The sequence below is a fragment of the Yokenella regensburgei genome (assembly GCF_051486985.1).
Lineage (GTDB): Bacteria > Pseudomonadota > Gammaproteobacteria > Enterobacterales > Enterobacteriaceae > CBFFRJ01.
Genome location: NZ_JAHVDV010000020.1, coordinates 1 through 56,961, shown reverse-complemented (window position 1 = coordinate 56,961; position 56,961 = coordinate 1). Strand labels below are relative to the sequence as shown.

General features: G+C 54.3%; 56 protein-coding genes (1 of these 56 only partly in view). 40 read left to right on the top strand and 16 right to left on the bottom strand.

The features are described from left to right. Window positions 1–1,685 carry the 3' portion of a class I adenylate cyclase gene (gene cyaA, locus KXR87_RS14770; RefSeq protein ID WP_437432997.1) on the top strand. Its footprint begins 859 nt before the window's first position, so 1,685 of the gene's 2,544 nt are visible here — the last part of the coding sequence; the start codon falls outside the window, past its left edge; it ends in the stop codon at window positions 1,683–1,685. A 70-nt stretch (window positions 1,686–1,755) separates the two neighbouring features. Here the strand turns inward: cyaA and cyaY are convergent, their stop codons facing one another. Further along, window positions 1,756–2,079, bottom strand: coding sequence for an iron donor protein CyaY (gene cyaY / locus KXR87_RS14765; protein WP_437432996.1), 324 nt, complete (start codon window positions 2,077–2,079; stop codon window positions 1,756–1,758). A gap of 137 nt (window positions 2,080–2,216) precedes the next feature. On the opposite strand from cyaY, the gene lptM reads away from it, so the two are divergent. The 8 genes from lptM (at window position 2,217) to corA (ending at window position 9,155) form a co-directional block, all read left to right on the top strand. After that, a complete protein-coding gene (gene lptM, locus KXR87_RS14760) occupies window positions 2,217–2,417 on the top strand; it encodes an LPS translocon maturation chaperone LptM (protein WP_437432995.1) in 201 nt (66 codons plus the stop codon). Window positions 2,418–2,461: 44 nt separating this feature from the next. Then, window positions 2,462–3,286: a diaminopimelate epimerase gene (dapF, locus tag KXR87_RS14755; RefSeq protein ID WP_437432994.1), complete on the top strand. Its 825-nt coding sequence runs from the start codon at window positions 2,462–2,464 to the stop codon at window positions 3,284–3,286. After that, complete coding sequence (locus KXR87_RS14750) at window positions 3,283–3,990, top strand: DUF484 domain-containing protein (RefSeq protein ID WP_437432993.1); 708 nt, start codon at window positions 3,283–3,285, stop codon at window positions 3,988–3,990. The genes dapF and KXR87_RS14750 overlap by 4 nt, the downstream gene beginning before the upstream one ends. Then, window positions 3,987–4,889 carry a tyrosine recombinase XerC gene (gene xerC / locus KXR87_RS14745; protein ID WP_437432992.1) on the top strand — a complete coding sequence of 301 codons (903 nt, stop codon included), beginning with the start codon at window positions 3,987–3,989 and terminating at the stop codon, window positions 4,887–4,889. Before KXR87_RS14750 ends, xerC begins: the two co-directional genes overlap by 4 nt. Further along, on the top strand, window positions 4,889–5,605 hold the full coding sequence (gene yigB / locus KXR87_RS14740; RefSeq protein ID WP_437432991.1) for a 5-amino-6-(5-phospho-D-ribitylamino)uracil phosphatase YigB: 717 nt from the start codon (window positions 4,889–4,891) through the stop codon (window positions 5,603–5,605). The genes xerC and yigB overlap by 1 nt, the downstream gene beginning before the upstream one ends. Before the next feature lie 78 nt (window positions 5,606–5,683). Further along, window positions 5,684–7,846 carry a DNA helicase II gene (gene uvrD, locus KXR87_RS14735; RefSeq protein WP_437432990.1) on the top strand — a complete coding sequence of 721 codons (2,163 nt, stop codon included), beginning with the start codon at window positions 5,684–5,686 and terminating at the stop codon, window positions 7,844–7,846. Window positions 7,847–7,994: 148 nt separating this feature from the next. After that, entirely contained in the window at window positions 7,995–8,051 is a 57-nt protein-coding gene (gene ysgD / locus KXR87_RS14730; RefSeq protein WP_353889132.1) for a YsgD/CorL family protein, read from the top strand. A 153-nt stretch (window positions 8,052–8,204) separates the two neighbouring features. Then, a complete protein-coding gene (gene corA / locus KXR87_RS14725) occupies window positions 8,205–9,155 on the top strand; it encodes a magnesium/cobalt transporter CorA (RefSeq protein WP_437432989.1) in 951 nt (316 codons plus the stop codon). 43 nt (window positions 9,156–9,198) lie between these two features. Here the strand turns inward: corA and KXR87_RS14720 are convergent, their stop codons facing one another. The 6 genes from KXR87_RS14720 to yigI form a co-directional block, all read right to left on the bottom strand. Then, window positions 9,199–9,591, bottom strand: a complete 393-nt coding sequence (locus KXR87_RS14720; RefSeq protein WP_437432988.1) for a DUF2628 domain-containing protein — start codon at window positions 9,589–9,591, stop codon at window positions 9,199–9,201. A 34-nt stretch (window positions 9,592–9,625) separates the two neighbouring features. After that, window positions 9,626–10,003 (bottom strand): hypothetical protein, encoded by a 378-nt coding sequence (locus KXR87_RS14715; RefSeq protein ID WP_437432987.1) that lies wholly within the window; start codon window positions 10,001–10,003, stop codon window positions 9,626–9,628. A 125-nt stretch (window positions 10,004–10,128) separates the two neighbouring features. Next, on the bottom strand, window positions 10,129–11,328 hold the full coding sequence (locus tag KXR87_RS14710; protein WP_437432986.1) for a mandelate racemase/muconate lactonizing enzyme family protein: 1,200 nt from the start codon (window positions 11,326–11,328) through the stop codon (window positions 10,129–10,131). 233 nt (window positions 11,329–11,561) lie between these two features. Beyond that, the gene (locus tag KXR87_RS14705; protein WP_437432985.1) at window positions 11,562–12,587 is read right to left on the bottom strand and encodes a LacI family DNA-binding transcriptional regulator; all 1,026 of its coding nucleotides are present in this window, start codon (window positions 12,585–12,587) and stop codon (window positions 11,562–11,564) included. 42 nt (window positions 12,588–12,629) lie between these two features. Further along, window positions 12,630–13,517, bottom strand: a complete 888-nt coding sequence (gene rarD, locus KXR87_RS14700; protein WP_437432984.1) for an EamA family transporter RarD — start codon at window positions 13,515–13,517, stop codon at window positions 12,630–12,632. Between the two features lie 51 nt (window positions 13,518–13,568). After that, window positions 13,569–14,036: an acyl-CoA thioesterase YigI gene (gene yigI, locus KXR87_RS14695; RefSeq protein ID WP_437432983.1), complete on the bottom strand. Its 468-nt coding sequence runs from the start codon at window positions 14,034–14,036 to the stop codon at window positions 13,569–13,571. 159 nt (window positions 14,037–14,195) lie between these two features. On the opposite strand from yigI, the gene pldA reads away from it, so the two are divergent. The 3 genes from pldA to rhtC all read left to right on the top strand — a co-directional run bounded on the left by pldA (window position 14,196) and on the right by rhtC (window position 17,645). Continuing rightward, window positions 14,196–15,071, top strand: coding sequence for a phospholipase A (gene pldA, locus KXR87_RS14690; RefSeq protein ID WP_437432982.1), 876 nt, complete (start codon window positions 14,196–14,198; stop codon window positions 15,069–15,071). A gap of 65 nt (window positions 15,072–15,136) precedes the next feature. Then, window positions 15,137–16,963, top strand: coding sequence for an ATP-dependent DNA helicase RecQ (recQ, locus tag KXR87_RS14685; RefSeq protein WP_437432981.1), 1,827 nt, complete (start codon window positions 15,137–15,139; stop codon window positions 16,961–16,963). Window positions 16,964–17,024: 61 nt separating this feature from the next. Then, window positions 17,025–17,645 carry a threonine export protein RhtC gene (rhtC, locus tag KXR87_RS14680; RefSeq protein ID WP_437432980.1) on the top strand — a complete coding sequence of 207 codons (621 nt, stop codon included), beginning with the start codon at window positions 17,025–17,027 and terminating at the stop codon, window positions 17,643–17,645. Between the two features lie 38 nt (window positions 17,646–17,683). Here the strand turns inward: rhtC and rhtB are convergent, their stop codons facing one another. Continuing rightward, window positions 17,684–18,304: a homoserine/homoserine lactone efflux protein gene (gene rhtB, locus KXR87_RS14675; RefSeq protein WP_437432979.1), complete on the bottom strand. Its 621-nt coding sequence runs from the start codon at window positions 18,302–18,304 to the stop codon at window positions 17,684–17,686. 106 nt (window positions 18,305–18,410) lie between these two features. Between rhtB and pldB the strand changes: the two genes are divergently transcribed. The 3 genes from pldB (at window position 18,411) to KXR87_RS14660 (ending at window position 21,211) form a co-directional block, all read left to right on the top strand. Continuing rightward, window positions 18,411–19,406: a lysophospholipase L2 gene (gene pldB, locus KXR87_RS14670; RefSeq protein ID WP_437432978.1), complete on the top strand. Its 996-nt coding sequence runs from the start codon at window positions 18,411–18,413 to the stop codon at window positions 19,404–19,406. Window positions 19,407–19,431: 25 nt separating this feature from the next. Further along, a complete protein-coding gene (yigL, locus tag KXR87_RS14665) occupies window positions 19,432–20,232 on the top strand; it encodes a sugar/pyridoxal phosphate phosphatase YigL (protein WP_437432977.1) in 801 nt (266 codons plus the stop codon). A 79-nt stretch (window positions 20,233–20,311) separates the two neighbouring features. After that, the gene (locus KXR87_RS14660; RefSeq protein WP_437432976.1) at window positions 20,312–21,211 is read left to right on the top strand and encodes a carboxylate/amino acid/amine transporter; all 900 of its coding nucleotides are present in this window, start codon (window positions 20,312–20,314) and stop codon (window positions 21,209–21,211) included. Here the strand turns inward: KXR87_RS14660 and metR are convergent. Next, on the bottom strand, window positions 21,099–22,052 hold the full coding sequence (gene metR, locus KXR87_RS14655) for an HTH-type transcriptional regulator MetR (RefSeq protein ID WP_437432975.1): 954 nt from the start codon (window positions 22,050–22,052) through the stop codon (window positions 21,099–21,101). The two genes, KXR87_RS14660 and metR, sit on opposite strands and share 113 nt — an antisense overlap. Before the next feature lie 236 nt (window positions 22,053–22,288). On the opposite strand from metR, the gene metE reads away from it, so the two are divergent. Then, window positions 22,289–24,550: a 5-methyltetrahydropteroyltriglutamate--homocysteine S-methyltransferase gene (gene metE / locus KXR87_RS14650; RefSeq protein ID WP_437432974.1), complete on the top strand. Its 2,262-nt coding sequence runs from the start codon at window positions 22,289–22,291 to the stop codon at window positions 24,548–24,550. A 49-nt stretch (window positions 24,551–24,599) separates the two neighbouring features. Here metE and KXR87_RS14645 read toward each other — a convergent pair whose 3' ends face one another. The 3 genes from KXR87_RS14645 to KXR87_RS14635 form a co-directional block, all read right to left on the bottom strand. Continuing rightward, a complete protein-coding gene (locus tag KXR87_RS14645) occupies window positions 24,600–25,007 on the bottom strand; it encodes a hypothetical protein (RefSeq protein WP_437432973.1) in 408 nt (135 codons plus the stop codon). Window positions 25,008–25,475: 468 nt separating this feature from the next. After that, window positions 25,476–26,666 carry a hypothetical protein gene (locus tag KXR87_RS14640; RefSeq protein ID WP_437432972.1) on the bottom strand — a complete coding sequence of 397 codons (1,191 nt, stop codon included), beginning with the start codon at window positions 26,664–26,666 and terminating at the stop codon, window positions 25,476–25,478. Between the two features lie 178 nt (window positions 26,667–26,844). Continuing rightward, on the bottom strand, window positions 26,845–27,606 hold the full coding sequence (locus KXR87_RS14635) for a DeoR/GlpR family DNA-binding transcription regulator (protein WP_437432971.1): 762 nt from the start codon (window positions 27,604–27,606) through the stop codon (window positions 26,845–26,847). 134 nt (window positions 27,607–27,740) lie between these two features. Here KXR87_RS14635 and KXR87_RS14630 point away from each other — a divergent pair, with 134 nt between their 5' ends. The 10 genes from KXR87_RS14630 to KXR87_RS14585 all read left to right on the top strand — a co-directional run bounded on the left by KXR87_RS14630 (window position 27,741) and on the right by KXR87_RS14585 (window position 38,611). After that, entirely contained in the window at window positions 27,741–28,718 is a 978-nt protein-coding gene (locus KXR87_RS14630; protein ID WP_437432970.1) for an ABC transporter substrate-binding protein, read from the top strand. Window positions 28,719–28,721: 3 nt separating this feature from the next. Next, window positions 28,722–30,434, top strand: coding sequence for an ABC transporter permease (locus KXR87_RS14625; RefSeq protein ID WP_437432969.1), 1,713 nt, complete (start codon window positions 28,722–28,724; stop codon window positions 30,432–30,434). Beyond that, a complete protein-coding gene (locus tag KXR87_RS14620) occupies window positions 30,422–31,450 on the top strand; it encodes an ABC transporter ATP-binding protein (RefSeq protein WP_437432968.1) in 1,029 nt (342 codons plus the stop codon). Before KXR87_RS14625 ends, KXR87_RS14620 begins: the two co-directional genes overlap by 13 nt. Beyond that, the gene (locus KXR87_RS14615) at window positions 31,447–32,505 is read left to right on the top strand and encodes an MBL fold metallo-hydrolase (protein ID WP_437432967.1); all 1,059 of its coding nucleotides are present in this window, start codon (window positions 31,447–31,449) and stop codon (window positions 32,503–32,505) included. The genes KXR87_RS14620 and KXR87_RS14615 overlap by 4 nt, the downstream gene beginning before the upstream one ends. A 150-nt stretch (window positions 32,506–32,655) precedes the next feature. Then, a complete protein-coding gene (locus KXR87_RS14610; RefSeq protein ID WP_437432966.1) occupies window positions 32,656–34,071 on the top strand; it encodes a PTS transporter subunit EIIC in 1,416 nt (471 codons plus the stop codon). Between the two features lie 21 nt (window positions 34,072–34,092). Beyond that, window positions 34,093–35,841 (top strand): sulfatase, encoded by a 1,749-nt coding sequence (locus KXR87_RS14605; protein WP_437432965.1) that lies wholly within the window; start codon window positions 34,093–34,095, stop codon window positions 35,839–35,841. A gap of 44 nt (window positions 35,842–35,885) precedes the next feature. Further along, the gene (locus tag KXR87_RS14600) at window positions 35,886–36,611 is read left to right on the top strand and encodes a GntR family transcriptional regulator (protein WP_437432964.1); all 726 of its coding nucleotides are present in this window, start codon (window positions 35,886–35,888) and stop codon (window positions 36,609–36,611) included. Beyond that, window positions 36,608–36,952 carry a YidH family protein gene (locus KXR87_RS14595; RefSeq protein WP_437432963.1) on the top strand — a complete coding sequence of 115 codons (345 nt, stop codon included), beginning with the start codon at window positions 36,608–36,610 and terminating at the stop codon, window positions 36,950–36,952. The genes KXR87_RS14600 and KXR87_RS14595 overlap by 4 nt, the downstream gene beginning before the upstream one ends. After that, window positions 36,949–37,296 carry a DUF202 domain-containing protein gene (locus KXR87_RS14590; RefSeq protein WP_437432962.1) on the top strand — a complete coding sequence of 116 codons (348 nt, stop codon included), beginning with the start codon at window positions 36,949–36,951 and terminating at the stop codon, window positions 37,294–37,296. Before KXR87_RS14595 ends, KXR87_RS14590 begins: the two co-directional genes overlap by 4 nt. A 1-nt stretch (window position 37,297) precedes the next feature. Next, window positions 37,298–38,611 (top strand): anaerobic sulfatase maturase, encoded by a 1,314-nt coding sequence (locus tag KXR87_RS14585; RefSeq protein ID WP_437432961.1) that lies wholly within the window; start codon window positions 37,298–37,300, stop codon window positions 38,609–38,611. On the opposite strand, the gene KXR87_RS14580 is transcribed toward KXR87_RS14585, so the two are convergent. Further along, the gene (locus tag KXR87_RS14580) at window positions 38,600–39,427 is read right to left on the bottom strand and encodes a dienelactone hydrolase family protein (RefSeq protein ID WP_437432960.1); all 828 of its coding nucleotides are present in this window, start codon (window positions 39,425–39,427) and stop codon (window positions 38,600–38,602) included. The genes KXR87_RS14585 and KXR87_RS14580 overlap by 12 nt on opposite strands. Window positions 39,428–39,689: 262 nt before the next feature. Here KXR87_RS14580 and udp point away from each other — a divergent pair, with 262 nt between their 5' ends. From udp to tatD, 8 genes are all read left to right on the top strand, one after another. After that, the gene (gene udp / locus KXR87_RS14575) at window positions 39,690–40,451 is read left to right on the top strand and encodes a uridine phosphorylase (protein WP_437432959.1); all 762 of its coding nucleotides are present in this window, start codon (window positions 39,690–39,692) and stop codon (window positions 40,449–40,451) included. A 247-nt stretch (window positions 40,452–40,698) separates the two neighbouring features. Then, window positions 40,699–41,454, top strand: a complete 756-nt coding sequence (gene ubiE, locus KXR87_RS14570; RefSeq protein WP_437432958.1) for a bifunctional demethylmenaquinone methyltransferase/2-methoxy-6-polyprenyl-1,4-benzoquinol methylase UbiE — start codon at window positions 40,699–40,701, stop codon at window positions 41,452–41,454. An 11-nt stretch (window positions 41,455–41,465) separates the two neighbouring features. Next, window positions 41,466–42,071, top strand: a complete 606-nt coding sequence (gene ubiJ / locus KXR87_RS14565; protein ID WP_437432957.1) for a ubiquinone biosynthesis protein UbiJ — start codon at window positions 41,466–41,468, stop codon at window positions 42,069–42,071. Then, the gene (ubiB, locus tag KXR87_RS14560) at window positions 42,068–43,708 is read left to right on the top strand and encodes a ubiquinone biosynthesis regulatory protein kinase UbiB (RefSeq protein WP_437432956.1); all 1,641 of its coding nucleotides are present in this window, start codon (window positions 42,068–42,070) and stop codon (window positions 43,706–43,708) included. The genes ubiJ and ubiB overlap by 4 nt, the downstream gene beginning before the upstream one ends. A 67-nt stretch (window positions 43,709–43,775) precedes the next feature. Then, entirely contained in the window at window positions 43,776–44,030 is a 255-nt protein-coding gene (gene tatA, locus KXR87_RS14555) for a Sec-independent protein translocase subunit TatA (protein ID WP_437432955.1), read from the top strand. A gap of 3 nt (window positions 44,031–44,033) precedes the next feature. After that, complete coding sequence (gene tatB / locus KXR87_RS14550) at window positions 44,034–44,549, top strand: Sec-independent protein translocase protein TatB (RefSeq protein WP_437432954.1); 516 nt, start codon at window positions 44,034–44,036, stop codon at window positions 44,547–44,549. A 2-nt stretch (window positions 44,550–44,551) separates the two neighbouring features. Next, entirely contained in the window at window positions 44,552–45,313 is a 762-nt protein-coding gene (gene tatC / locus KXR87_RS14545; protein WP_437432953.1) for a Sec-independent protein translocase subunit TatC, read from the top strand. A 41-nt stretch (window positions 45,314–45,354) separates the two neighbouring features. After that, window positions 45,355–46,140, top strand: coding sequence for a 3'-5' ssDNA/RNA exonuclease TatD (gene tatD / locus KXR87_RS14540; protein WP_437432952.1), 786 nt, complete (start codon window positions 45,355–45,357; stop codon window positions 46,138–46,140). Here the strand turns inward: tatD and rfaH are convergent. Then, entirely contained in the window at window positions 46,127–46,615 is a 489-nt protein-coding gene (gene rfaH, locus KXR87_RS14535; RefSeq protein WP_437432951.1) for a transcription/translation regulatory transformer protein RfaH, read from the bottom strand. The genes tatD and rfaH overlap by 14 nt on opposite strands. Before the next feature lie 170 nt (window positions 46,616–46,785). Here rfaH and ubiD point away from each other — a divergent pair, with 170 nt between their 5' ends. Then, window positions 46,786–48,279, top strand: coding sequence for a 4-hydroxy-3-polyprenylbenzoate decarboxylase (ubiD, locus tag KXR87_RS14530; RefSeq protein ID WP_437433033.1), 1,494 nt, complete (start codon window positions 46,786–46,788; stop codon window positions 48,277–48,279). Between the two features lie 60 nt (window positions 48,280–48,339). Further along, complete coding sequence (gene fre / locus KXR87_RS14525) at window positions 48,340–49,041, top strand: NAD(P)H-flavin reductase (RefSeq protein WP_437432950.1); 702 nt, start codon at window positions 48,340–48,342, stop codon at window positions 49,039–49,041. Between the two features lie 184 nt (window positions 49,042–49,225). On the opposite strand, the gene fadA is transcribed toward fre, so the two are convergent. After that, entirely contained in the window at window positions 49,226–50,389 is a 1,164-nt protein-coding gene (gene fadA / locus KXR87_RS14520) for an acetyl-CoA C-acyltransferase FadA (RefSeq protein WP_437432949.1), read from the bottom strand. A 9-nt stretch (window positions 50,390–50,398) separates the two neighbouring features. After that, the gene (gene fadB / locus KXR87_RS14515) at window positions 50,399–52,588 is read right to left on the bottom strand and encodes a fatty acid oxidation complex subunit alpha FadB (RefSeq protein WP_437432948.1); all 2,190 of its coding nucleotides are present in this window, start codon (window positions 52,586–52,588) and stop codon (window positions 50,399–50,401) included. 190 nt (window positions 52,589–52,778) lie between these two features. Between fadB and pepQ the strand changes: the two genes are divergently transcribed. Genes pepQ through hemG form a run of 4 tightly spaced genes read left to right on the top strand, consistent with a single transcriptional unit; the run spans window position 52,779 to window position 56,777 of the window. Next, window positions 52,779–54,110: a Xaa-Pro dipeptidase gene (gene pepQ / locus KXR87_RS14510; RefSeq protein WP_437433032.1), complete on the top strand. Its 1,332-nt coding sequence runs from the start codon at window positions 52,779–52,781 to the stop codon at window positions 54,108–54,110. Continuing rightward, complete coding sequence (locus KXR87_RS14505) at window positions 54,110–54,724, top strand: IMPACT family protein (protein WP_437432947.1); 615 nt, start codon at window positions 54,110–54,112, stop codon at window positions 54,722–54,724. The genes pepQ and KXR87_RS14505 overlap by 1 nt, the downstream gene beginning before the upstream one ends. 47 nt (window positions 54,725–54,771) lie before the next feature. After that, a complete protein-coding gene (trkH, locus tag KXR87_RS14500; RefSeq protein WP_437432946.1) occupies window positions 54,772–56,223 on the top strand; it encodes a Trk system potassium transporter TrkH in 1,452 nt (483 codons plus the stop codon). Window positions 56,224–56,234: 11 nt separating this feature from the next. Continuing rightward, the gene (hemG, locus tag KXR87_RS14495) at window positions 56,235–56,777 is read left to right on the top strand and encodes a menaquinone-dependent protoporphyrinogen IX dehydrogenase (protein WP_437432945.1); all 543 of its coding nucleotides are present in this window, start codon (window positions 56,235–56,237) and stop codon (window positions 56,775–56,777) included. Window positions 56,778–56,961 lie beyond the last annotated feature (184 nt).

The following is a 56,961-nucleotide window of genomic DNA, read 5'->3' as shown; positions in this document are numbered from 1 at the left end:
AGCGTCTGCACGATGGCGAAATCGTCTCGTTCGGTCTCGATCATTACTGCATGATGCTGGAGCGCGTAACCCACTATCTGACCGCTATCGAAGACCACACTCGCCTGGACCTTGTTCGTCGATGTTTCTACTTAAAAGTGTGTGAGAAACTGAGCCGTGAGCGTGCCTGTGTTGGCTGGCGGCGAGAAGTCGTCAGTCAGTTAGTCAAAGAGTGGGGGTGGGACGAAGCTCGCCTCACGATGCTGGATAACCGGGCAAACTGGAAAATCGATCAGGTGCGTGAAGCGCACAATGAACTGCTTGATGCAATGATGCAGAGCTACCGTAACCTGATCCGCTTTGCGCGCCGCAATAATCTGAGCGTCTCCGCCAGTCCGCAGGACATCGGTGTGCTGACCCGTAAGTTATATGCCGCGTTTGAAGCGCTGCCGGGCAAAGTTACGTTAGTTAACCCGCAGATTTCGCCGGATCTCTCCGAGCCAAATTTAACCTTTATCCATGTTCCGCCAGGCCGTGCGAACCGCACCGGTTGGTATCTCTACAACCGCGCCCCGAACATGGACTCTATCGTCAGCCATCAACCGCTGGAATATAACCGCTACCTGAACAAACTGGTGGCCTGGGCGTGGTTTAATGGTCTGTTGACGTCGCGTACGCATCTGTATGTAAAAGGCAATGGTATTGTCGACCTGGCAAAACTGCAGGAGATGGTGGCGAACGTGTCGCATCACTTCCCGCTGCGCCTGCCTGCGCCCACGCCAAAAGCCCTCTACAGCCCATGTGAAATTCGTCATCTGGCCATTATCGTCAACCTGGAGTACGACCCGACCGTGGCGTTCCGTAACCAGGTTGTGCATTTTGATTTCCGTAAGCTGGATGTGTTCAGCTTTGGCGAGCAGCAAAACTGCCTGGTGGGTAGCGTCGACCTGCTGTATCGAAACTCGTGGAATGAAGTGCGCACGCTACACTTTAACGGCGAGCAGGCGATGATTGAAGCGCTGAAGACCATCCTTGGCAAGATGCATCAGGACGCGGCACCGCCGGACAGCGTTGAGGTGTTCTGTTACAGCCAGCACCTTCGTGGGTTAATACGTACCCGCGTCCAGCAGTTGGTTTCCGAGTGCATTGAGCTTCGCCTCTCCAGCACCCGTCAGGAAACGGGCCGCTTTAAGGCATTGCGTGTGGCCGGGCAGACCTGGGGCCTTTTCTTCGAGCGTCTTAATGTGTCGGTGCAAAAACTGGAAAATGCGATCGAGTTTTACGGCGCCATTTCGCATAACAAGCTGCACGGTCTGTCGGTTCAGGTCGAAACCAACCACGTTAAACTGCCGCAAGTGGTGGATGGCTTTGCCAGTGAAGGGATCATTCAATTCTTCTTTGAAGAGACGGGCGATGACGGTTTCAACATCTATATTCTGGATGAGAGCAACCGCGCGGAAGTCTATCATCACTGCGAAGGCAGCAAAGAGGAGCTGGTGCGTGACGTGAGCCGGTTCTACTCCTCGTCTCATGACCGCTTTACCTACGGCTCGAGTTTTATCAACTTTAACCTGCCGCAGTTCTATCAGATTGTAAATGTGGATAATCGGGTGCAGGTCATCCCGTTCCGCAATCAGTCCATTACGCCGGTCGCGTCTGCCAGTCAGGATAACGACGCACCGATGTTGCAGCAGTATTTCTCCTGACTCCCTGTTGGGGTGCGGCCTGATGCCCTCACCCCACTCCTCTCCCGGCAGAGAGCAGCAAAACGAGCCGTTATCCCCGGAAGCTTACCTCTTCGCCTGCCTGCTGCGTCGCCGCTTGTTCCAGCAAGTCCCAGAACGTTTCACCTGAGCGATCGCATACCCACTCGTTCTCTTTGAGATCGAAGTGGTAGCCGCCCTGCTTAGTCGCCAGCCACACCTGATGCAGAGGTTCCTGACGGTTGATAATGATTTTGCTGCCGTTTTCAAAAGTGAGGGTCAGCACGCCGCCGTTGATTTCGCAGTCGATATCACTGTCGCTATCCCGGTCGTCCAGACGCGTCTCGATGGTTTCCCAAAGGGTGTCAGCCAGGCGATGAAATTCACTGTCGTTCATTGTTGTTTCCCGTTTTAGGTGATGGCGGCAGTATAACGCGAAATATTTCCCGATGCAGGGTGTGTGCAAACTCTTGCTTTTGTGCCTTCTCCTGCGATGATAGATAAAAGAAAGGATGAACTAACAGGCTACCTACAATGAAAGATGTGTGTCGCACGCTGGCCGTAATGCTGGCCTTATTCAGCCTGACAGGCTGTGGTCTGAAAGGACCGTTGTATTTCCCGCCGGCAGATAAAAACGCGCCGCCGCCCACGCAAAAAGCGTCACCCGTTCTCCAGTCGACTACGCCGGATCGTAACGATCGTGGTGATAACGGTGGCCCGAGCCAGGTTAACTAATTACGATCCCCGTTCCGTACCCGCGCAGGTAATTGGAGTAGATAATGCAGTTCTCGAAGATGCATGGCCTTGGCAACGATTTTATGGTCGTCGACGCGGTGACGCAGAATGTCTTTTTCTCCCCGGAGCTTATTCGCCGTATGGCAGACAGGCACCTGGGCGTCGGGTTCGATCAGTTACTGGTGGTTGAACCCCCTTATGATCCTGAACTTGATTTCCACTACCGCATTTTTAACGCGGACGGCAGCGAAGTGTCGCAGTGCGGCAACGGCGCACGTTGCTTTGCCCGCTTTGTCCGCCTCAAAGGTCTCACCAATAAACGCGATATCCGCGTCAGCACCGCCAACGGGCGAATGGTATTAAGCGTGACGGAAGACGAGCTGGTGCGCGTGAATATGGGCGAGCCTAACTTTGAACCATCGCAGGTCCCGTTTCGCGCTAACAAAGCGGAAAAGACCTATATTATGCGTGCAGCGGAGCAAACCATAATGTTCGGGGTTGTCTCAATGGGCAATCCACATTGCGTGATTCAGGTTGATGACGTTGACACCGCGCCGGTGGAAACGCTGGGGCCGGTGATGGAAAGCCATGAACGTTTCCCTGAGCGCGCCAATATTGGTTTTATGCAGGTGGTTAAACGAGATGCTGTTCGTCTGCGCGTTTATGAACGTGGTGCTGGCGAAACGCAGGCCTGTGGCAGCGGCGCATGTGCAGCCGTCGCCGTTGGCATTCAGCAGGGTCTGCTGGCCGACGAAGTACGAGTCGACTTGCCGGGCGGCCGGCTGGATATCGCCTGGAGAGGGCCGGGCCAACCATTGTACATGACCGGCCCGGCAGCACATGTCTACGACGGATTTATTCATCTATGAAGCACGTTGGGGAAGAGCAGCAGGAGGCGCCTGCCGAACTGGACGACAGCGCGGTTGTGGAGTATCTCCTGCGTCATCCTGAATTCTTTATTCGTAATGCCCACGCAGTGGAACAAATTCAGGTGCCGCACCCGGTACGCGGTATGGTTTCTCTTGTGGAATGGCATATGGCGCGCGCGCGCAATCACATCAATGTGCTGGAAGAGAACATGACGCTTCTGATGGAACAGGCCAGCGCAAATGAAGGCCTGTTTTATCGCCTCCTGCGCCTGCAAAGTAAGCTGGCATCGGCGGGCAGCCTTGAAGAGATGCTTAACCGCTTCCAGCGCTGGGCAAAAGATCTGGGGCTTGCGGGCGCGACCATTCGCCTTTTCCCCGACCGCTGGCGGCTTGGCGCACCCTCTGGCTTTACGCATCTGGCGCTCTCTCGCCAGGCGTTCGAACCTTTTCGCATCCAACGGCTGGGCCAACAGCAGCATTACCTGGGCTCGCTGAACGGGCCGGAACTCCTGTTGCTGTTACCCGACGCCAAAGCCATTGGTTCTGCTGCCGTTTCCATGATGGGACGTGACGCCGATTTGGGTGTGGTTATCTTCAGCAGCCGGGACCCGCACCACTATCAGTCCGGGCAGGGCACTCAGCTTATAGAGGAGATCGCCATGATGTTGCCTGACCTGCTGGAGCGTTGGATCGAGCGCGCATGACCGACTCGCCCTTACACGCCGCCGTCGCAGATTTTCTTCGCTATCTGCGCGTTGAGCGACAGCTCAGCCCCATCACCCTTATCAATTATCAGCGTCAGCTTGATGCCATCATTGCCCTGAGCGAAACGCTGCACTTGCAGCGCTGGCAACAATGTGACGCCGCCATGGTTCGTGCCATCGCCGTGCGCAGCCGCCGTAAGGGTCTTGGCGCGACCAGCCTCGCGCTGCGTCTTTCCGCCTTGCGCAGCTTCTTTGACTGGATGGTCGGTCAGGGCGAGTTGCCTGCAAACCCGGCAAAGGGAGTGTCAGCGCCCGCCACGCCACGCCATCTGCCCAAAAATATTGATGTTGATGATGTTAATCGTCTGTTGGATATCGATCTTAACGATCCGCTGGCGGTGCGCGATCGCGCGATGCTGGAAGTGATGTACGGGGCTGGCTTACGCTTGTCGGAGCTGGTGGGGCTGGATGTGAAACACATGGATCTGGAGAGCGGCGAAGTGTGGGTGATGGGGAAAGGCAGCAAAGAGCGCCGGCTGCCCATCGGGCGTAATGCGGTTATCTGGATTGAACACTGGCTCGATTTGCGCGGCCTTTTCGGCACCGATGACGATGCCCTGTTTCTGTCGAAACTTGGCAAACGTATTTCGGCGCGTAACGTGCAAAAACGTTTTGCTGAATGGGGGATCAAACAGGGGCTGAACAGCCACGTGCATCCGCATAAGCTACGCCACTCTTTCGCCACCCATATGCTGGAATCCAGCGGCGACCTGCGCGGCGTGCAGGAGCTACTCGGGCATGCTAATCTTTCCACCACGCAAATTTATACTCATCTTGATTTTCAACACCTTGCCTCGGTGTATGACGCAGCGCATCCACGCGCCAAACGGGGGAAATAATGCGATTTTACCGACCAACGGGCCTCATCTCGGCCCTGACGTTTGATCTGGACGACACGCTGTACGACAACCGTCAGGTCATCCTGCGCACGGAGCAGGAGTCTCTGCGCTTCGTACAGCAATACCACCCCTCGCTGAACGCACTGGAAAGCACCGATTTACATCGCATTCGCCAGTCTCTGCGCGAGACCGAACCCGATATTTATCATGACGTGACCGAATGGCGTCGACGTGCGGTGGAAAACGCTATGCTTGGTGCTGGCTTAACCGCACAGGACGCCGCTGCAGGGGCTGAGGCGGCGATGCACCACTTCGCCACATGGCGCAGCCGTATTGATGTACCGCAGGAGACGCACGAGACGCTGGCGAAACTGGCTGAAAAATGGCCGCTGGTGGCTATCACCAATGGCAATGCGCAGCCGGAACTTTTCGGTCTTAACGACTACTTCAAATTTGTGTTGCGTGCAGGTCCGGATGGGCGGGCGAAACCCTTCAACGATATGTACCATCTTGCCGCCGCGCGTCTGAATATTCCTCTGGGGGAAATTCTGCACGTAGGCGATGATCTGACGACCGATGTGGCGGGGGCAATCCGTTGCGGTATGCAGGCCTGCTGGATCAAGCCTGAAGGAGCAGACCTGTTAACAGCGGCGGATAGCCGCTTGCTGCCCCATCTGGAAATTTCGCGGTTGGCATCCCTCACCACGCTGATATAATCACCAGCAGTATTGTATAAATCCACAGTATGCCCGGTAGGCTTCATGCCACCGGGCAGATGACTTTCGGCGGTGCCAATGGACGTTTCTTACCTGCTCGACAGCCTCAATGACAAACAACGTGACGCCGTTGCGGCGACGCGTTCCAATATGCTGGTGCTGGCCGGGGCAGGCAGTGGTAAAACGCGCGTGCTGGTCCATCGTATTGCGTGGCTGCAGAGCGTGGAAAACTGCTCACCGTACTCGATTATGGCGGTGACCTTTACCAACAAAGCGGCGGCCGAAATGCGCCACCGTATTGCCCAACTGATGGGGACCAGCCAGGGTGGCATGTGGGTTGGAACCTTCCACGGGCTGGCGCACCGCTTACTGCGCGCCCATCATATGGACGCGAATCTGCCGCAGGATTTTCAAATCCTTGACAGCGAAGATCAGCTGCGTTTGCTCAAGCGGCTGATTAAGGCGATGAACCTTGATGAGAAGCAGTGGCCGCCGCGTCAGGCCATGTGGTACATCAACGGGCAGAAAGATGAGGGTATACGTCCACATCATATTCAAAGCTACGGCAACCCGGTGGAGCAGACCTGGCAGAAAGTGTATCAGGCCTATCAGGAGGCCTGCGATCGTGCAGGGCTGGTGGATTTTGCTGAACTGCTGCTGCGTGCCCACGAGCTGTGGCTGAATAAACCCCATATCCTCCAGCACTACCGCGAACGCTTCACCAACATTCTGGTGGACGAATTCCAGGACACCAACAACATTCAGTACGCATGGATCCGACTGCTGGCAGGTGATACCGGCAAGGTGATGATTGTCGGTGACGATGACCAGTCTATCTACGGCTGGCGCGGTGCCCAGGTAGAAAACATCCAGCGCTTCCTTAAAGATTTTCCCGGTGCCGAAACCATCCGCCTTGAGCAGAACTACCGCTCAACCAGCAATATTCTCAGCGCGGCAAACGCCCTGATTGAAAACAATAATGGCCGTCTGGGTAAAAAGTTATGGACCGAAGGCATTGAGGGCGAGCCGATTTCGCTCTACTGCGCCTTCAACGAACTCGACGAAGCCCGCTTTGTCGTTAACCGGATCAAAACCTGGCAGGACAACGGCGGTGCGCTTGAGAAGTGTGCGATCCTCTATCGCAGCAACGCCCAGTCGCGTGTGCTGGAAGAGGCGCTGCTACAGGCCAGCATGCCGTACCGTATTTACGGCGGGATGCGCTTCTTTGAACGTCAGGAAATCAAAGACGCGCTCTCCTATCTGCGCCTTATTGCTAACCGTAATGACGATGCAGCCTTTGAACGCGTAGTTAACACGCCAACGCGTGGCATTGGCGATCGTACCCTGGACGTTGTTCGTCAGACTTCCCGTGATCGTCAGCTGACGTTATGGCAGGCCACCCGTAAGCTATTGCAGGAAAAAGCACTCGCAGGCCGTGCGGCAGGCGCTTTGCAGCGTTTTATTGAGCTGATTGATGCGCTGGCCCAGGAGACGGCGGAAATGCCCCTGCACGTGCAGACTGACCGGGTCATTAAAGATTCAGGTCTGCGCATGATGTACGAGCAGGAAAAGGGCGAGAAAGGCCAGACACGTATTGAGAACTTAGAGGAGCTGGTGACGGCGACGCGCCAGTTCAGCTACAACGAAGAAGATGAAGATTTAATGCCGCTGCAGGCGTTTCTTTCCCATGCTGCGCTGGAAGCAGGCGAAGGGCAGGCGGACACCTGGCAGGATGCCGTGCAGCTGATGACGCTCCATTCGGCGAAAGGGCTGGAGTTCCCCCAGGTGTTTATTGTCGGTATGGAAGAGGGCATGTTCCCAAGCCAGATGTCGCTGGACGAAGGCGGACGCCTGGAAGAAGAGCGCCGCCTGGCTTACGTCGGTGTGACCCGTGCCATGCAAAAACTCACCCTGACCTATGCCGAGACGCGTCGTCTGTACGGCAAAGAGGTTTACCATCGTCCGTCACGCTTTGTTGGCGAACTGCCGGAAGAGTGTGTGGAAGAGGTTCGTTTACGGGCCACCGTCAGCCGTCCGGTCAGCCATAAACAGCTGGGAACACCGATGGCGGAAAACGACACGGGTTATAAACTGGGCCAGCGCGTGCGGCATGCGAAATTTGGTGAAGGCACCATTGTGAACCTGGAGGGCAGTGGCGAGCATAGCCGTTTGCAGGTGGCCTTCCAGGGGCAGGGTATCAAATGGCTGGTTGCCGCTTATGCTCGTCTGGAAACAGTGTAACATTCAGAAAAATATCATCTTTTTGTAATCTTCTGCTAGCCTTATACGCTGAGGGGGAAATATTACCCCTTAGCGTTCCGTTGCGAGTTGACGCCTTATTTTTGCTGGCGTAACATGCGCGCACGATCACGCTAAGAGGACATTCGCCTTGGACACACCCAGTACATACTGGCTCAATTCCCTGTCATCCAGGAACAACTCCTAAGGCTATCTCCTCTTGCTGATGGCCTTAGTGGTTGTCAGCGATCTGTTTTATTCCCGTCGCGCTGAGTCAGGCTGTTTAATGGTCTGAAACGCCTTATGTTTCTTGTGTGCCCAACCGAACTGTCCAGACATTTTTGTATTGGGAGTCCCGGTCATGCTGAGCGCATTTCAACTCGAAAATAATCGTTTAACCCGCCTCGAGGCTGATGAAATCAAGCACCTCGCCAGCTCTGTATGGGTTGATTTGGTCGAGCCGGACGATGACGAACGACAACGCGTGCAAACGGAACTTGGCCAGAATCTGGCAACACGCCCTGAACTGGAAGATATCGAAGCATCCGCTCGTTTCTTTGAAGACGAAGACGGTTTGCATATCCACTCCTTCTTCTTCTTCGAAGACGCTGAAGATCACGCCGGTAACTCCACGGTGGCTTTTACTATCCGTGAAGGTCGTCTGTTTACCCTGCGTGAGCGTGAGTTGCCGGCATTCCGGCTCTATCGTATGCGCGCCCGCAGCCAGGAGATGGTGGATGGCAACGCTTATGAGCTTTTGCTGGATCTCTTCGAAACCAAGATTGAACAGCTGGCGGATGAAATCGAAAATATCTACAGCGATCTGGAAAAACTGAGCCGCGTGATCATGGAAGGTCAACAGGGTGATGAATATGACGAAGCGCTTTCCACGCTGGCAGAACAGGAAGATATCGGCTGGAAAGTTCGCCTGTGCCTGATGGATACCCAACGTGCACTGAACTTCCTTGTTCGCAAAGCGCGTTTACCCGGCGGGCAACTGGAGCAGGCGCGTGAAATCCTGCGCGATATCGAATCTCTGCTGCCGCACAACGAATCCCTGTTTCAGAAGGTAAACTTCCTGATGCAGGCGGCAATGGGCTTTATCAATATCGAGCAGAACCGCATTATCAAGATCTTCTCGGTGGTTTCAGTGGTCTTCCTGCCCCCGACGCTTGTTGCCTCCAGTTACGGGATGAACTTCGAGTTTATGCCTGAACTGCACCTGAGCTTCGGTTACCCTGCCGCCATTATTCTGATGATCCTGGCAGGCCTGGCCCCGTATCTCTATTTCAAACGCCGCAACTGGTTGTAATTCTGCCAACAGAGGTTCAGCAATTCTGCTGAACCTTTCTCTCTTACAGGCTCCAGGTCTGAATACCCTTAACCTTCAGTTCGTAATACCAGATATTCGCCCGCGAGGCGGTATAAATATTAACAACAAAGGCCAGGAATCGCAGATCGGTAGCCGCAATAATAACGGCAACTACAATATTTAGTAGTAAGATCAGAATTGATTTTTTCCATAACCCTAATATCAGCAAATAGATAATTGAGAAGAAATAGGCGAAGAAGTTCATAGACACTTTAAGCTTTTGCCCAAACGTCATTGTCTTAAACGCTTCTCTCCAGGCTGGCGTCGCGCCCCAAAAAGCGGGCAGGCCATTTTTGTCAAAGAACGAAAAACGGAATTTCCATTTTTCACTCAGTGACGGATCGTTCTGGTAATCGTAGTCGTTAGCGACGCTCATGTTTCTCTCCATAATGGTAATGATTTTTGCAGGTTCAGACTGCCGGGTCTTCGTGTGTAGGGGCGAGGAGTAAGATTAAAAACAGCAAAAAGTCGAAGCCGTTACCCACTTTAACGGCCAGGCTCTCGCATTCTGCGCCAAAAAAGAACCCCAGCCCGGCTGACGCCAGGTAAATGACGACTGAGGGAATAACCACGTAACGGGCTTTTAATCCACTGTCCCGCGTGCGTTGCGCATTGATATTCACCTTCAGGTAAGTAAACAACACCATGCACGACAGCAGAATAATGGGGCGCTCATCCAGATTGAAGGCGAGGGAAAGAAAGATAACATGCAAGAGTATATAGAGAACAATATATGGCCGACGCATAAGCCGTTTTTTGCCGGAAGGCAAAATAATCCTGCGCATCATTTCTCATTCATCCTGAACAGTGAAAATCAAACAGATTAAAACATAGCATTGAGAAATGGATTATGCGAAACAGAAATTGAATAATCCTCGATATAAATAAGCGGGCGACCATGCCGCCCGCTTATTTAGCGTGTTGATGTCCGGGTTAATGCATCTGGTCGACTGCGCAATTTATCACTCAGTGATGTCCCCAGGCCCTCACCGGTCGGCGGCAGCAAATAACCGTTTTCAACAACCGGTAGCCTGTCCACCAGATCGCCGTAGAAATCCGCCAGATAGGCGCGTACCACCTCCTGGAATATGGCGTTATTGCATGACAACCCCAAGTGCAGCGAGGCCATTAGTACCACCGGGCCGGTACAGTCGTGGGGGGCAATGGGCTTTTGGTAGGCTTCGGCCAGCGCAGCGATTTTTTTTGCTTCGGTAATGCCGCCACACCAGGAGAGATCGAGCATCACGTAGTCGAGCGCGTCGGCGGCTAAACACTCCCGAAAATTGCTCATCGTGGCCAGGGTTTCACTGCCACAAACCGGAATGCCGGAAAGGCGACGGTAATCTGCCAGCCCCTGTGGCGAATCCATTTTGATGGGATCTTCTGCCCAAAAGATATCGTACTGTCGCAGCTCACGTGAAATAGCCAGCGCTGCGGTGGTATTCCACAGGGAGTGGAATTCACACATCACATCGATTTTGTCGCCCACCGCGTCACGGATCTTTTTGAAAGGCGCGATGGCTTTCTTGATATCACTGCTACTGATGTACTGGCCGTTGCTGGCTGCGGCGAAGCTGTCTACCGGCCAGATTTTCATGGCGCTGAACCCTTCTTCAATCAAACTTTGTGCCAGCTCGTCCGGGCATTCCAGGAAGGCAACCTGATCATCATAGCGACCCTGCGGGCGCTGCTCGCCCTGTGACAAGGTGCGGCGTTGCTCACCCTGACTATTAAAATTTACCCCTGCGCAGGTGTTGTAGGCGCGCATTTTGTCGTGGCACAACCCGCCCAGTAACTGCCAGACCGGCTTTTTCAGCGCCTTACCCAGTAAATCCCATAGCGCAATATCGATAGCCGAACAGGCGCGGGTCTCCACCCCGGAGCCGTTGAAACCCAGGTAGCCCCGTAGCAGTGTACGGTTGTGGCGCTCGATATTCAGCGCCTCCTGACCCAGCAGCATCGGGGCGATGATGGAGTGGATATAGGCTTCTACCGCTTCAGCGCCACGGAACGTTTCCCCTAAGCCGATCAGCCCTTCATCGGTGTGAATCTCTACCCATAACAGGTTTGCATGTGCACGAACCCGGGTCGTTTCGATTTTAGTGATCTTCATAGATACCCCCTCGCGGATTAACTTTCTTTAATGGTTGCGCTACCATTTGCTGCTGTTAAAAAAGCTGTCTACAGGTGCAAAATAGAAAGCATTAAAAAACAATTAAATCAAACCATTATAAAATGGTAGCGCATTCATTTATCGCTCAAGCCTGGACTGATCCCTGGCGGCAGACAAGCGCAGGATCGTCAAAATGCGATCCCGCTTACAAAAAGGAGGTGGGGTCAGAGGCGCTAAGGTGTCTGAAGACAGGTCGAAAGTCGGTCAACGAGGGTAAAGCCAACGTCATCATTGACGGTCGTATGATCGCCGTTTTTCAGGCGGCGCAGCAGGGCAGCCGCTGCCAGATGACCAAGCTGTTTGCCATCAATGCGCACTGTCGAAAGAGGCGGGAAAGTGTGGGCAGCGAAGTTCATATCGCCAAAACCAAAGACAGAAAGCTGTTCCGGCACCTTCAGATGGCGGCTTGCGGCTTCGGTCAGCACGCCGTGGGCCAGGGTATCAGAAGTGCAAACGACGACACGCGGTGTACTGTCCCTTTCAAGGATGCGTGTTAAACCTTCGCGGCCCTGCTCCAGGGCAGGCAGTCCCGTGAAGCTCTGATGCACAATATCAGTGATGCCCTGCGACGTTAAGGTTTCCATAAACACCTGCGCTCGCACTTTACCGCGTGGATCATCAACGGAGAGCAGGGCGAAATGACGATATCCCTGACCGAGTAAATGATTAGCCACACGACGGCCCACCTCTTCGTGAGAAAACCCCACCAGCATATCAATAGGGGAGTCGCTGATGTCCCAGGTTTCCACCACCGGCACGCCCGTCGCACGCAGGCGTTTGCGGCTGGGTTCAGTGTGCACCGTTCCGGTGAGGATAATGCCATCCGGGCGACGACTGAGGATCACGTCCAGCAGCTCCTGTTCCTGTTGTGCTTCATACCCGGAGATACCCAGCAGGACCTGGTAGCCGTTGGCGGCCAGTTGCTCGGCAATCGCCTGAAAGGTATCCGAAAACAGGGGATTAGTGAGCATCGGGACTAATACCGCGACCAGACGGCTACGGTTGGATGCCAGTGCGCCCGCATTCTGATTGGGTACAAAGCCCGTCTCTTCAATGACTTTCAATACTCTGGTGCGCGTCGCTTCCTTTACCTGGTCCGGTTGATTTAACACACGCGACACCGTGATGGGGGCAACATTAGCCATTTTTGCTACATCTGCGATGCGCAGTCCTGAAACTGTCTGTTTACGACCGGGCATAGAGTGTCCACCACTGAAAGACGGTTAGTTTAAGGGCTTATCTTATCGACCACGACGTTGGGTATACAGCGCATCGAGTACAAAAACTGCCAGCGCAACCCAAATAAAGGCAAAGGTCACCATTTTGTCTGCGCCGGGGTGCTCATCGTAGAAGAACACGGCCAGAAGGAACATCAAGGTCGGGCCGATGTACTGAAAGAACCCGAGCGTCGATAAGCGAAGACGGGTAGCCGCCCCGGTAAAACAGAGCAGGGGAATGGTGGTGACAACACCCGCTGCCATTAACAGCAGGTTAAGAGACACGCTGTTCTGGGTCATATGGCTGGTTTCGCTGTTTGCAAAGCCAAACAGCCAGATGGCCGCAACCGGAAGCAACCAGAGTGTTTCGATGAGCATGCCAGTCTGGGCGTCAACGGCGATTTTTTTACGGATGAGCCCGTAAAAAGCGAAGCTGAAGGCGAGTCCGAGCGAGATGATCGGTAACGAGCCGAAGGCCCACAACTGAACCAGCACGCCGGTCGCCGCCAGAATAACCGCAGCCCACTGCATCCGGCGAAAACGCTCGGCGAGAAAAATCATGCCCAGTAAAATATTCACCAGGGGGTTGATGAAATAACCGAGGCTGGCTTCCAGCAGATGATGATTATTGACCGACCAGATAAAAAGCAGCCAGTTGCCCCCGATTAGCACTGCCGAAAGTGCCAGTAAGCAGAGCTTCTTTGGCATGCGGAAAACCTGTTTCACCTGCGGCCATTGTCGGCTGACGCTTATCAGGGCAATCATAAAGAAAAAGGACCAGATAATGCGGTGAGTCAGGATTTCATCGGCGGGGACATACCCTATGATTTTGAAATAAGCCGGCGCAATACCCCAAATAAAGTAAGCCGCAAGGGCGAGTAACACCCCTTGTCGCGTCTGTTTTGCATCCATGTCACTACACTCGTTGCTGAAAAGAGAGGCTACTTTAACTGATTTTGTGACTCAACCCACCATATAGGTCGCGGTTGCGCTTGCAATATAGAGCTGCTCTTCGTTATGCAGCTCAACACGGGCAACAGCCACTTTGTTCCCCGCACGCAAAAGGGTGCTGCTGGCGGTAAACCGGTTTCCACGGCCAGGGCGTAAATAATCCACGCGTAAATCAATCGTCCCCATCCGCGACAAACGGGTCCGCAGCTCCTCCTCCGTCAGCGTATCGTGACGCGTGAGGGTGCTGCCTACGCAAACCAGTCCGGCCGCCACGTCCAGGGCGGAAGCAATCACGCCACCATGAAGAATACTCTGCGCCCAGTTTCCCACCATCATGGGTTGATTATTAAAGCTGAGCTCGGCGTACTCTTTTTCATAGCGGATGAGTTCCAGCCCAAGGGCGCGATTAAACGGCATATGGTAAACAAAGATCTCACCTACCAGTTTTAATGCGGCGTCGGCTGTGAGGAGGGTTGACATAGAAGCTATATCCATAAGTTAAAGAAATGTTGATTTTATGCCTCAAAATTGTTGATTACCAGTTTCAGAAAGGATACCTGCGCAGCTCTTAAATAAATCTGTAGAATAGGTGGCGCTAAAATATTCAGTTCAACAACTTTGTTCAGGGGAAGAAAGCCGATGCGGACGTTTCTGGGTTGGTTTGCGGCAGCGTGCATGCTGCCATTTGCAGCATTTGCGCAGGAAGCGACAGTAAAAGAAGTTCATGATGCGCCCGCGGTGCGCGGCAGTATTATCGCCAACATGCTCCAGGAGCATGATAATCCGTTTACGCTCTACCCGTATGAATCCAACTACCTGCTTTATACCTATACGAGCGATATGAACAAAGAAGCCATCCGCTCTTATAGCTGGTCGGATGAAGCTCGTAAGGATGAAGTGAAGTTCCAGCTCAGCCTGGCATTCCCGTTATGGCGTGGTATTGTCGGACCGAACTCGGTGCTGGGTGCGTCTTACACGCAAAAATCCTGGTGGCAGCTCTCTAATACCAAAGAGCCGGCGTCTTCGCCGTTCCGTGAAACCAACTATGAACCGCAGCTGTTCCTTGGTTTTGCCACCGACTACAGCTTTGCGGGCTGGACGTTACGTGATGTGGAGTTTGGTTTTAACCATGATTCCAATGGACGTTCCGACCCGACGTCGCGTAGCTGGAACCGCATCTACACGCGTTTGATGGCGCAAAACAATAACTGGCTGGTAGAAGTGAAACCCTGGTACGTCGTGGGAAATACCGACGATAACCCGGACATCACCAAATACCTGGGCCACTATCAGATGCGAATCGGCTATCAGTACGGTGAAACCATCTTCAGCGTGAAAGGTCAGTACAACTGGAATACTGGCTACGGCGGCGCAGAGGTCGGTGTGAGCTATCCGATTACCAAACATGTTCGCTTCTACACTCAGGTGTACAGCGGCTATGGCGAGTCGTTGATTGACTATAATTTCAATCAGACACGGGTTGGTGTTGGCGTAATGCTCAACGATCTGTTTTAAGGATTGCAGTTTCATGAGCAGGCGCTGAAAATAGCGCCTGTTTTTTGCGGTTGAATGGGGTAAATGTGGCGCAGGCGGAAGTTTTGAATCTGGAATCGGCAGCTCTACAGGTTTTACGTGAAACCTTTGGCTACCAGCAGTTCCGTCCGGGCCAGGTGGATATTATCGACACGGCGCTCGCCGGTCGCGATTGTCTCGTCGTGATGCCCACGGGTGGCGGAAAATCCCTCTGTTATCAAATTCCGGCGTTGATCCTTCCGGGATTAACCCTGGTGGTCTCACCGCTTATCTCGTTGATGAAAGACCAGGTCGATCAGCTCCTTGCCAACGGTGTGGCGGCGGCGTGTCTCAATTCAACGCAGACGCGCGAGCAACAGCTTGAGGTGATGGCAGGGTGCCGAACCGGGCAAATTCGTCTGCTCTATATCGCCCCCGAGCGTCTGATGCTCGACAATTTCCTGGACCAGCTTCGCCACTGGAACCTCACTCTGTTAGCCGTGGACGAGGCGCACTGTATCTCTCAGTGGGGCCATGATTTCCGCCCGGAATATGCCGCTCTTGGGCAGTTGCGCCAGTATTTGCCCGCGGTGCCCTTTATGGCGCTCACCGCCACGGCCGATGACACTACACGGGCGGACATTGTGCGTCTGCTCGGGCTCAACGACCCGCTGATTCAAATCAGCAGCTTCGACCGTCCGAACATCCGCTACATGCTGATGGAGAAGTTTAAACCGCTCGATCAGCTCCTGCGCTACGTGCATGACCAGCGTGGCAAAGCGGGGATTATCTACTGCAACAGTCGTGCGAAAGTGGAAGACACCGCCGCACGTCTGCAAAGTCGGGGGTTCAGTGCGGCGGCCTACCATGCCGGGCTGGAAAACGACGTGCGCGCCAGCGTGCAGGAGAAATTCCAGCGCGATGACCTGCAAATCGTGGTCGCCACCGTGGCCTTCGGGATGGGCATCAACAAACCCAACGTGCGCTTTGTGGTGCATTTCGATATTCCGCGCAACATCGAATCCTATTATCAGGAAACCGGTCGTGCCGGACGAGACGGGTTACCGGCGGAAGCCATGTTGTTTTATGCCCCGGAAGATATGGCCTGGCTGCGTCGCTGTCTGGAAGAGAAACCCGCCGGGCAGTTGCAGGATATCGAACGCCACAAACTGAACGCGATGGGAGCCTTTGCTGAGGCGCAAACCTGCCGTCGCCTTGTGCTGCTGAACTATTTCGGCGAAGGGCGACAGGCACCCTGCGGTAACTGCGATATCTGCCTCGATCCCCCAAAACGCTATGATGGGCTCACCGATGCGCAAATTGCCCTCTCCACCATTGGTCGGGTTAATCAGCGGTTCGGGATGGGCTATGTGGTGGAAGTGATCCGTGGCGCAAATAACCAACGTATCCGTGAGCTTGGCCACGATAAGCTTAAGGTGTACGGGATGGGGCGGGATAAAAGCCATGAGCACTGGGTGAGCGTGATTCGACAACTCATCCATTTGGGGCTGGTCACGCAGAATATTGCGCAACACTCATGCTTACAGATGACGGATGCCGCGCGTCCCGTGCTGCGGGGTGAAATACCGTTGCAACTGGCCGTACCGCGCATGGTGGCGATTAAATCCAGGGTGATGCAAAAGGCCGCCGTCGGCAACTATGATCGTAAGCTCTTCGCCAAGCTACGCAAACTGCGTAAAGCGATTGCTGATGAAAACAACGTGCCGCCGTATGTGGTCTTCAATGACGCAACGCTTATCGAAATGGCGGAACAGATGCCCATTACGCCGGGTGAAATGCTGGGAGTTAATGGCGTTGGGGTTCGTAAACTCGAACGGTTTGGTCAGGAGTTTATGGCGCTGATCCGTGCCCACGTTGACGGTGATGATGAGTAGTCAGCAGGCGCGAAAAGTGCCAGGATAGTTACCCACTTTACTATTTTTCCGCGAGTTAAACATGGTCATGCTCTTCCTCACCGTCGCCCTGGTGCACATTGTGGCGTTAATGAGTCCAGGCCCGGACTTTTTCTTTGTGTCGCAAACCGCCGTTAGCCGCTCCCGTAAAGAGGCGATGATGGGTGTGCTGGGCATCACCGCAGGCGTGATGGTCTGGGCGGCCGTTGCGCTGCTCGGTCTGAACCTGATCCTTGAGAAAATGGCCTGGCTGCACAGCATTATTATGGTCGGCGGTGGCCTGTATCTGTGCTGGATGGGTTACCAGATGCTGCGCGGCGCGCTGAAAAAAGAAGAGAAAACCGCCGAAGCGCCTGCGGTGGAGCTGGCGACCAGCGGGCGCAGCTTTATGAAGGGGCTGCTGACGAATCTCGCCAATCCCAAAGCCATCATCTACTTCGGCTCGGTATTCTCACTGTTTGTGGGAGACAGTGTCGGTACGGGCGCGCGCTGGGGTATTTTCGTACTGATCATTGTGGAAACCTTTGCCTGGTTTACCGTGGTGGCAAGCCTGTTCGCTCTTCCGGCGATGCGTCGTGGTTATCAGCGTCTGGCGAAGTGGATTGACGGTTTTGCCGGTGCGCTGTTCGCCGGTTTCGGTATTCATCTGATCATTTCGCGGTAAGTTTTCTACCGGATAGCTGACGCCATCCGGTTATCTCATCAGGCATGACGTGCCGATGCCAGCAGTGCCCCCACCAGCATAAATAACGACCCAAACACCTTATTTAACGCTTTCATCTGATGTGGCCCTTTAATCCAGCCAGCGATACGCTGCGCCAGCGTCGCGTAGCCAATCATCACAATGATATCCACCACAATGGTGGTCACGCCCAGCACCACGTACTGCATGATTTGCGGCTGCTGCGGCACAATAAATTGTGGAAACAGCGCGGCCAGAAAGACAATGCTTTTGGGGTTGGTGAGATTCACAAACACGGCGCGCTTAAACAGACGCGAGCGGGATTGCGTCCGGGCAAGGGTATTGAGGTCAATCGCCCCGGCGGCGCGCCATTGTTGAATACCGAGCCAGATCAGGTAGGCAGCCCCCGCCCATTTCAGTACTTCAAACGCCAGCACCGAGCGGGAGAAAAGGGTGCCCAGACCTACGCCCACCAGCACAATGTGAATACCAAGGCCAGTTTGTAGCCCGGCAATGGACGCCGCCGCGCCACGATAACCGTGGCTTAGCGAGGTGGTCATGGTATTGATCGCCCCGGAACCGGGCGAAAGGCTGAGGATAATGGACGTCAGCAGATAGGCGAACCACCACTCGAAGGTCATGAGAAACTCCCTGATTGTCTGTTTTTATGCCACAATACGCTATTGTCCGCAGAGGTTGCTATAGGTCACAAAAAACGTTTTGGTCGTGTGAGTGAGGGCGTACCCAATGTTCCGGCGAAACAAGGAGTGGGAAACCAGAGAAAGCGCGTTTGCTGCCTTTGCTACAGGTCCGTTAACCGATTTCTGGCGTCAGCGTGAAGAGGCAGAGTTTACCGGCGTGGATGACGTCCCGGTGCGTTTTGTCCGTTTCCATGCCACCGGGCACGATCGGGTTATCGTGGTCTGCCCTGGCCGTATTGAAAGCTATGTGAAGTATGCCGAACTGGCCTATGACCTGTTTCATCTTGGGTTTGATGTGCTCATTATTGACCATCGCGGTCAGGGGCGGTCGGGGCGTATGCTGGAAGATTCGCACCGGGGCCACGTGGTCAATTTCAGTGATTACGTTGACGATCTGGCGGCATTCTGGGAACAGGAAGTGGCTCCCGGCCCGTGGCGTAAGCGCTACATCCTGGCCCATTCTATGGGCGGTGCGATTGCCACGCTCTTTTTACAGCGCCATCCGCAGGCAAATTGTGATGCTATTGCGCTGTGCGCGCCCATGTTCGGCATCATTATTCATCTGCCAGACTGGATGGTACGCCCGTTGCTGGACTGGGCCGAAGGCTACCCGCGCATTCGTGAAAATTACGCCATCGGCACGGGACGCTGGCACGCGCTGCCGTTTGCCATCAACACCCTGACCCATAGCCGCGAACGTTACCGACGCAACCTGCGTTTTTATGCTGATGAGCCTCAGTTACGCGTTGGCGGGCCAACCTGGCACTGGGTGCGGGAAGGCATTCTGGCCGGTGAAGAGGTGCTGGCAGGGGCGGCATCAGACACCTCGCCGATGTTGATTATTCAGGCAGAAGAAGAGCGTGTTGTGGATAACCGCATGCACGATCGCTTCTGCGACATTCGCGCCGCAGCGGGTCACCCTTGTGAAGGGGGCAAGCCGCTTGTCATAAAGGGCGCGTACCATGAGATCCTCTTTGAAGAGGACGCCATGCGCTCAGTCGCGCTCAGCGCCATCGTCGACTTCTTCGATCGGCATAACTAATGAATTATTGAGGTATAAGGTTCTTATGTATCAGGTTGTTGCATCTGATTTAGATGGCACATTGCTCTCCCCCGACCACACACTCTCCCCGTTTGCGAAGGATACGCTCAAGCTCCTCACTGCGCGCGGGGTGAACTTCGTTTTCGCCACGGGTCGTCACCATGTGGATGTCGGGCAAATCCGCGACAACCTGGAGATCAAAGCCTACATGATCACCTCGAATGGCGCGCGCGTACACGATACCGACGGCAATCTGGTGTTCACCCATAACCTCGATCGGGACATCGCCGCTGACCTGTTTGGCGTGGTGCATAACAACCCGGACATCATCACTAACGTCTACCGTGATGACGAGTGGTTTATGAACCGCCACCGTCCGGATGAAATGCGTTTCTTTAAAGAGGCAATTTTCCAGTATTCCCTCTACGAGCCAGGCTTGCTGGAGCCGGAAGGGATCAGCAAAGTCTTCTTTACCAGCGACTCGCATGAACAGCTCCTGCCTCTGGAGCAGGCGATAAACGCCCGCTGGGGCGATCGCGTTAACGTGAGTTTCTCCACGTTAACCTGCCTGGAAGTAATGGCAGGCGGCGTGTCGAAAGGGCATGCGCTGGAGGCCGTATCCGCAGCGCTGGGTTACAGCCTTAAAGAGTGCATCTCCTTTGGCGACGGCATGAACGATGCCGAAATGCTCTCTATGGCGGGCAAAGGATGCATCATGGGCAACGCCCATCAGCGCCTGAAGGATCTGCACCCGGAGCTGGAAGTGATTGGTACTAACGCCGACAACGCTGTCCCACATTATCTACGCAAACTCTTTCTTGAGTGACGATAGGGTTATTTATTGACCAGTTGTCAACCAAAGACTCCGCTACAATGGGTGTTCCTTATCCAGAGAGACATTCATTGTGGCGCTTCTCATCATTACCACGATCCTGTGGGCCTTCTCTTTTAGCCTGATTGGCGAGTACCTTGCCGGGCATGTTGACAGCTATTTTTCGGTGCTGATGCGCGTCGGGCTGGCGGCGCTGGTCTTTTTACCTTTCCTGCGCACGCGCGGGCTACCCTTTAAAACAATCGGTTTGTATATGCTGGTGGGGGCGCTCCAACTGGGCATTATGTACCTGTTCAGCTTCCGGGCCTACCTCTACCTGACAGTCTCGGAGTTCCTGCTCTTCACCGTCTTCACGCCGCTTTATATCACCCTCATTTACGATCTGCTCAGTAAACGCAAACTGCGCTGGGGCTATGCGCTGAGTGCGCTGCTGGCGGTGGTGGGAGCGGCGATTATTCGTTATGACAAAGTCAGTGAGCACTTCTGGACAGGGCTGATGTTTGTTCAGCTTGCCAACCTCAGTTTCGCCATCGGCATGGTGGGCTATAAACGCCTGATGGAAACCCGTCCTATGCCGCAGCACAACGCGTTTGCGTGGTTCTACCTCGGTGCGTTTGTGGTGGCGGTGACCGCCTGGTTTGCGCTGGGAAATCCACAAAAACTGCCAACCACCAACGTACAGTGGGGCGTGCTGATCTGGCTGGGCGTGGTGGCGTCAGGGCTTGGCTACTTCATGTGGAACTACGGGGCAACGCAGGTGGATGCCGGTACGCTTGGCATCATGAATAATGTGCACGTTCCGGCCGGGCTGCTGGTTAACCTTGCCATCTGGCAGGAGCAGCCCCACTGGCCGAGCTTTATTATTGGTGGCTCGGTGATAATGGCCTCGCTGTGGGTCCATCGACAGTGGGTCGCTCCGCGCTCCGCACAAACGGCAGATGGTCGCAAGCGTGGTTCCGCGCTGAGCGAATAAACGCCTCGGTCACCGGTTGACGCTGCTCACCATCGCGTGTGGCGGCGTACAACCGGCTCCACAAGCCTTCTCCCAGCGTCTTTGTCACCACCAGCCCCTGGCGTTCAAAACTCTCCACCACCCAGTGCGGCAGTGCGGCAATCCCCATCCGCGCCGCCACCATCTGAATCAATAACAGGGTGTTATCCACACTTTTTAGCGACGGGCTGACGCCTGCCGGTTGCAGGAAGTGACGCCAGATATCCAGACGACTGCGTTGCACCGGGTAAATAAGCAGCGTTTCGGCGGCAATATCTTCCGGTGCGATTCGCGCCCGTGAAGCAAGAGGATGGTCAGGCGAGAGCACCAGCCGCACTTCAAAATCAAACATCGGCGAATAGTACAGCCCGCTGCGCGGCAGAATGTCCGATGTCATCACCAGATCCAGCTCGCCCTGCTGTAAGGCTGGCTGCGGGTCAAAGGTCACGCCTGATTTAAAATCCATCTCCACCTGCGGCCACTGGGTATGAAAACGCTCCAGCGCCGGCGTCAACCACTGGATACAGCTGTGACATTCAATGGCGATGCGCAGGCGTGTTTGCTGCGGTTTATTGCAGGCCTGCAACGCGCTGGTGATTTGTGGCAGCACCTGGTTTGCCAGTTGCAGCAGGATTTCGCCCTGCGGCGTAAAGCGCAGGGGCTGACTTTTACGCACAAACAGCCGGAAGCCCAGGCGCTGTTCCAGATCGCTGAACTGGTGGGAAAGGGCGGACTGAGTCTGGTGCAGCGATGCCGCCGCCGCCGCGAGAGAACCGCTGTTGCGTAACGCCTGCAGCGTTTTCAGATGTTTAATTTCGATCATGAAAGTCCTTCACTCCGGCATGACAAATTTGCGCTTGAGGAATATACAGTACCTTTTGATTATAGATGTGTAAACATCTGGACGTCTAAAATCCGTCGTCTTTTAAATTTATGACGCGGTGGCTGCGTTTACCTGCTCCGGCCACTTACTTCAGTAAGCTCCCGGAAATAAGCAAACGTGCTGCCTGCCCTGAATTCAAAATCTAACGTATTGACAATGACTTAGAGGAAGCGCAAATGACAGTTATCACACACACCCTCGGTTTTCCTCGCGTTGGTCTGCGTCGCGAGCTGAAAAAAGCGCAAGAGAGCTATTGGGCGGGCAACCTTTCCCGTGAAGAGCTGCTGGCGGTTGGCCGCGAACTGCGTGCCCGTCACTGGGAGCAGCAAAAAGCGGCGGGCATTGACCTGTTGCCGGTGGGCGACTTCGCCTGGTACGATCACGTTCTGACCACCAGCCTGCTGCTCGGCAATGTTCCGGCTCGTCATCAGAACAGAGACGGTGCTATCGATATTGATACGCTGTTCCGCATGGGTCGTGGCCGTGCGCCCACCGGTGAACCGGCAGCAGCAGCGGAAATGACCAAGTGGTTTAACACCAACTATCACTACATGGTGCCGGAGTTCGTCAAAGGCCAACAGTTCAGTCTGCGCTGGACGCAACTGCTGGAGGAAGTGGACGACGCGCTGGCGCTGGGCCACAGAGTTAAACCTGTATTGTTAGGCCCGGTCACTTACCTGTGGTTGGGTAAAGTCAAAGGTGAACCCTTTGATCGCCTGAGCCTGCTGAACGATATTCTGCCGGTCTACCAGCAGGTACTGGCTGAACTGGCAACACGCGGCATTGAGTGGGTACAGATTGACGAACCTGCGCTGGTACTGGAACTGCCACAGGTGTGGCTGGATGCGTTCAAACCGGCGTACGACGCGCTGTCCGGGCAGGTGAAGCTGTTGTTAACGACCTATTTCGAGGGCGTCACCCCTAACCTGGACACCATTACGGCGCTGCCGGTACAGGGGCTGCACGTTGATCTTGTTCACGGTAACGATGACGTTGTGAGGCTACATGAGCGCCTGCCCTCTGACTGGTTGCTCTCGGCAGGCCTGATTAACGGTCGTAACGTCTGGCGTGCCGATCTTACAGAGAAATATGCACAAATTGCGGTGATCAACGGCCAACGTCCGCTATGGGTGGCCCCTTCCTGTTCGCTGTTGCATAGCCCCATCGATCTGAACGTAGAAACGCGTCTTGATGCCGAGGTAAAGAGCTGGTTTGCCTTCGCGCTACAGAAATGTGAAGAGCTCGCACTGCTGCGCGATGCGCTGAACAGCGGTGATACCACTGCCATCAAAGCCTGGAGCGTACCGATTCAGGAACGTCGCCACTCCACCCGCGTGCACAATAGCGCTGTTGCAAAACGACTTGCAGCCATTACCGCGCAGGAGAGCCAGCGCAACAGTCCTTACACCGTGCGTGCAGTAGCCCAGCGTGCACGTTTTAAACTGCCTGCCTGGCCCACCACCACCATCGGTTCGTTCCCGCAAACCACCGAGATTCGTGGCCTGCGTCTGGACTTCAAAAAAGGCAATCTCGACGCTAACCACTATCGCACCGGCATTGCTGAACACATCAAACAGGCGATTGTGGAGCAGGAGCGGCTGGGGCTGGACGTACTGGTACACGGCGAAGCCGAGCGTAACGACATGGTCGAGTACTTTGGTGAGCATCTGGACGGTTTTGTCTTCACGCAGAACGGCTGGGTGCAGAGTTACGGCTCCCGCTGCGTGAAGCCGCCAGTGGTAATTGGCGACGTCAGCCGCCCGGAAGCCATTACCGTGGAGTGGGCGAAGTACGCCCAATCTCTGACCGACAAGCCGGTAAAAGGGATGCTGACCGGCCCTGTGACGATCCTGTGCTGGTCCTTCCCGCGCGAAGATGTGAGCCGTGAAACCATCGCCAAACAGATTGCGCTGGCGCTGCGTGACGAAGTAGCGGATCTGGAAGCGGCCGGTATCGGCATCATTCAGATTGATGAACCGGCCCTGCGTGAGGGGCTGCCGCTGCGCCGTAGCGACTGGGAGGCGTATCTGGCCTGGGGCGTCGAAGCTTTCCGCATTAACGCGGCGGTAGCGAAAGATGATACCCAGATCCACACCCATATGTGTTATTGCGAGTTTAACGACATCATGGATTCCATCGCCGCACTGGATGCTGACGTGATCACCATTGAAACGTCACGCTCGGATATGGAACTGCTGGAGTCGTTTGAAGCTTTCGACTACCCGAACGACATCGGGCCGGGCGTCTACGACATCCATTCGCCGAACGTCCCAAGCGTAGAGTGGATTGAAGCCCTGCTGGCAAAAGCCGCCCAGCGCATCCCGGCGGAGCGCCTGTGGGTGAACCCGGACTGCGGCCTGAAAACCCGCGGCTGGCCAGAAACCCGTGCCGCACTGGCGAATATGGTGAAAGCGGCGCAGAATTTGCGCCAGGCCTGAGAAGTGGGTGACTCATAATGAAAAGCGATCGCCCAGGCAATCGCTTTATTTACTTGTCTTTCGGATCGACGATGTTGATGGTGTAGGTTTTCTTAAATCTCGTGGAGCTTTCAAACATATGTGCGTAGCCACCTCCCGCCACCAGGAAGGTGACCACCCCTGTTTTGACAGGGGTGCCTTGCACCTGAATACAATTTAGATCACGGGTGTCTGTTGTTTTGTCTGACATGCGCCATTCTGGGAGCGGGCAATATTTGATGGTCAGCCCAGTATCCTCTGGATTAAGACGTAATGAATTTCCGGAGCCAGAAACACTGGCACCGAAGATGTTGATTTTCGCCGAGTAAGGCTGATGTAATACAGCATCATGTAACCTGGGGTTTTCTGGTAAGAAAGAAAAATGTTGGCTGCATGATGTCAAACATATTGTCATCATCAATATAAAGATTTTATTCATGCATTGATTCATCCTTGAGTTATGACTGTAGAGAATATTTATGCTATTCATCTTCTGAATGTGTATGTTAATGGTCCAGAACATTAATGGTGTAGGTTTTCTTAAATCTGGTGGCACTTACAAACATCGACCCATAGACACCTCCACCCACGACAAAAGTGACAATTCCGGGTTTAACGGGAGTTCCCTGTACGAGGATACAATTTAGATCGCGAGTGTCTGATGTTGTGTCTGACATGCGCCATTCTGGGGTCGGGCAATATTTGATGGTCAAGCCCGTATCCTCTGGATTAAGACGCAATACTATGCCTGGACTAATAACTGGGGCGCCGAAAATATTGATTTTTGCCGAGTAAGGTTGATGAACAACAGCGTCACGTAACATGGGATATTCAGGCAAAAACGAAACGTGCCGACTGCATGATGTCAAAAATAATACTATGATAATGAGATGTATTTTATTCATATTTATTTTAATGGCTTAAAAACCATGCCCCCGAAGAAACGATTGAGAAAACGACGGGTAGTCATGTCCGATTTAATGTGGTTTTTTACTTTTCCCCATGAGAAAAGTGCTAAGGATATTTCGCCTCTGTCACTTTGCGTTAACTGACTGTTCCAAACGATCCAGTGATTCGGCACAGTGAAAATTGAATCGTTACCGTCCAGTAATCCTCCGGCGACCAGCGTAACGACTTTGTACCCTCTGTTGACGTAATCATTAAAGATATGAATGTCTTCCACGCTGCCCCGGGTGATACCTGCATTGCAGAATACCAGTTCATAGCCCGCCTTCTGGAACCACTCTGTCAGAGTCTGCCACATGGTGACTCCGGCGGCAGGGGAGTCGACGGTGTCGTAGTTAATCACCGCATTTTCCGAATCTCTGAGACTGGCGAGGGTTATCCAGTCAACACCAGGAATAATAGGATCTGGGGGGGTTAAGTCATGGTCGTAAAATTCCCCTGACGGGTGTCTACATCCCTCTCCCGGCACAATTTCCAGCTCGCCAATTTTGGTTTTACCCCAGCACCAGAGTTCACGGGCGGCCTGCGCGTAGACATCGGGTCTGTCTATTTGCAGGCAGTAGAAAAATGCGGCTGGGCCGCACAAACTTCCCCACCCCTGATTAGGATAATCCAGCTGATTAAATCGCGTGGTTATCTGTTCTCTAATGGTGCTACGCTCGAAGGGATCGAGGTCATGGCCAATAGGGTACTCTTTCGCAATAAACGGGCGTTCGGGTCTGGATATTTTGACCTCCTGTATATTGGTTTCACCGGGTTTGACTCGACGGGTGTACCCGGTGGTAACGAAGAAACACGGATTCTCACGTTTAATTGAAGACCATGCACGCCCGGAACTGAATTCCGCTAAGGTATACATTTTGGTAAAAGGGGTTTCGTGAATGCGCGATGCCCCCAGCCTGCCTTTCCAGTAAAGGGTGACTTTCATGATATACATCGTTGAGAACGGATCGTCAGTTTCCTGAGTAATATGGCGTTGGGTTTCATAATTACTTTGTATTTGTTGTTGCGTCACATCCACAAGAATATGTTTATTACGCCGTGAATCCATTCGATAAATTAATAGGTCATAAAGAATATCCTCGGGTTTGACGTTGGAGCGAATTTGAGTGCTTACAGTATAGGTGGGCATTGTTAATCCTTTAGTTATATTGATGCTGAAAATTAACGGCATCCTGACGTTAATTAATGGTTTGGCTGTAATGTATTTATATATTTAATGGAATTTATTTGCGACCCGCAGAGATCACGTATTACGAGATCTCTGTACGATCAATTTGAAAATAAGTCGCGACGCTGGGGATTATATTTTACTCCTCCCGGCACAACCATGTTGTATTGCGTTGCGCCAGCAATGCTCTTTGCTGCGGCGTGGGTGTGCGGTCGCTGACCACATAGTGAAAATCGCCGATATCGCCGTTGCGGCACATCGCCCGACGGCCAAATTTGGTGCTGTCTACCACCAGCACGTTCACCTCCGCGCTGGCGACCAGCGCCAGGCGGGCCACCACTTCCTCGTCGTTAAAATCATATAACTCACCCTCTTCACCAATGCCGCCTACGGAGACCACACCCATATCAACCCGATAGCGGCGAAAAAAGGTCAGGGCATCGCTGCCGATCACGTCCAGATCGCGTTTGCGTACGCGCCCACCTGCCACCGTCAGTTCACAGCCTGGAAGCAGGCTCAACGGTGTGGCCGCGTGCAGATTGTTGGTGCAGACCGCCAGTTGCGTATCCTGTGGCAGGGCGCGGGCGACCATTTCGACGGTGGTACCGGTGCCGAGAAAACAGCTTTCCGCGTCGGCGAGAAGCTGAACCACGCGCTCGCCCATCCAGCGTTTGCCGATGACGTTCACGATCTCCCTTTGCTGATAGCCAATATTTTCGCGTGCGAAAGGAGCGACCATCCCGTGACGGCGTAAGAGCAGGCCCTGGGCGGTGAGCTCACGCAGGTCGCTGCGTACGGTTTGTAATGACACGCCAAAGTAGTGGGCCAGTTGTTCAATACTGCTTTCACCCTGTTCGGTGACGAGAGAGACAATCTCGCTGCGGCGGGCTTCCGGGGTCATATTTGCGTCCTGCTTTAACGGATTGGCACATGCTAGCCCGCAAATATGAAATTAGTACTACGAAAAACGGAGGTCATATTTCTGTCAGATTCCGTTGGTTTAATCGTCACAACGAAAACCAAGGGGATGAAAACATGAGTAAAACACCTGCACTGGCTGTGGTTTTTCTGGCCATGATGAGCGCGTCGGCCTTCGCCAAATCGACCCTCACGCTCTATACCAGCCAGCCTAACGAAGATGCACAGATGACGGTCAGTGCGTTTGAGCAGGCGCACCCGGATGTGGAAGTGAAGTGGATACGTGACGGAACCACCAAGCTGATTGCCCGTCTGCAGGCGGAAATCGCTGCCGGAGGAGCCAGCCCGGACGTATTGCTCATCGCTGACAGCGTGACGATGGAATCCCTGAAGCAAAAAAATCTGCTGGCGGCCTATAAATCACCGCAGGCCAGCCGCTACGATGCGCAACTCTACGATAAAGACGGTTACTACTACGGCACCAAGCTCATCACTACCGGCATTGCCTACCACACCAAAGCGCCGGTGAAACCGGACTCCTGGCAGGATCTGCTCAAACCTGAGCTGAAAAATATGACCACGCTGCCCAGCCCGCTCTACTCCGGCGCGGCGCAAATCCACCTCGCGACCCTGATGAATGACCCGCAGCTCGGCTGGCAGTATTACGAAAAACTGAAAGAGAACGGGGCAATGCCGCAAAGCGGTAACGGCGGGGTAATGAGCGCGATTACCTCCGGCAGCAAAGCCTACGGTGTGCTGGTGGACTATATGGCGATCCGTGAAAAAGCCAAGGGTGCGCCCGTCGAGTTCGTCTTCCCCAAAGAGGGGGTCAGCATCGTGACGGAACCCGTCGCAATGATGAAAGAGGCGAAAAACGGAGAAGGGGCAAAAGCCTTTATCGATTTTGTACTCTCTCCTGAAGGGCAAAAACTGGTGCTTAAACAGGGCTATCTGACCGCAGACCCGGCTCTGCCCGTTCCTGCTGGATTCCCGGCACGCGACAGTATCAAGCTGATGGCCTACGACCCGGCGAAAGCGCTGGCGGATGCCGAACCGAACAAAAAACGTTTTGCCGACCTCTTCGGAAACCGCTAAGTCATGACCGCAATGACCCTACGTCAACCCGCTACCCGCAGCCCTCCGAAAGGGCTGCTGTGGCTGCTACTCTGCCTGATTGCGCTGCTCAGTCTGCTCCCCAGCCTGCGACTGCTTACCTCCGCACTCTTCGACTGGCAGCAGGGCAGCAACAGCAGCCTGTGGCGGGTGATGAGCAGTGAAACCACCTGGATAGCGCTCTGGAACAGCCTTTACACCAGCGGTCTGGGGACCCTGCTCTCACTGGTGCTGGGTAGCCTGTTCGCTTTCTGCCTGGCGCTGACCAACATTCGCGGTAAGCAGATTTGGGTGTTCCTGTTTATGCTGCCGATGATGATCCCCCCACAGGTGACGGCACTAAGCTGGCTACAGCTGTTTGGGCCGGGCAGTATTCTGCTCAACAGCATTGGTCTTGCTCCGGCGTTTGGTAGCCCCAACCCGCTCTATTCGCCGGAAGGCATTGCGCTCTTGCTGGGTATCCAACATGCGCCGCTGGTTTTTCTGGCGCTGCGCACGCAACTGCACTGCCTGCCAAAAGAGCAGATTGAAGCCGCGCGTCTCAATGGCGCTTCGCTGTGGCGGGTATTTTTCGACATCGTTTTACCCCTTTGCCGCACGGCGCTCTGGTCGGGCGCGGCGATTGCCTTTGTCTCGGCGCTGGGGAACTTCGGCATCCCGGCGATGCTCGGCATTCCCATCTCTTACTTTGTGTTGCCGATTCAGATTTACCAGACGCTCTCCAGCTTTGGCCCGTCGATGCTCAACGATGTGGCGGCGCTGTCGGTGCTGATGGGGGTGCTGGCCATCGGTATTGTTACCCTGCAAGGGCGTATGCAACGGCGCTATGCGCTGCCCCTTATCGGCATGGCGGGGCGTGCGCTGAGTTTTGAACTGGGCAAATGGCGACTGGCAACGGAACTGCTGTTAAGCGCGGTGCTGTTTGCCATTCTGCTGGCCCCGTTGCTGGCGTTGCTGGTTACGTCGCTGGTGCCGACACTCGGTGTGCCGCTGAACATGGAGACCCTGACGTTCTCGGCCTGGCGCGCCATCTTTGACGATCAGAGCGCCACATGGCGGGCCCTGATCAACAGCGTAACGCTTTCAGTGAGCGCTTCGCTGGTGCTGATGCTCCTCTGTCTGCCACTGGCGTGGCTACTGGTGCGTTACCCCAGCCGCCCGCTGCGCTGGCTGTACAGCGTCATTGATATCCCCTACACCCTTCCCGGCGTGGTACTGGCGATTGCATTTATCCTGCTGTTTGCCCGCCCGCTGCCGTGGGTGGGTATCAGTCTCAGCGGGACGCTGACCCTTATTTTTCTTGCCTATCTCGCCCGTTTCCTGACGGTGTGCCTGAAGCCGGTGCACAACAGCATGTTGCAACTTGATCCGGCAATGGAAGAGGCGGCAAGTCTGGCGGGCGCCGGGTTCTCCCAGCGGTTACGTCATATTGTTCTGCCGCTGCTGGCACCTGCGGCCTTTGCCGGTGCGCTGTTGGTCTTTCTGACGGCGGTCAATGAACTGACGGTGTCAGCGCTGTTATGGAGCGCGGGCAAGGAGACCATCGGCGTGGTGATTTTTAATCTGGATGAGAGTGGTAACAAAGTGCTGGCCTCGGCGATTTCCGTGCTGGTGGTCGCGCTGGTGGCAGGCGTCATGTTACTGCTCAGTCGTCTTGGCAGGTATTTACCCAAAGGAGTGATTCCGTGGCAGAGCTGAAACTGGAACGGTTGTGTAAGGCATTTGGCGATCAGCTCGTGGTACGGGACCTGGATCTGACCATCCCCGAGGGGGCGTTTACGGCGCTGTTGGGGCCAAGCGGCTGTGGCAAAACCACGACGCTGCGCATTCTTGCCGGATTAGAACATTTATCTTCAGGCCGCCTGCTGCTTGGCGATCGTCTGCTGGCGGATGCACGCGTCCATATGCCACCCGAAACGCGCGATATGGGTATGGTGTTTCAGACTTATGCCCTGTGGCCGCATATGACGGTGGCGGAAAACGTAGGCTATCCGCTTAAGCTGCGCAAAGTGCAGGGTGCGGCACGTCAGAAGCAGGTAATGGAAGCCCTGGAGGTGGTGGAACTGGGTGCCTATGCCGACCGTTCTCCGCAGGATCTGAGTGGAGGGCAGCGTCAGCGCGTGGCGCTGGCCCGCTGTCTGGTGTCGGAGCCGCAGGTGGTTCTGCTGGACGAGCCGCTGGCGAACCTCGACAGACATTTACGCGCCACTATGGAACAGACGTTCCGTGATTTTCATCGTCGCACCGGCGCCACGTTTGTTTATGTGACCCACGATCAGGCCGAAGCGATGGCGCTGGCGAGCCATATTGCCGTGATGCACAAAGGAGAGCTGATGCAGTGGGGTGCGCCGCAGACGCTCTATCAGCACCCGGATAATGCCTGGGTCGCGGGCTTTATCGGCAAAGGCAGTATTGTCTCACTGACGGCCCCTGCCGATGTACAGGATCTGGACAGCATCCAGTTGCACAATGGCATGGCGTCAGGCAGTGACGGACCGCGCCAGCAGGTACTCATTCGACCGGAGCACGTTCAGATCACCGGCAATGGCCTTGTCGCGATGGTTGAAAGCTGCATTTACCAGGGGGAACGCTATTTGCTGGCGCTGCGTCTGCAGGACGGACAAATGCTCAGCGCCTTCCACCACTCCCCTTTGCGTGAACAGCAGCATACGGGGGTGCGCCTGTTGCAGGGCTGGCGGCTGGAGGCGGCATGACGATAGTTATTGACGTTATCAGTGGCCTGAACGCTAAAGCCCCGGCAGCGATCCTCATCTCCACGCCCCGGCAGCGAATTTTACTGGATGCGGGTGGGGCGCTGGATCCTGACGATGATCCATGGCCGGTGCCGGACAACCTCGATGCCGTATTGCTCAGTCACGATCATGTGGATCATATTGCAGGCCTGGATCGTCTGCCATCGACAATCCCGGTGTACTGCACGGCACTCACCGCGCAGGCCTTGCCCTCAGGCCATGATATTCAGATTATCCCGGTGCGCGGTCAGTTTCAGCTTGGCGAGATAACCGTCACGACAGGTAGCAGTGGGCATGCCCTCGGAGGAGTGTGGTTCCACCTCAACGTGGCGGGCGGTATTTTTTACAGTGGCGATTTCAGTATGGAGTCGACCATTTTTCACTTTGATACCCCACCCCCTGCGCAGGTCGCGCTGCTGGATGCCTCTTACGGTCTGTACGACGTGGCGCAGCATGAGCAGTGGGCTAAATTACAGGGCTGCTTTACGCGTCCTACACTCTGTCCGGTCCCGCCTTCCGGGCGCGCGGTAGAGCTGGCACTCCTGCTGGCAAGAGAAGGAGATACCGATATGGCGCTGGATGCGCCCTGCCTTGCGCTACTCCGGCAGATGGTCGACTGCAACGATGGCAGCGTGCGAGAAGATGTTGTGGGGGCGTTGCAGCAGCTACTGCAGACGCTCGCGCCGTTTTCCCCTGAAGTAAAGATTCTGTTTGCCGCCGATCCCGATGGCCAGAGCGGAATGGCCGGTGAACTGCGCGCCCGTGGCGACTTTTATCACCGGACGCTGTTTACAGGACACCTTAACCGCGTGGCCCGGCAGCAGTGGCAAAAAGGTGATGTGGATTTCTGCCGCTGGAATGTGCACCCGACCCGGCAAAGTTTACAGGCGCTGGTCGCCATGCTGGATTGCCGTAAGCTGTTCCCGCTGTTTACACCGATTGAGGATATCGGGCGCTGGCAGCAGGCGCTGCAATGTGAAATAGCTGACTTTCATTATCTTAGTCTAACCCGCTAATATTTATACCTTTTCACCACTCCTTCCTGGATCGTATCGCAAAATCGATGACGATCTTTCTCACCACCCACCTGCTTTATGAGATCTCTCACAAAATTTATATTATTATATTGTTATAACAATATAATAAATAACCACAGGGACCTCTGTATGAACTACAACGAAACAGGAAGCGCCATCGTGAAGTACTGCGGCGGGCTAACCAATTTTATTCATGTGACCAACTGTATGACCCGGGTGCGGATGACCATTTCTGACCCCGATAAGGTCGATATGCAAGGACTAAAAAGTATTGCTGGCGTGCTTGGGGTAGTGGAAGACGACACATTGCAAGTGATTGTTGGGCCGGGTAAATCGACAAAAGTCGCCGCTGTAATTAATGCTATGTTGAAAGGGGAAGCATCCAGCGACTCACCACTGAGTGCCGTAGAGCTGAAAGCAAATCAGGCGCGGGCAAAAGCCAAAAAGCAGACCCGCACCAAAGTCATTCTCAAGCATATCGCCAATATATTCGTGCCGATTCTGCCTGCGCTTATTGCGGCAGGGATCTTAATGGGTCTGAACAATGTACTGGTGAATACTGCCGCCTCCTGGGCGCTGGAAAACCATATTGCCCCAGCGGGTAAGTTGACAGCAGCGCAGATGGTACTTGAGCAGCGTCATTTGCTCGGCATCAGCCAGTTCCTCGACATCATCTCAAAAGCACTGTTTGGCTTCCTGGCTATCTACACCGGCGTAACGACGGCACGCGAGTTCGAGGGCAATGCAGTAATGGGCGGGTTACTGGGGGCGATAACTATCGCGCCTCAGCTCACATCAATGGGGCTAACGCCCGGCCAGGGTGGGTTGATTGGTGTGATTTTTTGCGTCTGGCTGATGTGCCTGCTGGAAAGACAGGTGCGCCGCATTGTGCCGGATATTATCGATGTAGTAGCCACGCCGACTATTGTGCTATTAGTCATGGCGGGTGCGCTGCTGTTCGCCATTATGCCCATTGCCGGTGTGGTCTCGAATGGTATCTTGCATGGACTTAACGGCCTGCTGGCGACGGGCGGCATTGCCGCAGGGTTTGTGCTCTCCGCGCTTTTCCCGTTCCTGATTTCACTGGGTCTGCATCATGGATTGTTCCCGATTCACCTTGAGATGATCAACAGTACCGGCCACGCGCCACTCTTCGCTATTCAAATTATGTCCAATTCCGGGATGGTCGGTGCGGCGACGGCGGTGCTGCTGCTTACCCGTGACCCGGTTATGAAAAAGATTGCCAAAGGTGCTATCCCCACTTCCATTCTGGCAGTGGGCGAGCCAACCATATTTGGCGTTAACATACCGGCCGGTTTTGCCTTTATCACCGGCTCCATTGGCGCGGGTTTTGGTGGCATGATGATCGTGCTGCTGGGCGTGTCGACCAATGGTGTCGGGGCGGCCGGGTTATCAGCGCTGCCGCTTATTGCCGATGGTAAGTATCTGCAATATATCCTGTCCTGGCTGGTGGGATGTGCCGCTGCATTTATCCTGACCTACATTGTCGGCAAGGTGCGCGGCTACGATAAAGAGACGGCGTGACGGACTGAAAAGGAGGTAGTAATGAAAGCGATTATGTTGATGTTTGATTCGCTCAATAAGCGGCTGCTGTCGGCCTACGGCAGTGACGCCGCGATCACGCCGAACTTTCAGCGGTTGAAAGAGAAAACAGCGCGTTTTGATAACGTCTACGTCGGCAGTATGCCATGCATGCCCGCGCGGCGGGAGCTGCATACCGGGCGCTATAACTTTTTGCACCGCGGCTGGTCACCGCTTGAACCTTTTGATGACTCAATGCCGGAATTGCTTAAAAAGCATGGGGTGCATACGCATTTGGTGACGGATCATAAACACTACTGGCGGGATGGTGGCGCAACTTACCACTCACGTTTTAACACTTATGAGTTTGTGCGGGGTCAGGAGGGGGACGCGTGGAAAGGGGTGGTGGATAAACCCGCATATGGTTATGAGTCGGGTGAACCCGAAGAGATTAAACAGCGACGCATTACCAGCCGGGTGCAGCATCAGATCAATGTGCAGTTTATGCAAAATGAAGAGGATCATCACCTCGCACGCACGATCAACAAAGGGCTGGAGTTTATTGAAACCAACCACGCCAGCGACAACTGGTTTTTACAACTGGAATGTTTCGACCCTCACGAGCCGTTTTTTGTGCCGGAAAAATACCTGAAAATGTACGGCATTGATGATCCGTCACAATTTGACGGCTGGCCACCCTACTACTTTGTGACAGAAAGCGAAGAGCGGAAAAGTACCATTCAGAAATACTACAAAGCATTGCTGACAATGGTAGATACATATGTAGGGCGCGTGCTGGATTATATGGACAGGCACGATCTGTGGAAGGATACGATGCTTATCATTAACACCGATCACGGATTCCTGCTGGGTGAGCATGAGTGGTGGGGCAAAAATATTATGCCGTTATATAACGAAGTCGCTAATATTCCCTGCTTTATCTGGCATCCGGCGTTTCCGCATTGTGCCGGAGAAAGCCGTCAGGCGCTGGCGCAAACTATCGACATCCCCGCCACATTATTAGAGGTGTTCGGTGTGGCGAAACCGGCGGATATGCAGGGTGTTTCGCTCCTCCCGGCGCTGCGTGATGACACCCAGGTGCGCGATTATGCGTTGTTCGGCTACCACGGCTGCCACGTCAATATCACCGATGGCCGCTATGTTTACATGCGTTCACCGACGGAGCCGGGTATTGAGGGACTGTACGAATACACCCTGATGCCCACCCGCATTAACAGGCGTTTCACTCCGGCCGAACTGCGTGAGACAACGTTGCATCCGCCGTTCGACTTTACCAAGGGCTGCCCGGTCATGAAGATCCCAGCGGAATCGGTGATGACACGGAATGCAGATCGTTTCGGTCATCGTCTGTACGATCTTAAGGCTGACCCGGCCCAGCGACAGCAAAGTCAGAATGAACAGGCGGCACTGCGCCTGCGTGACAAAATGGTGGAGATGATGCAGCAGACCGATGCTCCTCAGGAGCTGTACGCCCGCTATCGGTTGAATGAACCAGACAGTCCGCTGTTGGGCTATGACCCGCATCTGCTGCCGGAACTGGCCGCCTTTATCCCCAGGGTACGCTACGGCCTTTACGCGCTATTACAGCATCTGGAAGGAAGTGGACAGCAGACGCTGGCGGATGAGCTTAAAAACGCCTGTCGTTCTGACTGGCAAGAGGAAAATTTGTGGGCCTTCGTGCAGAACCGTGTTCCGGGGGAGCAGCATCAAAGTGTGTACTATAAGATGGCATTAGAAATGCGTCTTGATTGAGCGGTATCCCCGGCGGCAGCCGGGGAGGTAAGGAGCTGTAATTAATGAAAGAAGAGTTGGATTATTCGCGCGGCGCGAAACCGCTTTATGCCCAGTTATATGACATCCTGCTCTCACGGTTAAAAGCCGGGACGTATAAAAAGCATGATGTTCTGCCCACCGAAGCGGAATTTGAAGAGTTATTCGGCGTCAGTCGCATTACCGCCCGTCGCGCACTGGCGGAGCTGGCGGCAAAGGGGCTGGTTAAGCGCCAGGCAGGGATAGGTACGATGGTAATCAGTACCTCGGAAAAACAGGATGTTAAAACCCGAATTCGGCTGGTGGACGGGCAGCAGCAGCAACCTATTTCCCGTAACAACCTTAAGCTGGAGAAGTTAATCCCCCCACAGGAGGTGGCTTTGGCATTTGGGGTGGATGGAAAAACAGCGATTTTGCGCCTTACCCGTACTATCTTTCGCCAAAATGAACAACCTGCCCAGGTGAACTATATCTGGCTGACCCCCCGCCTTGGAGAGCTTACGCTTGCTGCTTTTAAGGGGGGGCTTTACAGCCTTATGGAAAAGCGGAACGAAAATATTGAAAGCTATCAAGACATTATCACCTCAGAGTTGCCGACGGAGGACGATTGCGAAATCCTCAAAATCAGCGCGAGTGAGCCGCTACTGGTGAAAACCCGTCGGGGCTATAACGATCGAGGCGAGCTGGTAGAATTCGGTATCGCCCGGCATCTCGCCAGATGCTATCAGTATGTCGTTGAGAATAACCGATGAGCTGGCAAACTCAGGGAAAGTCACCTGACTACCGTTTTACACTGGCGAATGAACGCACCTTTCTGGCCTGGATCCGTACCGCGCTTGCTTTTATGGCAGCGGCGATAGGTATCGATCAGCTTGCCCCGAACTTTGTTTCCCCTGGGTTCCATGATCTGCTGGTCGCGCTATTGGGCGGTATAGCCGCATTGCTGGCCTGGTATGCGTGGCGGCGTTGGGCACTGAACGAACGTGCAATGCGCAACGATGCAGCATTAGACTATCCGCGAATGCTGCTATGGCTTAGCTATGGCCTGTCTATTGTCATCGTCGTCACGCTAACCCTCTTGCTGATGTTATGAGCCGACAAACTTCAAACCGGGATGCCGGTCTCCAACCAGAGCGAACCTCGCTTGCCTGGCAGCGCACGGTCTTTTCGGCTCTGGTTTTTACACTGGCAATGGTTAGGGTCGCCTTATGGCGTGACGACAGAATGTTTATCCTCCTGAGTGGTATTGCCGCAGCGCTGGCGATAGTCCTCACGATCCTCTCCTTGCGTCGCCAGCGAGGGCTATTGGTTGGGGGCAACCTGACGACGGCATCATCATTGATGGATAAACGGCTGATAAGCCTTGTTTTGTTTCTGGGTTCAGTGTCGCTGGCGCTGCACGCGCTAGTTAATTTGCTGCATAAAGGATGGGTTTGATATGGCAGTAGCAGGGTGCCAGGTAATGGCGAAGCCGACCGGGTCGGTGTGTAATATTGATTGCACCTACTGTTTTTATCTCGAAAAAGAGGCGCTTTATCCTGAGCGTAATAAAAACTGGCGTATGTCGGATGAAACCCTCGAAAAATACATCCAACAGCAAATCGCTGCGCAAAAGGGCAGCCATGTGATTTTTGCCTGGCAGGGCGGAGAACCTACCCTGATGGGGCTGGATTTTTTTCGCCGCGTGGTGGCGCTTTGTGCCCACTATGCCAACGGCAAGAAAATCGAACATGCTCTGCAAACCAACGGCATTCTGCTCAATGATGAATGGGCGCAGTTCTTTGCTGAACATCATTTTCTGATTGGCCTGTCGATTGACGGTCCGGCGCATCTGCATAACCAGTACCGGGTGAATCGCGCGGGTAAAGGTACCCACGAACAGGTAATGGCGGCGATGGCGCTGCTCAAAGCCCACCATGTTCAATTCAATACGCTCACGGTAGTGGGTAAGCACAACGTCGGGCATGCGCGGGAGGTCTATGACTTTCTGCTGGCGGCGGGCTCCCGGCATATGCAGTTTATCCCTCTGGTGGAGCGAATGAGCACGGCGCAAACGTCGGTATTGAATCTGGTGATGCCGGGTGAAAGTGCCGCGACCCTGACGCCCTGGTCCGTTCCCTCGTGGCAGTTTGGTGAGTTTCTCAATCAAATTTTTGACGTCTGGATCCGCCGTGACGTAGGGCGAGTGTCGGTGCAAATGTTTGACGTCGCCTTTGCCGCGTGGAACGGTCAGCCACCCGTGCTCTGTGTGCACGCTGAAACCTGTGGTCACGCCTTTGCGCTGGAATCTAATGGCGATCTCTATAATTGCGACCACTTCGTCTATCCGGAACACTTGCTAGGTAATATTCATCAGCAAAGTATTGAAGTGATGAATAACAGCGAACAAGCGCGAGCGTTTGGCGCTGAGAAACGAGAGGGGCTAACCGCCGACTGTCGCCGCTGCGATTTTCAGTTTGTTTGCCACGGTGGCTGTCCGAAGCACCGCTTTGCCGTCTCAGCGGGTGGGCATCCGGGGCACAACTATCTTTGTGCAGGCTATAAGCACTTCTTTAAACACATCACGCGGGTGATGAACGTCTGGCGGGAAATGCTGGCGGATGGCCATCCGTCTGCCACCATCATGCAGTGGGTGGCGCAGGATGATCGCGTCGCCATGCCGCCTCTTCAGCCGGGAACCGTCAGCCGCAACGAGCTTTGTCCCTGCGGCAGCGGTAAAAAATACAAGAAGTGCTGCGGGTTACGCCGCTGAGTTGTCGCGGGAGACGCCGCCTGATTTCGCAAACCAGTCCAGCATACGCTGCCAGCCATCTCTGGCAGACGCTTCATGATAGCTGGGGCGATAGTCAGCATTAAAGGCATGTCCGGCATCCGGGTAAACGATAATCTCCGCTCGGGCATTAGCGGCGCGCAGTGCCTGACGCATGGTTTCAATGGTCTCCTGCGGAATGGAGTCATCCTGAGCGCCATAAAGCCCCAGCACCGGTGCGCTAAGGTCGACGGCGATATCCACCGGATGTTTTGGCGAGTTCAGGGATTTCTGACCCACCAGTTTACCGTACCAGGCAACCGCCGCTTTAAGCTGCGGATTATGCGCCGCGTAAAGCCAGGCAATCCGCCCGCCCCAGCAAAACCCGGTCGCCAGCAGACGATGAGCATCGCCGCCGTTGCGTGCCGCCCAGTTCGCGACGTGATCGAGGTCGGCCAGTACCTGGGCATCTGGTACTTTCGTCACCAGACCTTCAAAAAGTGTGGGGATATCGGCAAAATCGTTCGGGTCGCCCTGACGGAAATAGAGCTCCGGGGCAATGGCCAGATAACCTTCCTGAGCAAGACGTCGACAAAGGTCGCGAATATGTTCATGCACGCCAAATATTTCCTGAATCACCAGCACCACCGGCAGGGGGCCTGAGGCATTTTCAGGCCTTGCATGGTATGCAGGCATGCTGTCGCCCTGGCTTGGAATGGTGGTTTCGCCAGCGAGGATAGCGTCTTGCGAGGTGTGCAATGTTGTGGACGCATGAGGTGAAGCCGCGGGGGCGTAGCCCGGCAGGGTGTTGGTTGTCATGGCTTTCTCCATACCTTTTATTAAGCTAATAGCGCTTAAGTAACTATAGTCCGCTCATGTGCAAACCTTCCTGTGAGAAAAAGGCTATCTTTGGAACAGAGTGGTATGGATGAGTATATTAATGTGATGCAAGTCACTATTTTATGGAAATGTTATGCAAACAATTTTCTTCATGGCGATCTCAGTCACGAAATTGTGCGCTTCTCTTCTGTAAAGTACCTTTTTGCTTCTCCTGACTAAACCTGACCACAGAGGAGTCTTTATGTCCAAGTCTGATGTTTTTCATCTCGGCCTCACTAAAAATGATTTACAAGGGGCTACCCTGGCTATCGTCCCTGGCGATCCGGAGCGTGTGGAAAAGATCGCCGCGCTGATGGATAAGCCGGTTAAGCTGGCATCTCACCGTGAATTCACCTCCTGGCGTGCTGAACTTGATGGTAAAGCCGTTATCGTCTGCTCAACCGGTATCGGCGGCCCGTCTACCTCTATCGCTGTTGAAGAGTTGGCTCAGCTCGGTATCCGCACCTTCCTGCGTGTGGGCACTACTGGTGCCATTCAGCCGCATATCAACGTGGGTGACGTTCTGGTGACCACTGCATCGGTGCGTCTTGACGGTGCCAGCCTGCACTTCGCGCCGATGGAATATCCGGCAGTAGCTGATTTCGATTGCACCACCGCGCTGGTCGCTGCGGCGAAGGAGATTGGCGCCACTACGCATATTGGTGTTACCGCGTCATCTGATACCTTCTATCCGGGCCAGGAACGTTATGACACCTTCTCTGGCCGCGTGGTTAACCGCTACAAAGGCTCCATGGAAGAGTGGCAGTCAATGGGCGTGATGAACTACGAAATGGAATCCGCCACGCTGCTGACCATGTGTTCAAGTCAGGGGTTGCGTGCAGGTATGGTCGCTGGCGTTATCGTTAACCGTACCCAGCAGGAAATTCCGAACGCGGAGACCATGAAGCAGACCGAAAGTCATGCGGTAAAAATTGTCGTCGAAGCGGCACGCCGTCTCGTCTGATTCTGTTTCTGAGTGTAAAAGGCCGGCTTGACCGGCCTTTTTGTTTTATGCGGTCGGGATAAATCTGGAACTTACGTACCCGCCGTGAAGATATTACCTTCGCCGTTCATAATAAAGACAACGCATTAATTCTTTATTGCTCTCATTTCCTCCGTATACCGGCACATCACGCTAAGGTTGAAACGTAGGGCAATCTCGCCCAATCTGTTACACTTCACGAACATTTTCTTTAATAGCAGGCACTAAGATGGCGGAAGATTCAAACGAGACGACGCATTTTGGTTTTCAGACCGTCGCCAAAGATCAGAAGGCTGATATGGTGGCGCACGTGTTCCACTCGGTCGCCTCAAAATATGATGTGATGAATGATTTGATGTCCATGGGCATTCATCGCTTATGGAAGCGCTTCACCATCGATTGCAGCGGCGTACGTCGCGGGCAAAAGGTACTCGATCTGGCGGGAGGCACCGGTGATTTAACGGCGAAATTCTCCCGTCTGGTGGGTGAAACCGGTCAGGTCGTGCTGGCGGACATCAACGACTCTATGCTCAAGATGGGGCGTGAAAAGCTGCGCAACATTGGCATCATCGGCAACGTGGAGTATGTACAGGCAAATGCGGAAGCGCTGCCTTTCCCGGATAACACCTTTGATTGCATCACCATCTCGTTCGGCCTGCGTAACGTCACCGAAAAAGAGAAAGCGCTGAAGTCGATGTACCGCGTACTGAAGCCGGGTGGTCGGTTATTAGTGCTGGAGTTCTCCAAACCTGTCATCGAACCGCTGAGTAAAGTGTACGACGCCTACTCGTTCCATGTGCTGCCGCGTATTGGTCAACTGGTTGCCAGCGATGCTGACAGCTATCGCTATCTGGCTGAGTCTATTCGTATGCATCCGGATCAGGAAACCCTTAAAGCAATGATGCAGGGTGCCGGGTTTGAAAACGTGGATTATTACAACCTGACGGCAGGTGTGGTTGCGTTGCATCGTGGCTATAAGTTCTGACAGGAGTTTATATGCCCTTTAAATCCCTGGTGAATGCCGGTATTGAACGGGTGTTCAATACCGTAATTTATCGTGAAAAGGCCCTGAAACCGGCCCGGCAGCGGTTACACGGTAAAGTGTTGCGCGTTGAGCTTAAAGAGTTCTCCTCCCCGCTGGTGCTGGCTTTTAGCGAGCGGCAGGTTGACGTGTTAGGTGCATGGGAAGGTGAGGCAGATTGCACGGTGATAACCCACCTGCGGGTCTTGCCGACACTGCGTGACCGGCAGCAACTGACCGCGCTGATACGCTCCCAGGACCTTGAGGTACGGGGTGACATTCAGGTGGTTCAGAACCTGGTCGCGCTGATGGATTTAGCAGAGTTTGACGTGGCCGAGTTGCTGGCACCTTACATGGGTGATGTGGCGGCAGAAGGCATCGGAAAAACGCTGCGCGCAGGCTCGAACATGATTCAGCATGGTTTTAAACGCCAACAGCATTATGTGGCGGAAGTGCTGACCGAGGAGTGGCGTCTGGCGCCAGGGGCGCTCGAAGTGGCCTGGTTTGTCGAAGAAACCGCCGCCGCAGAACGTGCGGCAGACAACCTAATCAAACGAATGGATAAACTGGAGGGCAAATGACGCCAGGAGAAATTCGGCGCCTCTATTTCATCATCCAGACTTTTTTGAGTTACGGCCTTGATGAACTCATCCCCAGAATGCGTATCACCATTCCGCTGCGCCTGTGGCGGAGAACGTTATTCTGGATGCCCAACCGACACAAAGACAAGCAACTGGGCGAACGCCTGCGTCTCGCCTTGCAGGAACTGGGGCCGGTCTGGATTAAGTTTGGCCAGATGCTCTCCACACGACGTGACCTCTTTCCGCCGCTGATTGCCGATCAGCTGGCGATGTTACAGGACAAAGTCGCGCCTTTTGACGGGCATCTTGCGAAAAAACAGATTGAAAAAGCCATGGGCGATCAGCCGGTTGAAGTCTGGTTTGATGATTTCCAGATAGAGCCCTTAGCGTCGGCTTCTATCGCCCAGGTTCACACTGCGCGACTGAAAGAGAACGGTAAAGAGGTCGTTATCAAGGTCATCCGTCCGGACATTCTGCCCATCATCAGAGCCGACTTAAAGCTTATCTATCGGCTGGCGGGTTGGGTGCCGCGTCTGCTGCCTGACGGACGTCGCCTGCGCCCGCAGGAAGTGGTTCGCGAGTACGAAAAGACACTGATCGACGAGCTGGATTTACTGCGTGAATCGGCGAACGCCATTCAGTTGCGGCGCAACTTTGAAGACAGCCAGATGCTCTACGTTCCTGAAGTCTATTCCGACTATTGCAGCCAGAATATGATGGTGATGGAGCGTATTTATGGCATCCCGGTTTCAGACGTGGCGACGCTTGAGAAAAACGGCACCAACATGAAACTGCTGGCCGAGCGCGGGGTGCAGGTCTTTTTCACTCAGGTGTTCCGGGACAGTTTCTTCCATGCGGATATGCACCCTGGCAATATCTTCGTCAGCTTCGAACATCCTGAAGATCCGCAATACATCGGTATTGATTGCGGTATCGTCGGGTCGCTGAACAAAGAAGATAAGCGCTATCTGGCGGAGAACTTCATCGCCTTCTTCAACCGCGATTATCGCAAAGTGGCTGAGTTACATGTCGATTCAGGCTGGGTGCCGCCGGACACCAATGTCGAAGAGTTTGAATTTGCGATTCGTACCGTCTGTGAGCCAATTTTTGAAAAACCGCTGGCGGAAATCTCCTTCGGCCATGTGTTGTTGAATCTTTTTAATACCGCACGTCGCTTTAATATGGAAGTGCAGCCGCAACTGGTGCTGTTACAGAAAACCCTGCTGTATGTTGAAGGGGTAGGGCGTCAGCTTTATCCGCAGCTCGATTTGTGGAAAACCGCGAAACCCTTCCTCGAAACCTGGATCAAGGATCAGGTAGGGCTTCCGGCTCTGGTCAGGGCGGTGAAAGAAAAAGGACCGTTCTGGATAGAAAAAATGCCAGAACTTCCTGAACTGATTTACAACAGTTTGCGCCACGGCAAGCAACTACAGATAAGTGTTGATAGAATCGCGTCTGAATTGCAGACAAATCGTGTGCGTCAGGGGCAATCCCGCTATTTATTTGGTGTTGGCGCGACGTTGCTGCTCAGTGGCACATTATTACTGATTACCCGGCCGGAATGGGGGTTTGAGCCCTGCTGGTTAATGGCCGCCGGGGTGATAGCCTGGTTAATTGGCTGGCGTAAAACGCGCTGAGTGACGTATCGATCCCGGAGGCCCGTTTGAGGCCTCGCTTTATCATCATCGCTTACTGAGGAACGTTATGGGTGGTATCAGTGTTTGGAATTTAGTCATCATAGCCGTTATTGTTGTGCTGCTGTTTGGAACAAAAAAGCTAGGCTCTATCGGGTCCGATCTGGGGGCCTCGATTAAAGGCTTTAAGAAAGCCATGAGCGATGATGACAAGCAGGATAAAGAAAAATCTGCGCAGGATGCGGATTTTACGGCGAACTCCCTTGCTGATAAGCAAGATGAAGTAAAAAAAGACGAAAAGCGTCACGACAAAGAGCAGGTGTAATCCGTGTTTGATATTGGTTTCGGCGAGCTTTTATTAGTCTTCGTGATCGGCCTTGTAGTGCTGGGCCCGCAACGTTTACCTGTTGCGGTGCGCACGGTAGCAGGCTGGGTCCGGGCCCTGCGTTCTCTTGCGACTACGGTACAAAACGAGCTGGCGCAGGAGCTTAAAATGCAGGAATTTCAGGACAGCCTGAAGAAGGTCGAAAAGGCCAGCCTTGAGAACCTGACGCCGGAACTCAAAGCCTCAATGGATGAGTTGCGCCAGGCCGCAGAGTCAATGAAACGTTCTTATATTGCCAACGATCCGGAAAAAGCGAGTGATGAGGCCCATACCATCCATAATCCGGTCGTGAAGGGCAATGAAGAGCAACATGAAGGCGTAACGCCTTCCACGGCGGAAAACCAGGCCAGTGCGCCGCAACAAGCGCCTGACGCCTCTGACGTGAAAAAGACAGAAACTCCGACAGCGGAAGCCAGACCGGTTTCCGAAACACCCCCTCCTTTAAGTGATAAGTCCTGAACATGGCTGTTGATGATACCCAACCGCTCATCGCACATCTGATTGAGCTGCGTAAGCGCCTGCTAAATTGCATCATTGCGGTGTTTGTGATTTTCCTGGCGCTGGTTTACTTCGCGAACGACATCTACCATCTGGTTTCCGCACCGCTGATTAAGCAGTTGCCGCAAGGCGCGACAATGATCGCGACCGATGTGGCATCACCCTTTTTCACACCGATCAAACTGACCTTTATGGTGTCGCTTATCCTTTCCGCGCCGGTCATTTTGTATCAGGTATGGGCATTTATTGCGCCTGCCCTTTATCGCCATGAGCGCAGACTGGTGGTGCCACTGCTGGTTTCGAGTTCGCTGTTATTCTATATCGGTATGGCCTTCGCCTATTTCGTGGTTTTCCCGCTGGCGTTTGGTTTTTTAGCCAACACCGCGCCGGAAGGGGTACTGGTATCGACGGATATCGCCAGTTATCTCAGCTTCGTCATGGCACTGTTCATGGCCTTTGGCGTCTCCTTCGAGGTGCCAGTGGCCATCGTGTTGTTGTGCTGGATGGGCGTTACCACCCCAGAATCGTTACGCCAGAAACGACCTTATGTGCTGGTGGGAGCCTTTGTGGTGGGTATGCTGCTTACGCCGCCGGATGTATTCTCGCAGACGTTGCTGGCTATCCCGATGTACTGTCTGTTTGAAGTCGGTGTCTTCTTTGCCCGCTTCTATACCGGTAAAGGGCGTCGCGGCGATGAAGACGAAGAGCAGACCACCGAAGAGTAATTCCAGCCGCCCGTCAGGGCGGTTGTTGTATGGAGCAGGGCATGTTTGATATCGGCGTTAATCTCACCAGTTCCCAGTTTTCCCACGATCGTGATGAAGTGGTGACCCGTGCGCAGACCGCAGGGCTGAGCGGTATGCTACTGACAGGGACGAATCTTCATGAAAGCGAGCAGGCACAACAGTTTGCGCGTCACTACCCGCACTGCTGGTCTACCGCTGGCGTGCATCCCCATGACAGCAGCACCTGGACGTCAGAGACGGCAGACCGAATTCGTGCCCTCGCCACGTTGCCTGAAGTGGTGGCCATTGGTGAATGCGGGCTCGATTTTAACCGTAATTTCTCAACCCCCGCGGAGCAGGAGAGGGCGTTTGTCGCACAACTGGCACTGGCCGCCGAGCTTGCTATGCCGGTGTTCCTGCACTGTCGCGATGCGCATGCCCGCTTTCTTACCCTGCTGGACCCCTGGCTTGAGAAACTGCCCGGCGCTGTGCTGCACTGTTTTACCGGCACGCTGAGTGAGGCGCAGGATTGTCTGGCACGCGGGATGTACCTGGGAATAACCGGCTGGATTTGCGATGAGCGTCGTGGCCTGGATCTGCGTGATGTCCTGCGGCACATTCCCGCTGAGCGCCTGTTTATTGAAACTGACGCGCCGTATTTGCTGCCGAGAGACTTAACGCCGAAGCCCAAATCACGACGTAACGAACCTGCGCACCTGGGGCATATTCTTCACTGCGTTGCGGGATTGCGTGGCGAAAACGTGGCGTCGCTTGACAGGATTCTGGACAAAAATGTGCAGACGCTGTTTGGTATTAGGCTTTCTTAAAGTCGGTGTTTTTAATGCTCTGCATGACCTGTTTATTCAGCAGGTTGAGCAGCAGCATGGAGCGCGCTTCGCCATCCGGCTCTTTAAAAATAGCCTGTAAACCTTCGAGCGCGCCTTCGGTAATGATCACCTGATCGCCCGGATAAGGTGTTTCAGGATCGGTTACATTCTCAGGTTTATAAATCGACAACTGATGAATGACCGTTGAAGGGACGAGGGCGGGGTGAGCGCCAAAGCGAACAAAATGGCTGACGCCGCGCGTGGCATTAATTGTGGTGGTGTGGATGATTTCCGGATCGAACTCCACGAAAAGGTAATTAGGAAATAGCGGTTCGCTCACCGTTGTACGTTTACCGCGAACGATTTTTTCCAGTGCGATCATTGGCGTCAGGCAGTTAACCGCCTGGCGTTGGAGGTGTTCCTGGGCGCGCTGGAGCTGGCCTCGTTTGCAGTAAAGTAGATACCAGGATTGCATAATGTTCTTTTCCGGAAGTTCGGAGCGCAAGGATACCAAATACGTGCCAGGAAGGCTAAGTTGATTATACGCCTCGCGCTCGCTGACCGTTGAATTTCACCTCAATTTAACAAAATTACAGCAACGTGAAGATGAACACCGTATAATAAAGCGCTTATCAAGAGGCCAGCATAAACCCCATGAAATACCACGACCTACGCGATTTTATGACGCTGCTTGAACAGCAGGGCGAACTTAAACGTATTACGTTGCCGGTTGATCCTCACCTGGAGATAACGGAAATAGCTGACCGTACGCTACGGGCGGGTGGTCCGGCGTTGCTGTTTGAAAACCCGAAAGGGTACAACATGCCGGTGCTATGTAACCTGTTCGGGACTCCGCGCCGTGTGGCTCTGGGTATGGGGCAGGAAGAGGTCAGTGCGCTACGGGATGTGGGAAAATTACTCGCCTTTCTGAAAGAGCCGGAGCCGCCAAAAGGCTTTCGCGATCTCTTTGATAAGCTCCCTCAGTTTAAACAAGTGCTGAACATGCCGACCAAGCGGCTGCGCGGTGCACCTTGCCAGCAAATAGTGGTGCAGGGTGAGGATGTCGACCTGACAACCATCCCTATCATGCAGTGCTGGCCTGACGATGCTGCGCCGTTGATTACCTGGGGACTGACCGTTACGCGGGGGCCGCATAAAGAGCGTCAGAACCTGGGCATTTATCGCCAGCAGCTGATTGGCAAAAATAAGCTCATTATGCGGTGGTTATCCCATCGGGGTGGCGCGCTGGATTTCCATGAGTGGCGTGAGGCCCATCCTGGCGAACGTTTCCCGGTTGCTGTCGCGCTGGGGGCCGATCCGGCGACGATTCTGGGCGCCGTAACGCCAGTACCTGACACGCTATCTGAGTATGCGTTTGCCGGACTTCTGCGTGGAACCAGGACCGAAGTCGTGAAATGCATTTCGAATGATCTGGAAGTCCCCGCCAGTGCGGAAATCATACTCGAAGGCTATATTGAGCCGGGGGAAATGGCGCCGGAAGGACCCTATGGCGATCATACGGGCTACTACAATGAGATCGACAATTTCCCGGTTTTCACCGTTACGCATATTACGCAACGTAAAGACGCTATCTATCACTCAACTTACACCGGTCGCCCGCCGGATGAGCCGGCTGTACTCGGTGTTGCGCTAAATGAAGTCTTCGTGCCGATCCTGCAAAAGCAGTTCCCGGAAATTGTTGATTTTTACCTACCACCAGAAGGTTGTTCCTATCGCCTTGCGGTGGTAACCATGAAGAAACAGTACGCAGGCCATGCAAAACGCGTCATGATGGGTGTCTGGTCATTCTTACGCCAGTTTATGTACACCAAATTTGTGATCGTATGCGATGACGACATCAACGCCCGCGACTGGAATGATGTGATCTGGGCTATTACCACGCGTATGGACCCGGCAAGGGATACGGTGCTGGTTGAAAATACGCCGATTGATTACCTGGATTTTGCTTCGCCGGTTTCCGGCCTTGGCTCAAAAATGGGACTGGATGCCACCAACAAATGGCCCGGCGAAACCCAGCGTGAATGGGGTCGCCCTATCAAAAAGGATCCTGAAGTAACGGCGCGTATCGACGCCATCTGGGATGAGCTGGCCATTTTTAGCGACGGCAAAGGTGCGTAACGCGCCGCCGTTTTTCGCCTGACACAACGACAACAAGTATGAACCCGACAGAGGGAGCGCATGACAACCTTAAGCTGTAAAGTGACCTCGGTAGATGCCATCACCGATACCGTATATCGCGTACGTTTAGTGCCGGAAGCGGCTTTTTCTTTTCGCGCTGGCCAGTACTTAATGGTAGTGATGGATGAGCGAGATAAACGCCCCTTCTCGATGGCGTCCACCCCCGATCAGCATGAGTTTATCGAGCTGCACATTGGTGCGTCGGAGATCAATCTGTATGCCATGGCGGTGATGGATCGCATCCTGAAGGATCGTGAAATTGTCATCGACATTCCTCACGGTGAAGCCTGGTTACGCGATGACACGTCTCGCCCACTGGTGCTGATTGCCGGAGGAACCGGTTTCTCGTATGCCCGTTCAATTCTGCTGACTGCTCTTTCGCAAAACCCGAACCGTGATATCACTATTTACTGGGGCGGACGTGAAGAGAAGCACCTCTACGATCTGGCTGAACTTGAAGCCCTGTCCGTCAATCATCCCAACCTGCGCGTTGAGCCTGTTGTCGAACAGCCGGAAGAGAACTGGCGTGGCCGTACCGGAACGGTGTTGACGGCGGTATTGCAGGATTTTGGCACGCTGGCAGAACACGATATCTATATCGCAGGTCGCTTTGAGATGGCGAAAATTGCCCGTGACCTCTTCTGCAACGAGCGCAGCGCACGTGAAGATCGCCTCTTTGGCGACGCATTCGCGTTTATTTAAGCAATAAAAAGCCCGCCCCTGACAGGCGGGAAAACGGCAACTAAACTGTCTCTCTTCGCCAGTGACGCCATAACTGCGTTGGCTGCGCTCGCTCACCCGAATCACTTACTTCAGTAAGTTCATCGGGATTCGCTCGCTTGCCGCCTTGTTCTGACGGCATTGGCTTTGAGATACCTTTCCTGAGCTACACTCGCTCGAATACCGTCGCGATACCCTGACCCAACCCGATGCACATCGTCGCCAGACCAAACTGGGCATCTTTGCGTTCCATCAGATTAAGCAGGGTGGTGCTGATACGTGTACCGGAACAACCCAGTGGATGGCCGAGTGCGATCGCACCGCCGTTGAGGTTGATCTTGTCGTCAATCTGCTCCATCAGCCCCAGATCTTTAATGCACGGCAGGATCTGTGCGGCGAAAGCTTCGTTCATTTCGAACAGATCGATGTCGCTGACGGACAGCCCCGCTTTTTTCAGCGCCAGTTTCGATGCCGGAACCGGGCCATAGCCCATGATCGACGGATCGCAGCCGACCACCGCCATTGAGCGCACGCGGGCGCGAGGTTTCAGTCCTAACTCACGGGCGCGACTTTCGCTCATTACCAGCATGGCAGATGCGCCATCAGAAAGGGCGGAAGAGGTGCCTGCGGTCACAGTACCATTGGCCGGGTCAAATGCTGGACGCAGCGCGGAGAGCGCCTCGACGGTCGTTTCCGGGCGAATGACTTCGTCATAACTGAACTGTTTAAGTACGCCATCCGCATCGTGTCCCCCGGTGGGGATAATTTCATTTTTGAATGCACCGGACTGCGTGGCAGCCCAGGCGCGGGCGTGGGATCGGGCGGCGAACGTATCCTGCATCTCACGGCTGATCCCATGCATACGTGCCAGCATTTCCGCTGTCAGCCCCATCATGCCCGCCGCTTTGGCGACATTACGGCTGAGTCCGGGGTGGAAATCCACACCGTGGCTCATCGGCACGTGGCCCATATGTTCCACCCCGCCGACCAGGCACGCCTGCGCGTCGCCGGTCATGATCATGCGGGCAGCATCGTGCAGCGCCTGCATTGAAGAACCACACAGGCGGTTGACGGTCACTGCCGGAACGGAGTGTGGGATTTCCGCCAGCAGCGAGGCGTTACGGGCGATGTTAAAGCCCTGCTCCAGCGTTTGCTGCACGCAGCCCCAGTAGATATCGTCCAGTGCAGTGGCCTCCAGCGCCGGATTGCGCGCCAGCAGGCTACGCATCAGATGCGCGGAGAGATCTTCTGCCCGCACATGGCGAAATGCGCCGCCCTTTGAACGGCCCATCGGGGTGCGAATTGCATCGACAATGACAACCTGTTCCATTGTGACTCCTTAAGCCGTTTTTAGCTCACCAACCGGACGGGCTGGTTCAACCGGGGGATAGTAGGGTTCGTTATGGCGCGCTTTGGTACGTAGACCTTCCGGCACCTCATACAGAGCACCGAGGTGCTGATACTGCTGTGCCATATCGAGATATTTCGCACTGCCAATGGTATCCAGCCAGCGGAATGCCCCACCGTGGAAAGGAGGGAAGCCAAGACCATAGACCAGCGCCATGTCCGCCTCCGCCGGGCTTGCGATAATGCCCTCTTCCAGACAGCGCACCACTTCGTTGACCATCGGGATCATCATGCGGGCGATAATGTCATCGTCGCTGAAATCACGCTTCGCCTGGCTGACATCCGCCAGCAGACTGTCAACGGCAGCATCTTCTTCTTTCTTCGGTTTGCCTTTGCTGTCCTCTTTATAGCGCCAGAAGCCCAGCCCATTTTTCTGCCCGAAGCGGTTAGCGTCGAACAGCGCATCGATGGCATCACGATAATCTTTCTGCATCCGCTGTGGGAAACCGGCTGCCATGACCGCCTGCGCGTGGTGCGCGGTATCAATGCCAACAACGTCGAGCAGGTAAGCCGGGCCCATCGGCCAGCCAAACTGTTTTTCCATCACCTTATCAATCTTGCGGAAATCTGCGCCGTCGCGCAGCAGCTGGCTGAAACCGGCGAAGTAAGGGAAGAGTACGCGGTTGACGAAGAAGCCAGGGCAGTCGTTGACCACAATCGGTGTTTTGCCCATTTTGCTGGCCCACGCCACCACGGTGGCGATGGTTTTATCAGAGGTTTTTTCACCGCGAATGACTTCAACCAGCGGCATACGATGAACCGGGTTAAAGAAGTGCATGCCGCAGAAGTTTTCCGGGCGTTTGAGCACGCTTGCCAGTTCGCTGATAGGAATAGTCGAGGTGTTGGAGGCCAGAACGGTACCCGGGCGGACTTGCTCTTCGGTTTCCGCCAGCACCGCTTTTTTGACTTTCGGGTTTTCCACTACCGCTTCAACGACCACCTCTACGCGGTCAAAACCGCTGTAATCAAGGGTAGGATGAATGGTCGAAATCACGCCCGCCAGCTTAAGGCCATTAATTTTTCCGCGCTCCAGCTGTTTATTAAGCAGCTTGCTGGCTTCGGTCATGCCGAGCGTCAGTGACTTATCGGCGATGTCCTTCATTATCACCGGCACGCCTTTCCATGCTGACTGATAAGCAATGCCACCGCCCATGATGCCAGCGCCCAGGACCGCGGCGTGTTTTGGCGTCTCAATATCTTTAGTCAGTTTCTTCGCTTTGCCTTTCACATACTGATCGTTAAGGAAAATCCCGACCAGTGCGCGGGCTTCTTTACTGTGCGCAAGGGGGACAAAGCTTTGATTTTCGAGATTCAGTGCTTCTTCACGACCAAAACGCGCAGCTGCTTCGATGGTTTTCACTGCGGTCATCGGGGCGGGATAATGTTTGCCTGCGGTCTGCGCCACCATGCCCTTAGCAATGGTGAAGCTCATGGCCGCTTCGATTTTGCTTAAGTGCAGCGGCTCCAGCTTCGGCTGGCGTTTGGCTCGCCAGTCAAGATCGCCGCTAATCGCCTGGCGCAGAATGGCGAGTGCACCTTCTTTTAACTTCTCTGGTTTTACCACGCCGTCGACCAGACCGAGTTTCAGCGCCTCGTCGGCACCGACATCTTTACCGGCAGCGATGATCTCAAGGGCGCTGTCCGCCCCGAGCAGACGCGGCAGACGTACCGACCCACCAAAGCCGGGCATAATGCCGAGTTTAGTTTCCGGCAGACCGATGCGCAGGTCTGGCGTCGCCAGGCGGTAGTCGGTCGCCAGCACGCACTCGCAGCCGCCGCCCAACGCGTAGCCATTCACGGCAGAAATTGTCGGCACCGGTAAATCTTCCAGGCGGCTGAATACGCTGTTAGCAAAGTGAAGCCAGGTGCTCAGTTGCTCTGCAGGAACCAGGAACAGAGAGAGGAATTCGGTGATATCAGCACCGACGATGAATGCCGCCTTTTCAGAACGCAGCAGCAGGGCTTTTAAATCGGACTGCTTTTCCAGCACGTCCAGCGCCTCGCCGAGGCTGGCAACGGTAGCTGTATCAAGTTTGTTCACTGAGCCGGGAGCGTCGAACACCAGTTCGGCAATGCCGTCTTCCAGCCAGTTAAGATATAAGGTTTCGCCTTTGTAGAGCATGTCAGTCTCCTGAGTCCCGCAAGATGATCTGGTCATACCAGATGAGGCGAAGTGTGGATTTTATGTTAATAAATTGCAAATTTATCATTAAGAAATTGCAGGGCCGATCACGCTCAGGGGAAATCACCCACCCCGGAGAGGCTGTGCTAAGATGCGAAAACATGAGGTCAAAAAAACAGAAGGAAGAATGATGGACTCACTGGCCGCGCTCTATAAAAATCATATTGTTACGTTACAGGAACGTACCCGCGATGTACTGGCCCGCTTTAACCTTGACGCGCTGTTGATTCACTCCGGCGAACTCTTCAATGTCTTTCTCGACGATCATCCCTACCCGTTTAAAGTCAATCCGCAGTTCAAAGCCTGGGTGCCGGTAACCCAGGTTCCCAATTGCTGGTTGCTGGTGGATGGTGTTAACAAACCAAAACTGTGGTTCTATCTGCCGGTCGATTACTGGCACAACGTGGAACCGTTGCCGACATCATTCTGGACCGAAGAGGTCGAGGTTATTGCTCTGCCCAAAGCGGATGGCATTAGCAGTCAGTTGCCTGCCACGCGCAGCAATATAGGTTACATCGGGCCAGTGCCCGAGCGAGCTCTCGCACTGGAGATTGCCGCCAGCAACATCAACCCGAAAGGGGTGATTGATTACCTGCACTACTACCGCGCTTATAAAACCGATTATGAACTGGCGTGCATGCGCGAAGCGCAGAAAACGGCGGTTAATGGACATCGTGCCGCTGAAGAAGCTTTCCGTTCAGGCATGAGCGAGTTCGACATTAACCTGGCTTACCTGACGGCTACCGGCCACCGTGACACCGATGTGCCATACAGCAATATTGTGGCGCTGAATGAGCATGCGTCCGTATTGCACTACACCAGACTGGATCATCATGCTCCTGCGGAGCCGCGTAGCTTCCTGCTGGATGCCGGTGCGGAATATAACGGTTATGCCGCTGACCTGACCCGCACCTGGTCTGCCAACAGCGATAATGACTACGCCCAGTTGATCAAGGACGTTAATGAAGAGCAACTGGCGCTGATTGCGACCATGAAAACCGGGGTCAATTACCTTGAGTACCATGTGCAGTTCCATCAGCGTATCGCCAGGCTGCTGCGTAAGCATCAGATAATTACTGACATCAGTGAAGAGGCGATGGTGGAGAACGATCTCACCGGGCCGTTTATGCCGCACGGTATTGGGCACCCGCTGGGGCTGCAGGTGCATGATGTTGCCGGATTTATGCAGGATGATAGCGGCACGCATCTGGCCGCGCCGTCGAAATACCCTTACCTGCGCTGCACGCGTATTTTGCAGCCACGTATGGTGCTGACCATTGAACCAGGCCTCTATTTTATTGACTCCCTGTTAGCGCCGTGGCGTGAAGGCCCGTTCAGTCAGCACTTCAACTGGCAGAAAATAGAAGCGCTGAAGCCGTTTGGTGGCATTCGTATTGAAGACAACATCGTTATTCATGAGAACAGCATTGAGAACATGACGCGGGATTTGAAACTGGCGTAATGGAAAGCTGGCTGATACCGGCTGCGCCGGTCACCTTTGCTGAAGAGATCAAAAAAAGCCGTTTCATTACGCTGCTGGCGCATACCGATGGCGTGGAGGCGGCGAAAGCCTTTGTGGAGTCGGTTCGTGCAGAACACCCGGATGCACGACATCACTGCGTGGCCTGGGTAGCCGGGCCGCCGGATGACTCGCAACAGTTGGGTTTTTCCGACGATGGCGAGCCTTCGGGAACAGCCGGGAAGCCAATGCTCGCCCAGCTCATGGGGAGTGGTGTCGGTGAACTCACCGCCGTGGTGGTGCGTTACTATGGCGGCGTGTTGCTCGGAACCGGTGGCTTAGTGAAAGCGTATGGCGGTGGTGTCAGCCAGGCGCTTGCTCTGCTCACAACGCAGCGCAAGACGCCATTAACCGAATATACTTTGCAGTGCGAGTACGGACAATTGACCGGCATCGAGACGTTGCTGAGTCAGTTTTCCGGAAAAATTATTGCGAGCGAATATCAGGCTACCGTTTACCTCCGGGTCGCCCTTCCGCAATCTGAGGTGGCGGCTTTTTCGCTAAAACTCGCTGATTTCAGTCGCGGTGCGTTGCATTTAGATAAGATTGAAGAATAATCCCCACCTGGTTTTTGCACACGTTAATACCTAAGGAAGCGGCAGAGATGCATTTTCGCGCCATAACCCGAATTGTTGGACTCCTTATCATCCTCTTTTCCGGGACGATGATTCTGCCTGGGCTGGTGGCCTTACTCTACCGCGATGGGGCCGGCCGAGCCTTTACCCAGACGTTCTTCGTTGCGCTGGCGATTGGCTCCATCCTGTGGTGGCCAAACCGGCGGGAGAAGAGTGAACTTAAATCCCGCGAGGGTTTCCTTATTGTCGTACTGTTCTGGACGGTGCTGGGAAGTGTGGGTGCGCTGCCCTTTATCTTCTCCGAAAGCCCTAACCTGACGGTCACCGACGCGTTTTTTGAATCTTTTTCGGGTTTAACCACCACCGGGGCCACCACGCTGGTGGGGCTGGATTCGCTCCCTCACGCCATCCTCTTTTATCGCCAGATGCTGCAGTGGTTCGGCGGGATGGGGATCATCGTGCTGGCGGTGGCGATTCTGCCGATTCTGGGCGTTGGGGGAATGCAGCTTTACCGTGCCGAGATGCCGGGTCCGCTGAAAGACAACAAAATGCGCCCGCGTATTGCGGAAACGGCGAAAACCCTGTGGCTTATTTATGTCCTGCTGACGGTGGCCTGTGCGCTGGCTCTGTGGTTTGCCGGTATGCCAGCGTTCGACGCAATAGGCCATAGTTTCTCGACGATCGCCATCGGCGGCTTCTCAACCCATGATGCCAGCGTCGGCTATTTTGACAGCCCGACAATCAATACGATTATTGCTATCTTCCTGCTGATCTCAGGCTGTAATTACGGCCTGCACTTCTCTTTATTAAGCGGCCGAAATTTAAAGGTCTACTGGCGGGACCCGGAATTCAGAATGTTTATTGGTGTGCAGCTGACGCTGGTGGTTATCTGCACCGTCGTACTATGGTTCCACAACGTTTATGCCTCAGCGGTGACCACCCTCAATCAGGCTTTCTTCCAGGTCGTCTCGATGGCGACCACCGCAGGATTCACTACCGACAGCATTGCCCGCTGGCCGCTGTTCCTGCCGGTACTGCTGCTGTGTTCTGCTTTTATCGGTGGCTGCGCCGGGTCGACGGGTGGTGGGCTGAAGGTCATCCGTATCCTGTTACTGTTCAAGCAGGGCAACCGTGAACTGAAACGTCTGGTGCACCCGAATGCGGTATACAGCATTAAATTAGGTAACCGTGCGCTGCCGGAGCGTATCCTTGAAGCAGTGTGGGGATTCTTCTCGGCCTATGCGCTGGTGTTTATCGTCAGCATGCTGGCAATCATTGCCACCGGCGTGGATGACTTCTCGGCCTTTGCTTCCGTAGTGGCCACCCTTAATAACCTGGGGCCAGGCCTCGGCGTGGTGGCAGACAACTTTGCCAGCATGAATCCGGTAGCGAAATGGATCCTGATGGCCAACATGTTGTTTGGTCGCCTTGAGGTCTTTACCTTATTAGTACTCTTCACTCCCACTTTCTGGCGCGAATAAGGACGTAATACGTGAAAACATTGATTCTGTTTTCGACCCGTGATGGACAGACGCATGAGATTGCCAACACGATTGCCGCCGAGCTCCGTGGGCTTGGCATCGAGAGTGATATGGTTAATCTTCATGATACACAAAATGTTCACTGGGACGCTTATGAGCGGGTCGTGATTGGTGCCTCTATTCGCTACGGTCATTTCAATCCGGTGCTGGACAGCTTTGTGAAACAGCACCGTGAAATATTGAGCCGTCTGCCAGGGGCATTCTTCTCTGTAAACCTGGTGGCGCGTAAGCCGGAAAAAAACACGCCGGAGACAAACAGCTATACGCAGAAGTTCCTCGCGCGATCTCCGTGGCAGCCTGATGCCTGCGCCGTCTTTGCTGGGGCGTTACGTTACCCGCGTTATCGCTGGTTCGATCGCCTGATGATCCAACTCATTATGAAAATGACGGGCGGTGAAACCGATACGCGTAAAGAGGTGGTCTACACCGACTGGCAGCAGGTGAGCTTATTTGCCGGTAAAATTGCTCAGTTAAACCGCAAATCGTCTCTTTAATAAACTTTACGAATGAAATTTGAGCGAACGATAAATTTTTTGAATTTTAGACTTGTCAGCCCGGAATAACTCCCTATAATGCGCCTCCACTGACACGGAACAACGGCACACACGCCGCCGGGTCAGCAGGGTGTTCCGGTGAGATTCACTGAGAAGCCCGCAGAGAAAAGCGAAAATAAACGCT

What these genes read in the sequence shown, in the direction of transcription:
- cyaY (WP_437432996.1), bottom strand. Translation starts at nt 2,079, where the DNA reads ATGAACGACAGTGAATTTCATCGCCTGGCTGACACCCTTTGGGAAACC.
- lptM (WP_437432995.1), top strand. Translation starts at nt 2,217, where the DNA reads ATGAAAGATGTGTGTCGCACGCTGGCCGTAATGCTGGCCTTATTCAGC.
- dapF (WP_437432994.1), top strand. Translation starts at nt 2,462, where the DNA reads ATGCAGTTCTCGAAGATGCATGGCCTTGGCAACGATTTTATGGTCGTC.
- KXR87_RS14750 (WP_437432993.1), top strand. Translation starts at nt 3,283, where the DNA reads ATGAAGCACGTTGGGGAAGAGCAGCAGGAGGCGCCTGCCGAACTGGAC.
- xerC (WP_437432992.1), top strand. Translation starts at nt 3,987, where the DNA reads ATGACCGACTCGCCCTTACACGCCGCCGTCGCAGATTTTCTTCGCTAT.
- yigB (WP_437432991.1), top strand. Translation starts at nt 4,889, where the DNA reads ATGCGATTTTACCGACCAACGGGCCTCATCTCGGCCCTGACGTTTGAT.
- uvrD (WP_437432990.1), top strand. Translation starts at nt 5,684, where the DNA reads ATGGACGTTTCTTACCTGCTCGACAGCCTCAATGACAAACAACGTGAC.
- corA (WP_437432989.1), top strand. Translation starts at nt 8,205, where the DNA reads ATGCTGAGCGCATTTCAACTCGAAAATAATCGTTTAACCCGCCTCGAG.
- KXR87_RS14720 (WP_437432988.1), bottom strand. Translation starts at nt 9,591, where the DNA reads ATGAGCGTCGCTAACGACTACGATTACCAGAACGATCCGTCACTGAGT.
- KXR87_RS14715 (WP_437432987.1), bottom strand. Translation starts at nt 10,003, where the DNA reads ATGATGCGCAGGATTATTTTGCCTTCCGGCAAAAAACGGCTTATGCGT.
- KXR87_RS14710 (WP_437432986.1), bottom strand. Translation starts at nt 11,328, where the DNA reads ATGAAGATCACTAAAATCGAAACGACCCGGGTTCGTGCACATGCAAAC.
- KXR87_RS14705 (WP_437432985.1), bottom strand. Translation starts at nt 12,587, where the DNA reads ATGCCCGGTCGTAAACAGACAGTTTCAGGACTGCGCATCGCAGATGTA.
- rarD (WP_437432984.1), bottom strand. Translation starts at nt 13,517, where the DNA reads ATGGATGCAAAACAGACGCGACAAGGGGTGTTACTCGCCCTTGCGGCT.
- yigI (WP_437432983.1), bottom strand. Translation starts at nt 14,036, where the DNA reads ATGTCAACCCTCCTCACAGCCGACGCCGCATTAAAACTGGTAGGTGAG.
- pldA (WP_437432982.1), top strand. Translation starts at nt 14,196, where the DNA reads ATGCGGACGTTTCTGGGTTGGTTTGCGGCAGCGTGCATGCTGCCATTT.
- rhtC (WP_437432980.1), top strand. Translation starts at nt 17,025, where the DNA reads ATGGTCATGCTCTTCCTCACCGTCGCCCTGGTGCACATTGTGGCGTTA.
- rhtB (WP_437432979.1), bottom strand. Translation starts at nt 18,304, where the DNA reads ATGACCTTCGAGTGGTGGTTCGCCTATCTGCTGACGTCCATTATCCTC.
- pldB (WP_437432978.1), top strand. Translation starts at nt 18,411, where the DNA reads ATGTTCCGGCGAAACAAGGAGTGGGAAACCAGAGAAAGCGCGTTTGCT.
- yigL (WP_437432977.1), top strand. Translation starts at nt 19,432, where the DNA reads ATGTATCAGGTTGTTGCATCTGATTTAGATGGCACATTGCTCTCCCCC.
- metR (WP_437432975.1), bottom strand. Translation starts at nt 22,052, where the DNA reads ATGATCGAAATTAAACATCTGAAAACGCTGCAGGCGTTACGCAACAGC.
- metE (WP_437432974.1), top strand. Translation starts at nt 22,289, where the DNA reads ATGACAGTTATCACACACACCCTCGGTTTTCCTCGCGTTGGTCTGCGT.
- KXR87_RS14645 (WP_437432973.1), bottom strand. Translation starts at nt 25,007, where the DNA reads ATGAATAAAATCTTTATATTGATGATGACAATATGTTTGACATCATGC.
- KXR87_RS14640 (WP_437432972.1), bottom strand. Translation starts at nt 26,666, where the DNA reads ATGCCCACCTATACTGTAAGCACTCAAATTCGCTCCAACGTCAAACCC.
- KXR87_RS14635 (WP_437432971.1), bottom strand. Translation starts at nt 27,606, where the DNA reads ATGACCCCGGAAGCCCGCCGCAGCGAGATTGTCTCTCTCGTCACCGAA.
- KXR87_RS14630 (WP_437432970.1), top strand. Translation starts at nt 27,741, where the DNA reads ATGAGTAAAACACCTGCACTGGCTGTGGTTTTTCTGGCCATGATGAGC.
- KXR87_RS14625 (WP_437432969.1), top strand. Translation starts at nt 28,722, where the DNA reads ATGACCGCAATGACCCTACGTCAACCCGCTACCCGCAGCCCTCCGAAA.
- KXR87_RS14615 (WP_437432967.1), top strand. Translation starts at nt 31,447, where the DNA reads ATGACGATAGTTATTGACGTTATCAGTGGCCTGAACGCTAAAGCCCCG.
- KXR87_RS14610 (WP_437432966.1), top strand. Translation starts at nt 32,656, where the DNA reads ATGAACTACAACGAAACAGGAAGCGCCATCGTGAAGTACTGCGGCGGG.
- KXR87_RS14605 (WP_437432965.1), top strand. Translation starts at nt 34,093, where the DNA reads ATGAAAGCGATTATGTTGATGTTTGATTCGCTCAATAAGCGGCTGCTG.
- KXR87_RS14600 (WP_437432964.1), top strand. Translation starts at nt 35,886, where the DNA reads ATGAAAGAAGAGTTGGATTATTCGCGCGGCGCGAAACCGCTTTATGCC.
- KXR87_RS14595 (WP_437432963.1), top strand. Translation starts at nt 36,608, where the DNA reads ATGAGCTGGCAAACTCAGGGAAAGTCACCTGACTACCGTTTTACACTG.
- KXR87_RS14590 (WP_437432962.1), top strand. Translation starts at nt 36,949, where the DNA reads ATGAGCCGACAAACTTCAAACCGGGATGCCGGTCTCCAACCAGAGCGA.
- KXR87_RS14585 (WP_437432961.1), top strand. Translation starts at nt 37,298, where the DNA reads ATGGCAGTAGCAGGGTGCCAGGTAATGGCGAAGCCGACCGGGTCGGTG.
- KXR87_RS14580 (WP_437432960.1), bottom strand. Translation starts at nt 39,427, where the DNA reads ATGACAACCAACACCCTGCCGGGCTACGCCCCCGCGGCTTCACCTCAT.
- udp (WP_437432959.1), top strand. Translation starts at nt 39,690, where the DNA reads ATGTCCAAGTCTGATGTTTTTCATCTCGGCCTCACTAAAAATGATTTA.
- ubiE (WP_437432958.1), top strand. Translation starts at nt 40,699, where the DNA reads ATGGCGGAAGATTCAAACGAGACGACGCATTTTGGTTTTCAGACCGTC.
- ubiJ (WP_437432957.1), top strand. Translation starts at nt 41,466, where the DNA reads ATGCCCTTTAAATCCCTGGTGAATGCCGGTATTGAACGGGTGTTCAAT.
- ubiB (WP_437432956.1), top strand. Translation starts at nt 42,068, where the DNA reads ATGACGCCAGGAGAAATTCGGCGCCTCTATTTCATCATCCAGACTTTT.
- tatA (WP_437432955.1), top strand. Translation starts at nt 43,776, where the DNA reads ATGGGTGGTATCAGTGTTTGGAATTTAGTCATCATAGCCGTTATTGTT.
- tatC (WP_437432953.1), top strand. Translation starts at nt 44,552, where the DNA reads ATGGCTGTTGATGATACCCAACCGCTCATCGCACATCTGATTGAGCTG.
- tatD (WP_437432952.1), top strand. Translation starts at nt 45,355, where the DNA reads ATGTTTGATATCGGCGTTAATCTCACCAGTTCCCAGTTTTCCCACGAT.
- rfaH (WP_437432951.1), bottom strand. Translation starts at nt 46,615, where the DNA reads ATGCAATCCTGGTATCTACTTTACTGCAAACGAGGCCAGCTCCAGCGC.
- fre (WP_437432950.1), top strand. Translation starts at nt 48,340, where the DNA reads ATGACAACCTTAAGCTGTAAAGTGACCTCGGTAGATGCCATCACCGAT.
- fadA (WP_437432949.1), bottom strand. Translation starts at nt 50,389, where the DNA reads ATGGAACAGGTTGTCATTGTCGATGCAATTCGCACCCCGATGGGCCGT.
- fadB (WP_437432948.1), bottom strand. Translation starts at nt 52,588, where the DNA reads ATGCTCTACAAAGGCGAAACCTTATATCTTAACTGGCTGGAAGACGGC.
- pepQ (WP_437433032.1), top strand. Translation starts at nt 52,779, where the DNA reads ATGGACTCACTGGCCGCGCTCTATAAAAATCATATTGTTACGTTACAG.
- KXR87_RS14505 (WP_437432947.1), top strand. Translation starts at nt 54,110, where the DNA reads ATGGAAAGCTGGCTGATACCGGCTGCGCCGGTCACCTTTGCTGAAGAG.
- trkH (WP_437432946.1), top strand. Translation starts at nt 54,772, where the DNA reads ATGCATTTTCGCGCCATAACCCGAATTGTTGGACTCCTTATCATCCTC.